This is a genomic window from Chryseolinea lacunae (assembly GCF_016735595.1).
GTDB lineage: Bacteria > Bacteroidota > Bacteroidia > Cytophagales > Cyclobacteriaceae > Chryseolinea > Chryseolinea lacunae.
Genome location: NZ_JAERRB010000003.1, coordinates 516847 through 574517 on the forward strand (window position 1 = coordinate 516847; position 57671 = coordinate 574517).

At 51.0% G+C, this 57671-nt stretch carries 53 protein-coding genes, 1 tRNA gene and 1 riboswitch (2 of these 55 only partly in view); of the genes, 22 read left to right on the forward strand and 32 right to left on the reverse strand.

Translation table 11 applies throughout. The features are described from left to right. Positions 1-979, reverse strand: partial view of an A/G-specific adenine glycosylase gene (gene mutY, locus JI741_RS11420; RefSeq protein ID WP_202009380.1) — the 5' portion only. 86 nt of this gene lie to the left of the window's left edge; 979 of the gene's 1065 nt are visible here — the first part of the coding sequence; its start codon is at positions 977-979; its stop codon lies off the left edge, out of view. 99 nt (positions 980-1078) lie between these two features. Here mutY and JI741_RS11425 point away from each other — a divergent pair, with 99 nt between their 5' ends. The 3 genes from JI741_RS11425 to JI741_RS11435 all read left to right on the forward strand — a co-directional run bounded on the left by JI741_RS11425 (position 1079) and on the right by JI741_RS11435 (position 4023). Then, a complete protein-coding gene (locus JI741_RS11425; protein WP_073142978.1) occupies positions 1079-1384 on the forward strand; it encodes an HU family DNA-binding protein in 306 nt (101 codons plus the stop codon). A 60-nt stretch (positions 1385-1444) separates the two neighbouring features. Beyond that, positions 1445-2257: a tetratricopeptide repeat protein gene (locus tag JI741_RS11430; RefSeq protein WP_202009382.1), complete on the forward strand. Its 813-nt coding sequence runs from the start codon at positions 1445-1447 to the stop codon at positions 2255-2257. A gap of 209 nt (positions 2258-2466) precedes the next feature. Beyond that, complete coding sequence (locus JI741_RS11435; RefSeq protein WP_202009384.1) at positions 2467-4023, forward strand: Rne/Rng family ribonuclease; 1557 nt, start codon at positions 2467-2469, stop codon at positions 4021-4023. A 35-nt stretch (positions 4024-4058) separates the two neighbouring features. Here the strand turns inward: JI741_RS11435 and JI741_RS11440 are convergent, their stop codons facing one another. From JI741_RS11440 to JI741_RS11460, 5 genes are all read right to left on the reverse strand, one after another. Continuing rightward, on the reverse strand, positions 4059-4853 hold the full coding sequence (locus tag JI741_RS11440) for an Fpg/Nei family DNA glycosylase (RefSeq protein ID WP_202009386.1): 795 nt from the start codon (positions 4851-4853) through the stop codon (positions 4059-4061). Between the two features lie 296 nt (positions 4854-5149). Beyond that, positions 5150-6385 carry a serine hydrolase domain-containing protein gene (locus JI741_RS11445; protein ID WP_202009388.1) on the reverse strand — a complete coding sequence of 412 codons (1236 nt, stop codon included), beginning with the start codon at positions 6383-6385 and terminating at the stop codon, positions 5150-5152. Positions 6386-6475: 90 nt separating this feature from the next. Beyond that, a complete protein-coding gene (gene frr, locus JI741_RS11450; RefSeq protein WP_202009390.1) occupies positions 6476-7030 on the reverse strand; it encodes a ribosome recycling factor in 555 nt (184 codons plus the stop codon). Between the two features lie 42 nt (positions 7031-7072). After that, positions 7073-7780, reverse strand: a complete 708-nt coding sequence (gene pyrH, locus JI741_RS11455; RefSeq protein WP_202009392.1) for a UMP kinase — start codon at positions 7778-7780, stop codon at positions 7073-7075. A 123-nt stretch (positions 7781-7903) separates the two neighbouring features. Further along, the gene (locus JI741_RS11460; RefSeq protein WP_202009394.1) at positions 7904-8398 is read right to left on the reverse strand and encodes a biotin/lipoyl-containing protein; all 495 of its coding nucleotides are present in this window, start codon (positions 8396-8398) and stop codon (positions 7904-7906) included. Positions 8399-8543: 145 nt separating this feature from the next. Further along, positions 8544-8640: riboswitch (TPP riboswitch) on the forward strand. 49 nt (positions 8641-8689) lie between these two features. Here JI741_RS11460 and JI741_RS11465 point away from each other — a divergent pair. The 3 genes from JI741_RS11465 to JI741_RS11475 all read left to right on the forward strand — a co-directional run bounded on the left by JI741_RS11465 (position 8690) and on the right by JI741_RS11475 (position 13284). Continuing rightward, positions 8690-11146, forward strand: coding sequence for a TonB-dependent receptor (locus JI741_RS11465; RefSeq protein WP_202009396.1), 2457 nt, complete (start codon positions 8690-8692; stop codon positions 11144-11146). A gap of 187 nt (positions 11147-11333) precedes the next feature. Then, the gene (locus JI741_RS11470; protein ID WP_202009398.1) at positions 11334-12032 is read left to right on the forward strand and encodes a zinc metallopeptidase; all 699 of its coding nucleotides are present in this window, start codon (positions 11334-11336) and stop codon (positions 12030-12032) included. Positions 12033-12147: 115 nt separating this feature from the next. Further along, positions 12148-13284 carry an acyl-CoA dehydrogenase gene (locus JI741_RS11475; RefSeq protein ID WP_202009400.1) on the forward strand — a complete coding sequence of 379 codons (1137 nt, stop codon included), beginning with the start codon at positions 12148-12150 and terminating at the stop codon, positions 13282-13284. A 125-nt stretch (positions 13285-13409) separates the two neighbouring features. Here the strand turns inward: JI741_RS11475 and JI741_RS11480 are convergent, their stop codons facing one another. The 3 genes from JI741_RS11480 to JI741_RS11490 all read right to left on the reverse strand — a co-directional run bounded on the left by JI741_RS11480 (position 13410) and on the right by JI741_RS11490 (position 15790). Further along, positions 13410-13910, reverse strand: a complete 501-nt coding sequence (locus JI741_RS11480; RefSeq protein ID WP_202009402.1) for a hypothetical protein — start codon at positions 13908-13910, stop codon at positions 13410-13412. 112 nt (positions 13911-14022) lie between these two features. Beyond that, positions 14023-15189, reverse strand: coding sequence for an AIR synthase related protein (locus JI741_RS11485; RefSeq protein WP_202009404.1), 1167 nt, complete (start codon positions 15187-15189; stop codon positions 14023-14025). 70 nt (positions 15190-15259) lie between these two features. Further along, positions 15260-15790, reverse strand: coding sequence for an RNA methyltransferase (locus JI741_RS11490; RefSeq protein ID WP_202009406.1), 531 nt, complete (start codon positions 15788-15790; stop codon positions 15260-15262). A gap of 128 nt (positions 15791-15918) precedes the next feature. Between JI741_RS11490 and mutS the strand changes: the two genes are divergently transcribed. Beyond that, complete coding sequence (gene mutS, locus JI741_RS11495) at positions 15919-18528, forward strand: DNA mismatch repair protein MutS (RefSeq protein WP_202009408.1); 2610 nt, start codon at positions 15919-15921, stop codon at positions 18526-18528. 6 nt (positions 18529-18534) lie between these two features. On the opposite strand, the gene JI741_RS11500 is transcribed toward mutS, so the two are convergent. After that, on the reverse strand, positions 18535-19785 hold the full coding sequence (locus JI741_RS11500) for a DEAD/DEAH box helicase (RefSeq protein ID WP_202009410.1): 1251 nt from the start codon (positions 19783-19785) through the stop codon (positions 18535-18537). A 161-nt stretch (positions 19786-19946) separates the two neighbouring features. Continuing rightward, a complete protein-coding gene (locus tag JI741_RS11505; RefSeq protein WP_202009412.1) occupies positions 19947-20885 on the reverse strand; it encodes an acyl-CoA desaturase in 939 nt (312 codons plus the stop codon). A gap of 129 nt (positions 20886-21014) precedes the next feature. On the opposite strand from JI741_RS11505, the gene JI741_RS11510 reads away from it, so the two are divergent. Then, positions 21015-21716: a sigma-70 family RNA polymerase sigma factor gene (locus JI741_RS11510; protein WP_236676005.1), complete on the forward strand. Its 702-nt coding sequence runs from the start codon at positions 21015-21017 to the stop codon at positions 21714-21716. Positions 21717-21826: 110 nt separating this feature from the next. Continuing rightward, positions 21827-22597, forward strand: coding sequence for an acyl-CoA desaturase (locus JI741_RS11515; RefSeq protein WP_202009414.1), 771 nt, complete (start codon positions 21827-21829; stop codon positions 22595-22597). A gap of 489 nt (positions 22598-23086) precedes the next feature. On the opposite strand, the gene JI741_RS11520 is transcribed toward JI741_RS11515, so the two are convergent. Genes JI741_RS11520 through JI741_RS11535 form a run of 4 tightly spaced genes read right to left on the reverse strand, consistent with a single transcriptional unit; the run spans position 23087 to position 27789 of the window. Further along, positions 23087-25087: a CHU_0125 family OmpA-like outer membrane integrity protein gene (locus JI741_RS11520; protein ID WP_202009416.1), complete on the reverse strand. Its 2001-nt coding sequence runs from the start codon at positions 25085-25087 to the stop codon at positions 23087-23089. A gap of 43 nt (positions 25088-25130) precedes the next feature. Beyond that, entirely contained in the window at positions 25131-25634 is a 504-nt protein-coding gene (locus JI741_RS11525) for a hypothetical protein (RefSeq protein WP_202009418.1), read from the reverse strand. Positions 25635-25647: 13 nt separating this feature from the next. Further along, positions 25648-26448 (reverse strand): (Fe-S)-binding protein, encoded by an 801-nt coding sequence (locus tag JI741_RS11530; RefSeq protein ID WP_202009420.1) that lies wholly within the window; start codon positions 26446-26448, stop codon positions 25648-25650. 21 nt (positions 26449-26469) lie between these two features. Further along, positions 26470-27789: a 4Fe-4S dicluster domain-containing protein gene (locus JI741_RS11535; RefSeq protein WP_202009422.1), complete on the reverse strand. Its 1320-nt coding sequence runs from the start codon at positions 27787-27789 to the stop codon at positions 26470-26472. Positions 27790-27893: 104 nt separating this feature from the next. Here JI741_RS11535 and JI741_RS11540 point away from each other — a divergent pair. Both JI741_RS11540 and JI741_RS11545 read left to right on the forward strand, forming a co-directional pair. Next, a tRNA-Phe gene (locus JI741_RS11540) sits at positions 27894-27966 on the forward strand. A 123-nt stretch (positions 27967-28089) separates the two neighbouring features. Continuing rightward, positions 28090-29469: a sensor histidine kinase gene (locus JI741_RS11545; RefSeq protein WP_202009424.1), complete on the forward strand. Its 1380-nt coding sequence runs from the start codon at positions 28090-28092 to the stop codon at positions 29467-29469. A 7-nt stretch (positions 29470-29476) separates the two neighbouring features. Here JI741_RS11545 and JI741_RS32505 read toward each other — a convergent pair whose 3' ends face one another. The 3 genes from JI741_RS32505 to JI741_RS11560 form a co-directional block, all read right to left on the reverse strand. After that, on the reverse strand, positions 29477-31234 hold the full coding sequence (locus JI741_RS32505; protein ID WP_236676006.1) for a pseudouridine synthase: 1758 nt from the start codon (positions 31232-31234) through the stop codon (positions 29477-29479). Beyond that, a complete protein-coding gene (scpB, locus tag JI741_RS11555; RefSeq protein ID WP_202009427.1) occupies positions 31221-31958 on the reverse strand; it encodes an SMC-Scp complex subunit ScpB in 738 nt (245 codons plus the stop codon). Before scpB ends, JI741_RS32505 begins: the two co-directional genes overlap by 14 nt. A 93-nt stretch (positions 31959-32051) precedes the next feature. Beyond that, entirely contained in the window at positions 32052-32483 is a 432-nt protein-coding gene (locus JI741_RS11560) for a TraR/DksA family transcriptional regulator (protein ID WP_369411758.1), read from the reverse strand. A gap of 7 nt (positions 32484-32490) precedes the next feature. Between JI741_RS11560 and JI741_RS11565 the strand changes: the two genes are divergently transcribed. The 3 genes from JI741_RS11565 to JI741_RS11575 are packed head-to-tail and all read left to right on the forward strand — an operon-like array spanning position 32491 to position 33712. Beyond that, the gene (locus JI741_RS11565; protein ID WP_202009429.1) at positions 32491-32997 is read left to right on the forward strand and encodes a hypothetical protein; all 507 of its coding nucleotides are present in this window, start codon (positions 32491-32493) and stop codon (positions 32995-32997) included. A gap of 15 nt (positions 32998-33012) precedes the next feature. Next, a complete protein-coding gene (locus JI741_RS11570) occupies positions 33013-33315 on the forward strand; it encodes a hypothetical protein (protein WP_202009431.1) in 303 nt (100 codons plus the stop codon). Continuing rightward, entirely contained in the window at positions 33302-33712 is a 411-nt protein-coding gene (locus JI741_RS11575) for a 3-hydroxyacyl-ACP dehydratase FabZ family protein (protein ID WP_202009433.1), read from the forward strand. The genes JI741_RS11570 and JI741_RS11575 overlap by 14 nt, the downstream gene beginning before the upstream one ends. Positions 33713-33752: 40 nt before the next feature. Here JI741_RS11575 and JI741_RS11580 read toward each other — a convergent pair whose 3' ends face one another. Then, complete coding sequence (locus JI741_RS11580) at positions 33753-36284, reverse strand: lamin tail domain-containing protein (protein WP_202009435.1); 2532 nt, start codon at positions 36282-36284, stop codon at positions 33753-33755. Positions 36285-36431: 147 nt separating this feature from the next. Here JI741_RS11580 and JI741_RS11585 point away from each other — a divergent pair, with 147 nt between their 5' ends. Then, the gene (locus JI741_RS11585) at positions 36432-37424 is read left to right on the forward strand and encodes an aspartate-semialdehyde dehydrogenase (protein ID WP_202009444.1); all 993 of its coding nucleotides are present in this window, start codon (positions 36432-36434) and stop codon (positions 37422-37424) included. A 91-nt stretch (positions 37425-37515) separates the two neighbouring features. Here the strand turns inward: JI741_RS11585 and JI741_RS11590 are convergent, their stop codons facing one another. The 5 genes from JI741_RS11590 to JI741_RS11610 all read right to left on the reverse strand — a co-directional run bounded on the left by JI741_RS11590 (position 37516) and on the right by JI741_RS11610 (position 44058). Beyond that, a complete protein-coding gene (locus JI741_RS11590; RefSeq protein WP_369411759.1) occupies positions 37516-41319 on the reverse strand; it encodes a hydantoinase B/oxoprolinase family protein in 3804 nt (1267 codons plus the stop codon). Positions 41320-41327: 8 nt separating this feature from the next. Next, positions 41328-41945 carry a LysE family transporter gene (locus JI741_RS11595; protein WP_202009451.1) on the reverse strand — a complete coding sequence of 206 codons (618 nt, stop codon included), beginning with the start codon at positions 41943-41945 and terminating at the stop codon, positions 41328-41330. Next, positions 41942-42988 (reverse strand): ATP-grasp domain-containing protein, encoded by a 1047-nt coding sequence (locus JI741_RS11600; RefSeq protein WP_202009453.1) that lies wholly within the window; start codon positions 42986-42988, stop codon positions 41942-41944. The genes JI741_RS11595 and JI741_RS11600 overlap by 4 nt, the downstream gene beginning before the upstream one ends. Positions 42989-43002: 14 nt before the next feature. Next, positions 43003-43518, reverse strand: a complete 516-nt coding sequence (locus tag JI741_RS11605) for a hypothetical protein (RefSeq protein WP_202009455.1) — start codon at positions 43516-43518, stop codon at positions 43003-43005. A gap of 81 nt (positions 43519-43599) precedes the next feature. Continuing rightward, the gene (locus tag JI741_RS11610; protein WP_202009457.1) at positions 43600-44058 is read right to left on the reverse strand and encodes a YHS domain-containing (seleno)protein; all 459 of its coding nucleotides are present in this window, start codon (positions 44056-44058) and stop codon (positions 43600-43602) included. 217 nt (positions 44059-44275) lie between these two features. On the opposite strand from JI741_RS11610, the gene JI741_RS11615 reads away from it, so the two are divergent. Together JI741_RS11615 and JI741_RS11620 are read left to right on the forward strand one after the other, a co-directional pair. Then, the gene (locus tag JI741_RS11615; protein ID WP_202009459.1) at positions 44276-45286 is read left to right on the forward strand and encodes a DUF3500 domain-containing protein; all 1011 of its coding nucleotides are present in this window, start codon (positions 44276-44278) and stop codon (positions 45284-45286) included. A 145-nt stretch (positions 45287-45431) separates the two neighbouring features. Then, positions 45432-46874: an amidohydrolase gene (locus JI741_RS11620; protein ID WP_202009461.1), complete on the forward strand. Its 1443-nt coding sequence runs from the start codon at positions 45432-45434 to the stop codon at positions 46872-46874. Positions 46875-46928: 54 nt separating this feature from the next. Here JI741_RS11620 and JI741_RS11625 read toward each other — a convergent pair whose 3' ends face one another. From JI741_RS11625 to JI741_RS11630, 3 genes are all read right to left on the reverse strand, one after another. Continuing rightward, complete coding sequence (locus tag JI741_RS11625; RefSeq protein ID WP_202009463.1) at positions 46929-48116, reverse strand: class I SAM-dependent rRNA methyltransferase; 1188 nt, start codon at positions 48114-48116, stop codon at positions 46929-46931. Between the two features lie 58 nt (positions 48117-48174). Next, on the reverse strand, positions 48175-48327 hold the full coding sequence (locus JI741_RS32510) for a YxlC family protein (RefSeq protein WP_236676007.1): 153 nt from the start codon (positions 48325-48327) through the stop codon (positions 48175-48177). Between the two features lie 102 nt (positions 48328-48429). After that, on the reverse strand, positions 48430-48873 hold the full coding sequence (locus tag JI741_RS11630; protein ID WP_202009465.1) for a DUF6265 family protein: 444 nt from the start codon (positions 48871-48873) through the stop codon (positions 48430-48432). 221 nt (positions 48874-49094) lie between these two features. On the opposite strand from JI741_RS11630, the gene JI741_RS11635 reads away from it, so the two are divergent. From JI741_RS11635 to JI741_RS11645, 3 genes are all read left to right on the forward strand, one after another. Further along, the gene (locus tag JI741_RS11635) at positions 49095-50582 is read left to right on the forward strand and encodes a Do family serine endopeptidase (RefSeq protein WP_202009467.1); all 1488 of its coding nucleotides are present in this window, start codon (positions 49095-49097) and stop codon (positions 50580-50582) included. A 16-nt stretch (positions 50583-50598) separates the two neighbouring features. Further along, complete coding sequence (locus JI741_RS11640; RefSeq protein WP_160143602.1) at positions 50599-50772, forward strand: hypothetical protein; 174 nt, start codon at positions 50599-50601, stop codon at positions 50770-50772. Positions 50773-50891: 119 nt separating this feature from the next. Continuing rightward, on the forward strand, positions 50892-52121 hold the full coding sequence (locus JI741_RS11645; protein WP_202009949.1) for a 4-hydroxy-3-methylbut-2-enyl diphosphate reductase: 1230 nt from the start codon (positions 50892-50894) through the stop codon (positions 52119-52121). Here JI741_RS11645 and JI741_RS11650 read toward each other — a convergent pair. From JI741_RS11650 to JI741_RS11670, 5 genes are all read right to left on the reverse strand, one after another. After that, positions 52111-52332, reverse strand: a complete 222-nt coding sequence (locus JI741_RS11650; protein ID WP_236676009.1) for a hypothetical protein — start codon at positions 52330-52332, stop codon at positions 52111-52113. The two genes, JI741_RS11645 and JI741_RS11650, sit on opposite strands and share 11 nt — an antisense overlap. A 240-nt stretch (positions 52333-52572) precedes the next feature. Beyond that, positions 52573-52866, reverse strand: a complete 294-nt coding sequence (hpf, locus tag JI741_RS11655) for a ribosome hibernation-promoting factor, HPF/YfiA family (RefSeq protein WP_202009471.1) — start codon at positions 52864-52866, stop codon at positions 52573-52575. A 132-nt stretch (positions 52867-52998) separates the two neighbouring features. Continuing rightward, positions 52999-53880 (reverse strand): tyrosine-type recombinase/integrase, encoded by an 882-nt coding sequence (locus JI741_RS11660; protein WP_202009473.1) that lies wholly within the window; start codon positions 53878-53880, stop codon positions 52999-53001. A 151-nt stretch (positions 53881-54031) separates the two neighbouring features. After that, positions 54032-54229 (reverse strand): 30S ribosomal protein S21, encoded by a 198-nt coding sequence (rpsU, locus tag JI741_RS11665; protein WP_202009475.1) that lies wholly within the window; start codon positions 54227-54229, stop codon positions 54032-54034. 51 nt (positions 54230-54280) lie between these two features. Next, the gene (locus JI741_RS11670; protein ID WP_236676010.1) at positions 54281-55450 is read right to left on the reverse strand and encodes an acyl-CoA dehydrogenase family protein; all 1170 of its coding nucleotides are present in this window, start codon (positions 55448-55450) and stop codon (positions 54281-54283) included. 188 nt (positions 55451-55638) lie between these two features. Here JI741_RS11670 and JI741_RS11675 point away from each other — a divergent pair, with 188 nt between their 5' ends. Next, on the forward strand, positions 55639-56952 hold the full coding sequence (locus tag JI741_RS11675) for a UDP-glucose dehydrogenase family protein (RefSeq protein WP_202009477.1): 1314 nt from the start codon (positions 55639-55641) through the stop codon (positions 56950-56952). Continuing rightward, positions 56945-57671, forward strand: the 5' portion of a protein-coding gene (locus JI741_RS11680) for a UDP-glucuronic acid decarboxylase family protein (RefSeq protein WP_202009479.1). It continues 263 nt past the right edge of the window; the window shows 727 of its 990 coding nt (coding positions 1-727); its start codon is at positions 56945-56947; its stop codon lies beyond the right edge, outside the window. The genes JI741_RS11675 and JI741_RS11680 overlap by 8 nt, the downstream gene beginning before the upstream one ends.

Sequence of the window (57671 nt, forward strand, 5' to 3'; positions counted from 1 at the left end):
ACCCCGGCTCGCCCGCCACGGCTTGCGAGGCTGATGCGGCAACAACAATGAATCGCGCGAATATGATTTGGTGACTCAGCACGTGTTTATAGACCGTGGAGGTGTCGGCTTCGCTTGCGTCGAGCGTTGCCACACCAGACGCGCTCAGCTCGGCCAGCAGCTTTTCTGTTTTCACCGCCTTGGTTTTTTCAATGAGGTAGAAGTCAAACAGGCCGTGCCAGATGTCTTTGGCCTCACGTTTTTTCATGAGGAGCGACTTCCCCTTCTGCATCACCACATAATAAAAGTAGCGTTTGCGGGCTGCTTTGGCCTTCGCCTTCACCGGAAGCTGAGCCTGCAGGCCATGTTGTGCGGCAAAACACGAGGTGCGAAAAATGCACGCAGGGCAATCGGGATTTTTGGGTGTGCAAAACAGCGCCCCAAACTCCATGATGGCCTGATTGAACACATCGGGGTGTTTTTTCGAGATGAGTTCGTTGGCGAGCTGGGTGAATATTTTTTTTCCCTCGGGGCTGTTAATTTCTTTTTCGATGCCAAACACCCGCGCCAGCACCCTGAACACATTGCCATCGACCACGGCCACGGGTTCGCGAAACGAAAACGAGGCGATGGCGGCGGCGGTATAGTCGCCGATGCCTCTCAGTTTTTTGAGATCTTCAAAATTGTCGGGAAAATGGCCGCCAAAGGTGTTCACCACCTCTTGTGCGCACTTGTGGAGGTTTCGTGCCCGCGTGTAATAGCCCAACCCTTGCCAAAGCCGGAGCACATCCTGCTCGGCGGCGGCAGCCAAAGCGTGGACGGTTGGAAATTTTTCTGTGAACCGTAGATAGTAGGGCAAACCCTGTATCACACGCGTTTGTTGCAGGATAATCTCCGACAGCCATACTTTATAAGGGTCTTTTGTTTGGCGCCAGGGCAGGTCCCGTTTGTTTTCCTCATACCATTTAACGACTTTATCAGAGAAATATCGCTTGTCCATCTTGCTGATTATCAGATTTTTTCAATATTCATTTTTAATTTTGGGGGCAGCCTTTAAATTTGCCCTCCCGAAAATTTTTCGACTTAAAAATATAACACTGTGACCAAAGCAGACATCATTAATGAAATCGCTGAAAAGACCGGAGTAGACAAAGCCGATGTTACCGCATCGGTGGAAGCGTTCTTCAGCGTTGTGAAAACGTCCATGTCGAATGGCAACAACATCTACATCCGTGGTTTTGGCAGCTTTATTAACAAAAAGCGCAAGAAAAAGATAGCCCGCAACATCTCCCGCAACACCGCTTTGGTCATCGACGAGCATTTTGTGCCCAGCTTCAAACCGGCAAAGATCTTCGTGAACAAGATCAAGAACAGTGACAAGGTTAAGCAACTGGAAGAAAAGTAACGCATGATTCCGGAGGGCGCCATTCAGCGTCCATCCTGAACCAGCTGTCCACCCGCCCACATGTTCAAAACCAGGATCATTCTATTTGTCGCCAGCGCCATCATCATTTGGCTCATCTTTCTATTGCCCAAAGTGGTGGTGGATAACGACAGTGCACTCACCGACAACCCGCAGGATTCTGCGAAGAAGGACGCGCCGGCCATGCACAGCCAGGCGCCGAAGGAAGTGATGGCCAGCATCCGAAATTTACGGGTTCAACTCAGAGAGGGTGCTGCAAAAGAAAAAAATGCTATCTTTGCCGACTCTTTAGCAAAATTGTACCAGATCGCTGGAAAATTTGACAGCGCAGCATGGTTTGCCGAAGAAGCATCGACGTTCTTAAATACTACTGAAAGTTGGATCCAGGCCGGTGATCTCTATTACCAGGCTTATTCGTTCGCGGTCGACAAGGGCAAACAAAATGTTCTTGCCGAAAAAACCCGGGAGCTTTATGGAAAGGCTTTGGAAGCAAACCCAAAGAACCTGGACATAAAAACGAAGATGGCCATGACCTACGTTACCTCGGCAAGCCCCATGGCGGGCATCACGATGTTGCGCGAAGTGTTGGCCGAAGATCCGAAAAACGAATTGGCGCTCTATAATATGGGCATGCTGTCGTTTCAATCCGGTCAATACGACAAAGCGGTTGAGCGACTCGAGGCGTTGGTGAAAATCAACCCGAAGCATACACAGGCGCAAATGTTGTTGGGCATTGCCTGGATAAACCTGGGCGACAAAGCGAAAGCAAAGGCCCAACTCGAAAAAGTGAAACAGATGGATGATGATCCGGCCGTGCAAGCCACGGTGGATTCGTATCTGAAGGATTTGAAATAATTGTTAAACCGTTCGCCACCTGGTGGACAAATTAAAAACATTACTATGCCAAGCGGTAAGAAAAGAAAGAAGCACAAAATGGCAACGCACAAGCGTAAGAAGCGTCTCAGAAAAAATAGGCACAAGAAGAAATAATCGGGTCACCGGTTACTAATGCGGGCCATCATTTGGCCCGCCTATACACATCATTTATTTTAATCAACAAAGTTTTGAGTAATGAACTAATTATTAGTGCCACTCAGGACGGATGTCGTATAGCCCTTCTCAAAGACAAGACACTGGTTGAATTCCACAATGAAGAAGAAGGAACCAAGTTTACAGTAGGTGATATATACCTGGGCACCGTGAAAAAGGTAGTTCAGGGGCTCAATGCAGCTTTCATCGATGTAGGCTATGATAAAGACGCCTTTCTTCATTACCTCGATCTTGGTCCTCAGTTCAGCTCGTTGCAAAAATTTACGAAGCTGGTACGGGCCAAAAAGATCAATGGTGGAAAACTAGACAAATTCACCCCGGAAGCAGACATCGACAAGCATGGGAAAATCACCCAACAGCTGTCGAAGAACCAATTGATACCGGTCCAGATTGTCAAAGAGCCTATCTCAACTAAAGGGCCCCGATTATCCTGCGAGTTATCCCTGGCTGGGCGATACCTGGTGTTGGTTCCATTTTCCAATGCCGTAAGCGTTTCGAAAAAAATCACCAGCAGCGAAGAGCGCAAGCGCCTTCTTCGTCTCATCCAATCCATTAAGCCACCCAACTTCGGGGTGATCATCCGCACCGTAGCCGAAAACAAGGAAGTAGCCGAACTCGACCGCGACCTGCGCTCGATGGTGACCACCTGGGAAGAAGGCATGACCCGTCTGGTCAACGCCCAACCCCGCGAGAAGATCATCGGCGAGCTGGACAAAACATCGTCGCTGTTGCGCGACATGCTCAACGAGTCGTTCGACAACATTCAGGTAGACGACAAGAAGATCTATGATGATGTGAAGACCTACATTCACACCATTGCCCCCGACAAAGAGAAGATTGTGAAGCTCTATAACGGCAAGGCAAAGATCTTTGAACACTTTGGCATTGAGCGGCAAATCAAATCGGCTTTCGGACAAACCGTGAGTCTGCGCGCCGGCGGATACCTGATTATTGAGCACACGGAAGCCCTTCACGTTATTGACGTGAACAGCGGCAACAAATCCAACCGCGAAGAGAACCAGGAAACCACGGCCCTCTCTGTGAACATGGAGGCCGCCAAAGAAATTGCCCGCCAGCTTAGGCTGCGCGATATGGGCGGGATCATTGTGGTGGACTTCATCGACATGAAGAACCCCGAGAACAAAAAGCTCATCTTCAAAATCATGAAAGATGAGATGCAGGACGACAAAGCAAAATCGACGGTGCTGCCGTTGTCTAAGTTCGGGCTCATGCAAATCACCCGCGAGCGTGTGCGCCCGCAGATGAACATTGCCACCAAAGAGGTTTGCCCCACGTGCAACGGCACCGGCAAAATCACGGCATCCATTCTGGTTTCCGACCTCATCGAGAAAAATATTGAACACCTGCTCGTGAAGCAAAACGAGAAAGACCTGGTGCTGGCGTTGCATCCCTATTTGTTCGCCTACTTCACCAACGGCTTCATCTCCGAGCGCATGCGCTGGTATTTAAAATACAAACGTTGGGTGAAAATGGTGAAAGACACCTCTATGGGTATCACCGAATACAAATTCCTCAACAAGGAAGGCGAAGAAATTCAACTCACTTCCTGATGCCTTACGCTTAGCGTTTCCACTTATCGGAAACGCTAAGCATAACGCTTCTGACACGACGGACAGAAGTAGGCCGACCGGCCACCGATCGTTTTAAACTCCGTAAATCCTCTGCAACCCTCCGGACACTTCAGGTCTGCACGTCGGTTTTCCAAAAAGAAATACTGACGCAATTTGTCGCGGTCGGCATTTTGTTTCACCGCTTCCTTGAGAATGGTTTTCATATGACCATAAATCGTTTTGAGCTGCGCCGCGGTGAGCACATTGGCGGTGCTCTCCGGATGAATGCGCGCCTGAAACAGAATCTCATCCGAAAACTCATTGCCCACTCCCGCCACCACGCGCTGATTCATGAGCACGGTCTTGATCGCCGTTTTTCTTTTATGCACAACGGCCACAAAATCTTTCTCCGAAATCTTCAATGCATCCGCACCATACCCCTGCCGTTGAATAAATTCATCCACATCCCTTACCCACCCAATCATACCCAGCCGACGCGAGTCCTGAAAGGCCAGACAATTCCCATTCTCAAATTCAACAAGCAACGCGAACGACCTGTGCGATTTTTTATCGGGCGTGTAGTATAAAAACTTTCCCGTCATGCCGAAATGAAGGAGCAGCGCACCATTCTTCTTCAGAAGCGCAAAGAAAAATTTTCCATGCCGACGAGTCTCCACAAAGATGTTCCCTTCAAGATTGTCGAGCACATCTTTTTCTTGAGTGTAAAACAACATATCAGGCGCACTAAGCCTGACTTTTTTTATTTTTTGATGAAGCGATGTCTTATCAAAATAACGCTTGAAGCTCTCTACCTCTGGCAATTCAGGCATACTAATTTTTTAAGATTAACGCCCCGGAGATTGCCATTGTTCAAGAGGCGCAAATGCCAGACGCTTGTATACCCTTGGCCTCCACACACTCACACCCACACTAATTCCAGCATGTTCCCATCAGGGCCTGATTCTATCTTTGGCCTGGCATTGGCATGTGCGGATCGAATCAAGCCCTGATGGGAACATGCGGGGCCACCGCGGCCCAGGAGCGGGGCTATGAAATGCCAGATAATAGATCCCCCGAAAACCCGACTATCTCACAAAATCCAGCAGCACAATCATAGTGTTAACAATCATTTTTCAATCGCCTCCAACACCCGTTGCACAAACCCATCCAAAGAAGAATTATCAATCCATCGCGCCACAACAACAAGATCATTTTCATAATCCACATAAATCATGTTTGTGCCATTACCAATATGAGCAAACGCAGTAGCCGGCGCACTCGGCAAATATTTTTTGTCAGTATTCACAAACCAATTCATAAAACCATAAGTCGGTTGCGCCGGAGTAGGCGTAAGCGACCACTTCACCCATTGCTCCGAAAGCAACTGCGTATTGTTCCACTTGCCACGTCGCAAAGTGAGATACCCAAAGCGCGCCATGTCGCGTGCAGTAATAAACATGCCTCCTCCCCAATGGCCACCACCACCCACAGCCTGAATCAATTGTCCATCCAACACCACCCATGAATTGTCATAGCCCATCCAACGCCACGATGCTGAAGCGCCAATGGGGTCCATAATATTTTCTTTCAACACCTGTGGCAACGGCTTTCGCCAGATGTTGAGGGCGGCGAGGGCCAGCACGTTCACGCGAACGTCGTTGTATTCATAAACCTCACCTGGCTTCACGCGTGGCCGTGTGGTCCACTCGGCAGCATTGGGCCCGGGCCGGTCGGCCCATTCGGGTTTGCCCCATAATGTTCCTTCCCAGTCGCTGGTTTGGCGCAGCAGGTCGTTCCAGGTGATGGTGCGGTTGTGCGGTGTGTCGAAAAGATTGATGAGCGTGGGCTCGCCAAAATGGTCGGCTTTATTGTTTCCGGTAGGCATGGCGTTGTATACATTCACCGGCGCCATCGCCTTATAAACCGAATCATAAATGTTCGGAATCAATCCCTTGTCATAGGCAACGCCTACCACCGACGACAGAAAACTCTTTGTAACGCTAAAGGTCATGTCCACACGCAGGGGCTCTCCCCACTCGGCCACGATGTAGCCGTTGCGGATCACCACGCCCGTGGGTTCGCCACGTTCTTTGAATGGACCGATGGCATCGCCAAAGGGCTCCTTGCCAAATGTTTGATAGTGGGTGACCTCAAGGTTGCGCGCACTTTTTGTTTCCTTCTCTTTTGCAAAGGCAATGGCCAGGGCAAGTTTGCCGGCGTCCATGCCAACCTGTGCGGGAGTTTTGGTTTGCCATTGTGTGGCCGACGGAAAGTAGGGGGCGGGTGCATTTTTCTTTTGCGCCGACAGAGACGCACAGGTGCCAACAAAGGCAACGACAAGCAACAATCGCATAGCATTCATAGGGCCACAGGTTTAGGGGTTGTGTAGTGCTAAATAGAAAAAGCCCGACATTTTTGGCCGGGCTTTTATAAGATTCCGTTGAAATGATTTTTAAACGGTCATGATTTCGACTTCTTTCTTCTTCATCACGCCGTCGATCTTGATGATATAGTCATCGGTCAGTTTCTGCACGGTCTCTTCGGCGTTCTTCACGTCGTCTTCCGACACGCCTTTTATTTTCTTGAGCTGTTCGTTAGTTTCTTTGCGAATGTTCCGAATGCTCACCTTGCCGTGTTCGCATTCCTGGCCTACTTGTTTCACCAGTTGCTTGCGTCGTTCTTCGGTGAGCATGGGCACATTGATGATCACTTGCTGTCCGTCGTTTTGCGGATTCAGGCCGAGGTTGGAGTTGATGATGGCGCGCTCGATGTCGGGAATGGTGCCGCGTTCCCAGGGTTTGATAAAAATGGTGCGCGGATCGGGAGTGGTGAGCGAGGCCACCTGATGGAGGGGAGTCATGGCGCCGTAGTATGACACCATCACGCCGTCGAGCATGGTGGGGTTGGCTTTGCCGGCTCTGATTTTGGTGAGTTCTTGGCCCACGTGTGCAAAGGCTTTTCCCATGAGCTCCTTTGCCTCTTCCAGAAACATCTCAATTTCGTCCATACGTAATTATCCAGTTAAGCTAAAAGTATTCTTGTGATGCGATCAGCTGATGAGTGTGCCGGCTTCTTCGCCTTTCACTACTTTCAGCAGGTTTCCTTTTTTGTTCATGTCAAAAACAATGATCGGCAAATTGTTCTCCATGCAAAGCGTGAAGGCCGTCATGTCCATGATGTTGAGATTTTTTTCGTAGGCTTCCTGAAACGACAGCTTGGTGTAGCGTGTGGCGTCGGGAAATTTCTCGGGGTCTTTGGTGTACACACCGTCTACGCGGGTGCCTTTCAACACCACGTCGGCTTGCACTTCCACTGCGCGAAGGCTGGCGGTTGAGTCGGTAGTGAAATAGGGGTTGCCAATGCCGGCACCAAAAATCACGATCCTGCCTTTTTCGAGATGGCGAATAGCGCGGCGGCGAATGAACGGCTCGCATACCTGCTCCATCTTGATGCCCGACATGAGCCGCGTGTAGACGCCGTGACGTTCCAGTGCGCTTTGCAGGGCCATGGCGTTGATGACGGTGGCCAGCATGCCCATGTAGTCGCCTTGCACGCGGTCGATGCCCAGGGACTCGGCCTGGCCGCCACGGAAAATGTTTCCGCCGCCAATAACAATGGCGATTTCCACTTTTTCGTCGCGCAGCGTCTTGATTTCGGCGCAATATTGTTCCAGCACCTCCTGGTTAATGTTGGTGTTTTTGGAAGTCCCTTGCAGGGCTTCGCCACTGAGTTTGAGGAGGATGCGTTTGTATTTCATTCAGGATGAGTTAATGAGACCGTAAAAAGTGTCGCAATATATTCAGAAGCGACAAGGTTTGAAAAAACAGTGCCCTTCAAATTGTTTAAAATCATGTCGAGAAGGCTGTTTTTGCCGCTGCCGTCAGAACTCGATGAGCACCTGGTTTTTCTCTACGCTTTCGCCTTTTTTCACCTTCACGGTTTTCACCACGCTGTCGCCCGAGGCTTTGATGATGTTTTCCATTTTCATGGCTTCCAGTATCAACAACGGATCGCCGGCCTTCACCGTGTCGCCCTCTTTCACGCGCAGGTCTATGATGAGACCCGGCATGGGTGCCTTCACGTGATTCACCTTGGCGCCGGCACTGCTGTTCATGCCCATTTGTTCGAGCAGCAAATCGAACTTGTCTTTCAGCGCCACCGTGTAAATTCTTCCGTTGATTTTGAAGCTGAACGACTTTGTTTCTTTTTCAACAGCCACCACTTCGGCGTTATATCCTTTGCGGTCGACCTGAATGTGAAACCTGCCTTCCGAAATTTTTGCAAGATCCCACGCCAGTGGTTTTCCATCGACTTGAAACAAACCATCGTCGGGCACGATGTCGAAAGTCTTTTGATTGACTGTGGCTTTATACATGAAGTGAGCAGGTTTAAAGACTGGCTTAAAGTTGCAATTTTTCTACGGGGAAATACAGAGCCCCGGGCATAAGATTGCGGGGTCCCGGAAAGTATTTTGCCTCAAGGTTTGATAATCTGAAAATTGTGAGCATACCTTTGTGCGTCCAAAAGACAAGGGGTGCCATAAAACAACGGGCTGAGATCATACCCAAAGAACCTGATGCCGGTAATGCGGCCGAAGGGAAGGCAAGGTTAAACGTAAGCAGGTGCATTCCCCTGTGCGCTGCAGGTTTAAACCATTTTTAACAACATGTTCAAAGTAGTAATGGTCGCCACGGCGCTGCTGTGGTCGACGGGCGCGTATGCGCAACAGTTTGTCATCGACGGAACCGTCGAAGATGCAAAAACACATCATGCCTTGCCGGGAGCAACCCTGGAAGTGCAGGAACTCAAACGGGTGGCCGTGGCCGATGAGTTCGGAAGATTCACGCTGCCAAAGGTTTCTGCTGGCGACTACACACTGGCCGTGAGGTTTCTCGGCTACACCGTGCGCCTCGAAAAAATTACGGTGCCCACCAGCGGTGCCGTTGTCATTGCCCTCGAAGAATCGCCACAACTCACCGACGAAGTGGTGGTGTTTGCCACGCGGGCAAACGACAAATCGCCCACCACGTTTTCTACGGTGAACAAGCAGGCCATCCAGAAACAAAACTTCGGACAGGACTTGCCGATGCTGCTCAACTGGACACCCTCGGTGGTCACCACGTCTGACGCAGGCACGGGCATTGGCTACACCGGCATTCGCATCCGCGGAAGCGACGCCACGCGCATCAACGTGACGGTGAACGGCATTCCCTACAACGACAGCGAATCGCAGGGCACCTATTGGGTAGACATTCCCGACATCGCGTCGTCGTCGCAAAGCATCCAGGTGCAACGCGGCGTGGGCACGTCCACCAATGGTGCAGGCGCATTTGGTGCCAGCATCAATCTGCAAACCAACACACGCAACGATGCGCCCTATGCGTCCATCACAACGTCGGGAGGCTCGTTTGGAACCTTGCGCAACACGTTGTCGCTCGGTTCCGGTTTGCTCAACAATCATTGGGTGGTAGATGCACGCGTTTCCAAAATCAAGTCCGATGGTTTTATCGATCGCGGATCGAGCGACCTGCAGTCGTATTATTTTTCGGGTGGCTACTACAACAAGGGCACCATGCTGAAGGCCGTTGTGTTTGGCGGCAAAGAACGAACCTATCAGGCGTGGTATGGCGTGCCGCAATCACGCCTCAACAACGACGAAGAAGCGATGCTCACCACGGCATCGAACGAAGGCTGGAACGAAACGCAGACCCAGAACCTGCTCAACTCCGGCAGCCGCACGTTCAATCCGTATACCTATAAAAACCAGGTCGACGACTATCGTCAGGATCACTACCAGCTTCACTTTTCGCAACGCATCGGTAGCGCCTTCACCGCCAACGCTGCGTTGCACTACACGAAAGGAAAAGGCTACTATGAAGAATATAAATACAACGAAAAGTTTTCGTCGTATGGCTTACCGGCCGTGCAGATCGGCGACTCCACCATTGCTACATCAGACATCATTCGCCGTCGTTGGCTCGACAATGATTTTTATGGCGTCACCTATTCGTTGAACTATGATAAGGACAACCTGAACATGATTCTCGGTGGTGCATGGAATCGCTACACGGGCGATCACTTTGGCGAAATTATCTGGGCACAGGTATCGGCCGTGCCCACGGAGTATCGCTACTATTTCAACAATGCCGACAAGCGCGATGCGAATGTGTATTTGAAAACGAGCTATCAGTTCAGCAACAGGCTGTCGGGCTATGTAGACCTGCAGGTGCGCAAGATTCTTTATACAACATCGGGCATCGAGAACAAACAAAATGCTTTGGCGGTGGATGTTGATTTCCTGTTCTTCAATCCCAAAGCAGGTGTCACCTATTCGCTTTCGCAGAGTCAGCAACTTTATGCATCGTTTGGCATCGCGAACCGCGAGCCCGTGCGCGACGATTTTGTGGACGCACCCAACGGCACGGTGCCCAAACGTGAAACGCTAAACAACCTGGAAGTAGGCTATCGCAAAGCAGGTAAGAACTATGCATTGAATGTGAACTACTACCTGATGGACTACAGCAACCAGCTTGTGCTCACCGGCAAAGTGAACGACGTGGGAGCATCGCTTCGGGCAAACGTAGACAAAAGCTATCGCACCGGCATCGAAGTTGACGGCACGATCAGACTGTCCGACAAATTTTCGTGGACGGCAAACGTGACCCTCAGCAAGAACAAGATCAAAAACTTCGACGAAGTGCTCTACGACTATGGCGCCGACTTTGATCAGTACAACGAAGTGAAACGGACCTATGCCAGCACCGACATCGCGTTTTCTCCCAATGTGATTGTGGGCTCCGGTTTTTCTTATCGCCCCATCAAAAACCTGGAAGCGACATGGCTGGCCAAGTATGTGGGTTCACAGTATCTCGACAACACATCCAATAAAAACCGTAGCATAAACGACTATATGGTGAACGACCTGAGGATCACCTACACGATTCACCCGTCGTTCATGCGTGAGATTGGGGTGAGCGGGTTGCTCAACAATTTTCTCAATGAGAAATACGAGTCCAACGGCTATACCTGGGGCTACCTTGGGGGTGGCAGTGAATACCGGGAAAACTATTATTTCCCGCAAGCCGGCACCAATTTTCTGCTGATGCTGACCTTGAAGTTCTAAGTAGGTCGGGAATGTGGGGCGGAAGCGGGATGGTGAAAGTTCACTTTAGCCTTGCTTCCGCCCTTTTTCTTTCTTTGGGCTCACGAACCGGTCAAAAATGCCGTTTTGTCATAGAACCAAGTTTGGCGCAAACCTTGTTATAACAGTGTAGTAAAGATTTTTGAACAAACCTTAAATACAACTATACATGGGAGCCTTAATTATTGGTCTTGTTTTTATGGCCATTGGCTGGATGGTAAGTGCCAGGCTGAAAAGCAAATTTCAACAGTATTCTCAAATACAGCTTGCCCGCGACCTCACGGGCGCTGACGTGGCCCGGCTGATGCTGGCCGACAACGGCATCACAGATGTTCAGGTAACAAGTGTTCAGGGGGAACTGACCGACCATTACAACCCGGGCACAAAAACCGTGAACCTCAGCCAGAATGTTTATTACGGTCGCAACGCGGCTGCCACTGCTGTGGCGGCGCACGAGTGTGGTCACGCGGTGCAACACGCCAATGCCTATAGCATGCTGAAATTGCGCTCAGCATTGGTGCCCATTGAAGCCATCAGTGCGAAGATCATCAACATCCTGTTTATGATTTCGATTTTTGGCTCGTTTGCAGCATCACAAATATTTCCATTCCAAACGGCCATTCTGGTCATCATTGGATGTTACGGTGTGTTTGCCCTGGTAGCCCTGGTGACATTGCCCGTTGAATTCGATGCCAGCCGACGTGCACTGGCGTGGGTACAAGCCCGCGGCATTGTGAACAACTCGGAATATGGCATGGCCAAAGACGCTTTGAAATGGGCGGCTATGACCTACGTGGTGGCTGCTATTGGTGCCCTCACAACCTTGTTCTACTATGTCATGCTTTTCATGGGATCGCGCGACGAGTAACAAATCGTTGTTAGGTTTTAAATAAAATTCAGACACGCGCATTGCGTAATTTATTCTTGAAGGCCTGGGGATTTCCTCAGGCCTTTTTTGTTTCTTTCGGTCAACCTCAATGCCTATGAATTTCCAACTTACCGAAGAGCATTTTGCCGTTCAGCAGGCCGCCCGCGACTTTGCGCAAACCGAATTGCTGCCCGGCGTGATTGAACGCGATGCGCATCAAAAATTCCCCACCGAGCAAGTCAGAAAGATGGGCGAATTGGGTTTCCTCGGAATGATGGTAGACCCGAAATATAACGGTGGCGGAATGGACTCCATCTCCTACGTGCTGGCCATGGAAGAGATTTCGAAAGTAGATGCATCGGCCTCGGTGTGCATGTCGGTGAACAACTCGCTGGTGTGCTGGGGTCTTGAAAAATATGGCTCCGAAGAACAAAAAGAAAAATACCTGAAGAAACTCGCGGTGGAGGGAATCGGAGCGTTCTGCCTTTCCGAACCCGAAGCGGGCTCCGACGCTACCAGCCAACGCACCACCGCCGAAGACAAAGGCGACTACTATTTGCTAAACGGAACAAAAAACTGGATCACCAACGGCAGCACAGCCAGCGTATACATCGTGATCGCGCAAACCGACGCTTCCAAAAAACACAAAGGCATCAACGCCCTCATTGTCGAGAAAGGCATGCCTGGCTTTGTGGTCGGGAAGAAAGAAGATAAGATGGGCATCCGCGGATCGGACACGCACTCCCTCATGTTCACCGATGTGAAGGTGCCCAAAGCAAACCGCATAGGCGACGATGGCTTTGGCTTCAGCTTCGCCATGACCACCCTCAACGGTGGACGCATTGGCATCGCCTCGCAAGCATTGGGTATTGCAGCCGGTGCCTACGAACTCGCCGTGAAATATTCAAAAGAAAGAAAAGCATTCGGAAAGATGTTGGCCGAACACCAGGCCATTCAATTTAAGCTGGCCGACATGGCTACCAAGATCGACGCAGCACGTTTGCTTGTGCACCAGGCCGCGTGGCTAAAGGATCAGAAGAAAGACTTCGTGAAAGCCGCCGCGATGGCGAAACTTTTTGCATCTCAAATTGCGCAGGATGTAACAACCGAAGCTGTACAAATTCACGGCGGCTATGGCTACGTGAAAGAATATCACGTGGAACGCCTTATGCGTGACGCCAAGATCACACAGATCTATGAGGGCACAACCGAAATCCAGAAGATGGTGATTTCAAGAGAACTCCTACGATAATCCAATTCATGCAATGAATTTATTGCCGGCCTCTGGCCGGCAGACAAAAAAACAGAGGCTGTCTTTTCAAGGACAGCCTCTTTCACTTAACCCTAGCTTAACCTAAACCCGAACTTTCTATTTTTTTAGTACGACCAGTCGCTATCGAGATATTGCGGAAAGTCGTCGTCATAATAATCTACGTCCATATACACAGCTTGCGCACGATTCACGCGATGCATCACCACGGGCACGCTGGTGGTCACTACCCAATGACGGCCCGACAACGAAATGTAGGCATTGCGTCGACAATCGTAATACACGTTATAGTCTTGATAATAAACATAGCGGGGTGATACGTTTCTATACACGACCCGTGGAGCAGGAAGACGACGGTAGTGTGGTGCGGGTGCATAGTGTTCGCGATAGCGCACCTCGCTGCGGCGGTTGTTGTTGCGATAGTGATCTTGTTGACGGGAAGGACCTTGTTGTGAATGATGAGAAGGACCTTGCTGTTGTGATGAAGGCTGATCGTTGCGATCGTGACCTCTGCCGCGTCCGCGGCCTTGTGCGCTGGCTTGTAAACTCACTCCCGTAAAAACCATGGCCACCGCAAGGATGGTAAGTTTTGTCGTCGTCGTTTTCATACTGCACTTGGTTTATTTTCTCAGGATTGCTCCGTTGCAGTATGAAAGACAAAGAGGATGCCAGAAAATTATTTCCGGCGCGTTGCGATGAAGGAAGGAATGTTAATTAATGTTAAGAATAAACAAACTCGCCATAAGGCCCGCGCACCGTCACTTGTTTTTGCTGTGCGGCTTCCACGCGGCCAATAACTTTAGCCTCCACGTTGAAGCCACGCGCTACGTCAATGACATGCTGCGCGTGTTGTTCGGGCAGGTAAAGCTCCATGCGATGGCCCATGTTGAAGACCTTGTACATTTCTTTCCAGGCGGTGCCGCTTTCTTCGTGGATGATTCTGAACAGCGGAGGCAAATCGAAGAGATTGTCTTTGATGATGTGCACACCGTCTACAAAATGTAAAACTTTTGTTTGTGCACCGCCACTGCAATGCACCATGCCGTGAATGTGTGCGCGAATGTTTTTGAGCACTTCAATGATGATGGGCGCGTAGGTGCGCGTAGGCGACAACACCAGCTTGCCTACGTTCACGGGCGCATCGGCCACGGTGTCGGTAACTTTATATTTGCCGGTATACACCAGGTCGGCAGGAACAGTTTTGTCGAAGGATTCGGGGTAGGCTCCGGCATAGTCTTTATGGAACACATCGTGTCGCGCCGACGTGAGACCGTTGCTGCCCATGCCGCCGTTGTATTCACTTTCGTAGGCGGCCTTGCCGTAGGAAGCCAGGCCCACGATTACATCGCCCGCGGCAATGCGGCTGTTGTCTATAACAGACTCGCGACGCATGCGGCTCACCACCGTGCTGTCTACCACAATGGTGCGCACGAGGTCGCCAAGATCGGCTGTTTCGCCACCGGTGCTGGTAATGTCCAGCCCATGTTTGCGCAGCATGTCTAGCACTTCTTCCGTTCCGTTGATGATGGCGGAAATGACTTCGCCGGGAATGAAATTTTTATTGCGACCAATGGTAGACGAAAGCAGAATATTTTCTGTGGCGCCCACGCAAAGCAGGTCGTCGATGTTCATGATGATGGCGTCCTGGGCAATGCCTTTCCACACCGACAGGTCGCCAGTTTCTTTCCAGTACAAATAGGCCAGCGACGATTTTGTTCCGGCGCCGTCGGCGTGCATCACCGTGCAATAGGCCGGGTCGTTGCCCAGATAGTCGGGCACGATCTTGCAGAAAGCTTTTGGAAACAGTCCCTTGTCAAGCTTGCTGATGGCCTGGTGAACATCTTCTTTGGAGGCGGACACACCGCGTTGCGAATAGCGATCGGACACGTTGATTTGTAGAGCTAAGTGAGAGGCAAAGGTGCGAAATAATTTGAAAAGCCGACGGCAGCAAAAGGGATCAGAGCGTCAGTTTTTTAAACAGTTCCCACACCACAATGCCCAGGCAAACCGACACATTGAGCGAATGCTTGGTGCCCTCTTGCGGAATTTCCAGCGCAAGGTCGGCCAGTGCCACGGCCTCATCGCTCACGCCATTCACCTCGTTTCCAAAAACCAGGGCATATTTCGCGGTTTTGTCGGGTTGAAACGTGTGCAGGGGAACGCTGGCCGATGTTTGCTCCACCACCACAATGGTGTAGCCCTGTTGCTTTAAAGCCTGCACCGCATCGGCCGTGTGCTCAACATGCTCCCAGGCCACCGATTCGGTTGCGCCCAACGCTGTTTTCTGAATTTCGCGGTGTGGCGGTGTGCCGGTGATGCCCGTGAGGTAAATTTTTTCGATACGGAAGGCGTCGGCCGTGCGAAACGACGAGCCCACGTTGTGCAGACTCCGGAGGTTGTCGAGCACCAGGCAAACGCCTATTTTTTGTGAGGCCTTAAATTCATCTACCGAGATGCGGCCAAGCTCGTCCAGCGACAATTTTTTCATGGCGCGAAATTACAATTGTGCCACCACATTGCCGTCAAAAAATCACGCATGCGGCACCCTTAAATTAAACCAGAAAGTCGGCCCTCAAAAATTCCGAAGTATCGATTCCGACTTCTAAATTGCGGTTTATGGCCACAACCACGAGCACAGTAGAAACCCCGTTGATGAAACAATACAACGCCATAAAGGCGAAGCACCCCGGAGCACTCCTGCTCTTCAGGGTGGGCGACTTTTATGAAACCTTCGGCCAGGATGCCGTGGCAGCCAGCAAGGTGCTCGACATCGTGCTCACCAAACGCGGCGCCGGCTCGGCTTCGGAAACGGAACTGGCGGGCTTTCCCCACCACTCCCTCGACACGTATCTGCCCAAGCTTGTGCGCGCCGGTCATCGCGTGGCCATCTGCGACCAGCTGGAAGATCCGCGTTCGGTGAAGGGCATTGTGAAACGTGGCGTCACAGAATTGGTCACGCCCGGCCTTTCGTTCAACGACAACGTGCTGGAGCGCAAGCAAAATAATTTTCTCGCGTCGGTGTTTGGCAACAAAGACAGCTGTGGCATTGCCTTCCTCGATGTGTCGACCGGCGAGTTCTATGCCGCCCAGGGAAATGAGAATTATGTTTTGAAACTCATTCAGGGATTTGCACCGTCGGAAATAATTTTCAGCAAAGGAACACGTGTGCACTATGAAAGTCTGTTCCGCGATCAATACAGCATCTATGCGCTCGACGATTGGGTTTTTGCATTTGATTATGGCTACGAAAAACTGATCAATCAATTCAAGACCGCTTCGGTGAAAGGCTATGGCATCGACGGCATGGGCGAAGCCGTGATTGCCGCAGGCGCCATTCTGCACTATCTGGAGGAAACCGAACACAAAGACACGTCGCACATCGCCACCATATCGCGCATCGACGAAGACAAGTTTGTGTGGCTCGACAAGTTCACTATCCGCAACCTCGAGATCGTGCACTCGCAACACGAAGGCGGCGTGCCCCTCATCAACATACTCGATCGCACGTTCACACCCATGGGCTCGCGCCAGCTGCGCAAGTGGATGATACTTCCCCTCAAAGAAAAAGCTGCCATCGACGAACGTCTGGCGGTGGTGGATATTTTTTATAAAGATCAAAGCCTTGCCGACAGCATCATCGAACCGTTGAAGCAGATCTACGACCTGGAGCGCCTCATCTCTAAAGTCGCTGTGAACCGCATCAATCCGCGCGAGATGTTGCAACTGAAACGATCGCTCAAATGCATTGTGCCCATCAAACAAATTCTGGAAGCGCAAACATCGCCCGCACTAAAAAAACTGGGCGAGCAACTCAATTTTTGCGAAGCCCTGCTCGCAAAAATTGAACTCGAATTGCGCGAAGATGCACCGCTCAACATTCACCAGGGCGGCCTCATCAAAGAAGGCATCGACGCCGAACTTGACGAGTTGCAGAAAATTGCTTTCTCGGGCAAAGACTACCTCTTGCAGATTCAGAAACGCGAGGTGGAACGCACGGGCATCAACTCGCTGAAAATATCCTACAACAAAGTGTTTGGCTACTACCTCGAAGTGAGCAACGCCAACAAGGACAAAGTGCCCAACGATTGGATTCGCAAGCAAACGCTGGTGAATGCCGAACGCTACATCACCGAAGAACTTAAAGTATACGAAGAAAAAATTCTTCACGCCGAAGAGAAACTCGGTGTGATCGAGCAACGCATTTTCCTTGCGCTCATTCAGGAAGCCATGAAATTTGTTCCGCACATTCAGCAGGATGCGCGCGTGCTGGCCCAGCTGGACTGCCTTGTTTCGTTTGCCCTCACGGCCCGTGCCAACCGCTATGTGAAACCGGAGATCAACGAATCGCTCACGCTCACCATCACGGCGGGTAGACACCCCGTGATTGAAAAGCAATTGCCCGTGGGCGAATCGTATGTGCCCAACGACATTTTGCTCGACAGCGAAAAAGAACAGCTGCTCATCATCACCGGTCCCAACATGGCCGGTAAGTCGGCATTGCTTCGCCAAACGGCGCTCATCGTGCTGATGGCGCAAATGGGCAGCTTTGTGCCGGCCGATGCCGCCGTGATCGGCATTGTAGACAAAGTGTTCACACGCGTGGGCGCATCCGACAACCTGTCGCGAGGCGAATCGACTTTCATGGTGGAGATGACGGAAACGGCGAGTATCCTCAACAACCTCAGCGAGCGCAGCCTCATTCTCATGGACGAAATTGGTCGCGGCACCAGCACCTACGACGGTGTGTCTATTGCCTGGGCCATTGTGGAATACCTGCACAATCACAAAGACTGCAGACCGAAAACTTTGTTTGCCACACACTATCACGAACTGAATCAGCTGGCCGAAGACCTGGTGCGTGTTCGGAATTTTAATGTGTCGGTGAAGGAAGTGGGCGACCGCATCATTTTTATGCGCAAGCTAAAAGAAGGGGGCAGCGAACACAGCTTTGGTATTCACGTGGCGCAGCTGGCAGGCATGCCCAACAAGGTGGTGTTGCGGGCAAACGAAATTCTTCATTTCCTGGAGAAGGATAAGCACAAAAACGAAGGCCGTGCAAAAATTCAGGATGCACCAAAGCCCACGCCGCAAATGAGTCTGTTTGTGACCGACCCACGCTTTGGCGAAATACAGGAACTGTTGGCCAAGGTAGACATCAACACCGTGAGCCCCGTAGAAGCTTTGCTGAAGCTCAACGAGGTGCTGACGGCCTTGAATAAAAAATAATGATTGCTATTTAGCGCGGGGAGGACCCTTGCGGAAGTTACGGCGCTTCTTGTTGAACGATCCGTTTCCTCCTCCTCCGCCATTTCCACCACCACCACTGCGCTTGGCCCGTGGCTCGTAGGCCGGTCCTGCGCCGATGGCTTCGGGCAAAGGAAGCTTGGGAATAGTGTCGCCAATCAGGTTTTCGATGCTGTAGAATTTTCCCTGATCTTTTTCATTGATGAAGGTGATGGCCGTTCCCGTGGTTTCGGCGCGGGCCGTGCGACCCACACGGTGAACATAATCTTCCGGATCGGGCGGCACATCATAGTTGATCACCATGCTGATGCCTTCCACGTCTATGCCGCGCGACAACACGTCGGTGCCGATGAGCATGTTCACTTTCTTGTTTTTGAAGGCGCGCAGAATTTCTTCGCGCTCGGTTTGATCAAGGTCGGAGTGAAACGCTTTGGCGCCTAGCCCGGCCCGTTGAAAGGCAATGTCCAGTTTCTTCACCGTTTCTTTGGTGGAGGCAAAAAGAATCACGCTGTTCCACGTGTTGGTGTTGAGTACGTGTTTGATGAGGGCTGCCTTCTGGGCGTCGTAAACCACGTAGGCCTGTTGCAAAATGCCCGCGGCCGGTTTGGCGATGGAGATGTTTATTTCTTTGGGCTGATTCAGAATTTTGGTAGCCAGTGTGCGGATCTTCGGCGGCATGGTGGCCGAGAACAAAACCGTTTGGCGGTCTTTGGGAAGATAGTTGATGATCTTCACGATGTCGTCATAAAAACCCATGTCGAGCATGCGGTCGGCTTCGTCCAGAACCAAATGTTCCAAATGGTCGAGCACAATTTTGCCGGTGGCCAGCAGGGCAATGAGGCGCCCCGGTGTGGCGATGATGATGTCTGCACCTTCTTCCATGGCGCGACGTTGTTGGTCCCACGTGGCACCGTCGCCACCACCATATACCGATATGGAGCTAACGCCCACGAAGTAGCCAAACCCTTCGACCTGTTGATCGATTTGCTGGGCCAGTTCGCGCGTAGGTGCAATCACCAGCGTGTTCAGATGTCGCTTTTCGGCGTGGATGATTTTGTTGAGTATAGGCAACAGGTAGGCGGCCGTTTTTCCGGTGCCGGTTTGCGCGCAGGCAATCAAATCATGTCCTTCGAGAATGATGGGAATGGCTTGCTCCTGAATGGGTGTAGCGTTGTTGAAACCCATGGACGAAAGCCCATCTAAAAGTTTCTCGTCAAATTTAAATTCCTGAAAAGTCAAAGGGAGATAGTGTTTTGCTGTTTGAATAATTTCATTTTAAAAAACCGGCGGCTGGCCAAATCGATTTGTTTCTACCGGAGCATGCAACGTGATTCTGATGCTTTGTTTTTTTAATCGTGCTTTATAAAAAAAGTAGCGGCCTGAAAAACAGGCCGCGCCTTCTATACCATATTTACTTTTTCGGCTTCGTATTCTTTTCGAAGCTCGGCAGCCTCCTGCTTGTTCTTCGAGTGTTTGATGTGCTTCGGCACTTCCTTCAAATCCCAGATAAGGCCTACGGCTGCGAAGCTTCTCAGAATGTAGTAGGTGATGTCGATCTCCCACCAGAAAAATCCCTGGCGCGCCGCCACTTCATAGTAGTGGTGGTTGTTGTGCCAGCCTTCGCCCATGGTGAGCAATGCCAGCCATACGCTGTTGCGCGACTCATCGTGCGACTCGTAGCGTTGTGTGCCGAACTTGTGCATGATGGAGTTGATCGAGAACGTGGCGTGATAGAGAATCACGGTGCTCAAAAAGAATCCAATAAAAAGAGACGAGAAGCCCGCCGAGGTAAACATCGCGAGAATGCTTCCGCCGTTCACGATGCCACCGAGGGCCATGACCACCAGCGCAAGGATGGTGGGTGGAACCAGGTAGTGTTTGTTCAGCCAAACCAGTTCGGGATATTTGGCATAGTCGCCAATCACTTTATAGTCGGTTTCTTTGAAGTCGGGACCAACGATCCAGCCGATGTGCGAATACCAGAAACCATAGATCTTCATGGAGTGAGGATCGGCCGGTGTGTCGCTGTGGCGATGGTGATGGCGGTGATGAGCAGCCCACCAAAGGGCGCCTTTCTGTGCTGTGGTTTGCGACATGAATGCAATCACGAACTGAAACCAGCGCGAGGTCTTATAGGACTTGTGAGCAAAATAGCGGTGATATCCTCCGGTCACCCAAAACATGCGGGAGAAGTAGAGGAAAGCGCAAACGATCCAATCGAACATCGTTGCGCCGGTGAAGAGCGCTCCCAGAGGAAGCAGGTGGACACCCGCAAAGGCAATCTCCTGTGCGAGAATCGGTTTTCTCCGTGCTTCCGGTGATAATGTTGAATTTGTCATACCGACTAAACCAAAAAAGAGGGAAACAAGTGCGTTAAAAAATCAATAGTTCAAGTGCCAGGCTGCAAAGGTAATGCATTCGGCGAGATGGTTCCGGAAAGATTTTTAGAAACCCCGGCAAACAACTGTATGGTAGCGAATTATCTCGCCGAAAACACGGATAATCGTGGTGTGTTATCGGCGATAACGTCGTATCTTTACTACCATTTTATGAGCCGCGACCAAGCCATCACTCTCTATCAACCGATGCTCCACGCTATCGCCTACAACATTGTGCGATGCAAGGAGGATGCGGAAGACATTGTGCAGGAAACTTTCCTGAAATGGCTGAGCCTCGGTCCCAAGAAAGTTGAGGACACGCGGGCCTATCTCATCAAGGCTGTGCGCAACAACTGCCTCAACCACATCAGCACCCTGCGTCACAAAAAAGAAGAGCTGCTTAACCAGCACACCATTGCCGAAATCATTGGCCGATTCAAAGAAACCAGCTTTGCCCACCTCGACCTCGATGTGGAGCTCGACAAGGCCATGAAAGTGCTACACACCAAACTTGAACCGCTGGAACGGGCTGTGTACTTATTGAAGGAGGTATTCGACTTCGACTACGAAGCCCTTCAGGAAACACTCGACAAGAAGAAAGACCACTGCCGCCAACTGCTGTGCCGCGCCAAAAAGAAGCTTAGCGACGAGACAGCCAAACTCAATTTCGAACTGCCCGACACCTCCAAGCTGATGGACAGCTTCCGGAAAGCCTGCGATTTCGGAAACGCCGCCGACCTCATTCAAGAGCTCAAAAACGACGTTTCTGCAGCCCCTCAAAAGAAATCGTAATATTTTTATCAAAATCTGTCACAAAACGAGTTTCATCTTGTCTTGCAGTAAAACCCCCAGTGGTTTTGTAGATCTTTGTTGAACTTTTTAAAAAACCTAAAACATTTTTCATGACCGTCATTCTGATCTTCTTCATAGCACATTGGTATTTGTCCCTTTTCTTCCAGACATTTTTCCTCCACCGCTATGCCGCGCACAAGGCCTTTACGATGAGCCCTTTTGCGGAAAAGGTAACGTTCATCCTCACGTGGATTTTTCAGGGAGCAAACTACCTTAGCGCCTACGGCTATGGCGTGATGCACCGCATGCACCATGCGTATGCCGACACCGAAGACGATCCCCACTCGCCTAAATACGACGAGACCATCTGGAACATGATGTGGAAAACGAAAACCATCTATTCCGACATTGCAAACCGCAAGCTCGTTCCTGAAAAGCGTTTCACCGAAGGCGTGCCCACCTGGGAAGCTTTCGACAAATTTGCCCGCTCGTGGCCGTCCAGAATTTTCTGGGCTGCTATCTATATCAGTGTATACGCTGTTTATGCCAACCATTGGTGGCTGTGGCTGTTGTTGCCCATCCAATTTTTGATGAGCCCCGTTCATGGTGCTGTTATCAACTGGTTCGCACACAAATACGGCTACAGAAACTTTGAAGTAGGCGACACGTCCAGAAACTTCCTGCCATTCGATTTTCTGATGATGGGCGAAAGCTATCACAACAACCACCACAAAAACGGTTCGCGTGCAAACTTCGGCGGCATCCGCTGGCACGAAATTGACCCGACCTACATTGTGATAAAAGTATTGCACAAGCTTGGCGCCGTTCAAATTGTGCGCTACAAAGAAATCAAAATGGAAAATGTGAAGAAGGCGGCATAAGCCTTTCATGTGAATGATATTGAAAGAGGTTGTCTGTGAAGACAACCTCTTTTGTTTTTAGATATTTCTATGCTAACAACGATCTCAAGAACCGAGGTGACAGACAGATCATTGTCAATCAAGCGCCACTGTTGAAAATCAGTGAGAGTACTCTGTACCCTTCAAAAGGTTATCTACTCGTGTTGGTCTGCGTTGAAGGAAGGCAAGCATGCTGCATGACGGACGCGATGGATAATCGTGTTATAATGTTGCATGAGCAGGTGTACTTCCAAGATGGTACTTTTTTTGATTGTGGCTAGGATCGTTTTTATGGGGACCTCGCCATGAAGACACTCGTACATCCTTGTGATTGCGACTTCTGAAATTATCGCATTAGTGGACTCATTCGAAACGAACTCCATCAACGGGCACAAATGAAGAAGGCCACTCAAACAAGTGGCCTTCTGTAATATCGAATCAAGATGATTTAAACCGGGAATCTCTGCTCCCCTAATTCCCATCTGTTTTGAAGTATTTGTCTTCGTCAAAGCCGTCTTCGGTCTCAAGCGTTTTGGGAATCGCGCTTATGCCCAGGATTTTGAATTCTGTTCTCCGGTTCTTTTGCCTACCCACCGGGTTGTCGGTTCCGTCGGGATTGGTGTTGCGAGCAATGGGCTTTGATTCGCCATAACCTTTGGCCACAATGCGGTCGGGAGAAATGCCGTGCTGGATGATATACTGCACGGCAGCGTTGGCGCGTCGTTGCGACAGGTCAAGGTTATACGATTCCGTATCCACACTGTCGGTGTGCGATCCAAGCTCGATCTTGATTTCCGGATTGTCTATAAGCAACTGCACAAGGTTGTTAAGTTCCTTCGCGGCGTCTTCACGAATCTCCCAGCGGGCAAAATTGTAATAGATATTTTCCAGCGGGAAGATTTTGTTGATCTCGATCTTGTCGAGCACCACAATAGTGTCGAGCGTGATCGTGGTCAGCAATTCTTTCAGAGTGGTCACATCAACCGATTTGCCTTTAGTGGTGTAGCCTTCGCGTTTCATCAGGTAGCCGTCGGTTTGCCCCATAAGCGTGTAGTCTTCATTCTCATACACTCTGAACAGAAACTTTCCGTCATTACCCGTCACAAAGTCTTGCATGATCTCGCCTTTGCCGTCGAGCAGCGAAACTTTGGTGTTGGGCAGGAGCACCAGTTGGTCTTCCTTGTCTTTGGTGTAGGTGATGCCTTGCAGATAGTAGTTTACCACCTTCAGGTTGGGATCTTCATTAATAAACGTATAGATGTCATCATCACCCTTGCCACCCTCACGGTTGGAAGTGTAGAAGCCGCGGTCGGGGCGGAACAGGAAAAGTCCGAAGTCGTCGCCGGTGGAGTTCATGGGCTGGCCCAGGTTCTCGATGGTGTTTTTTCCATTCAAACGTTTCACCACAAAAAGGTCGAGACCGCCATAGCCGGGATGTCCGTCGGACGAAAAATACAATTTCATGTCTTCGGCTACATAGGGGAAAAGCTCGTTGCCGGGGGTGTTGATTTCCGGGCCGAGGTTGCGGGGCTTCGAGAACCTGCCGCGTGAGTCCATCTGCGCGGAGTAGATATCATCGCCTCCATAGCCACCCTTGCGGTTTGACGAGAAATACAGTGTGCGGCCGTCGGGGCTAAATGCCGGCGATGAATCCCACGCGTTGGGCTGGTTGATGTTGATCATGACCGGCTCGCTCCACACGTTGTTTCTGAACCGGGAGATGTAGAGGTCCACATCTTCTGTGCCTTTGCGTTTGCCGCTGTTTCCTTTGGCAAACACCATGGTCTTGCCGTCGGGCGAAAACGTGATGCAGCCGTCGTTGATGCTTTCGGAGTTTATGCCGGCCGGCATGGGCGCAACGGTGGCGATATCCACATTGGCGCCACGGCTGGTCACTTTATAGATGTCTGTGAATGGCGTGCCGGTGGCTTCATAGATCCGGTCTTTGCCGCGCGAGGAGGTGAAATACAATTCGTTGTTCAGAAACACGGGCGAATATTCGCTTGAGGGCGTGTTGATCAACTCCAGATTTTTGATTTTGTAGAAGTTCGTTTTTGCCTCCAGCTTTTCGATGTAGCTGATGCCGTCAACCTGGGCCTTGGCGCGATCTTTCAAGCCGGGAATGGTCGTTTCGTTGGCCAGGGTGCTCATCACCTGTTTGGCTTCGGCATATTTTCCGTTGGCCTTCAGGGCTTCGGCATAATAGAATTGAACGCTGTCTTTGTCAATGCCCTTGCCACCGGCCTTGGCATAGTAGGCTTCGGCGTCTTTGATGCGATTGGACTGGCGGAACGATTCGGCCACGAAATAGTTGGCCTTTCCGTTGTTAGGGTTCTTGGCAAGAATCTTTTTATAGAGGTCGATAGAAGTCTGAAACTTTTCGTAGAGAAAAGCCTTCTTCGCTTTCTTTTCAATGCTGCAGGCCGTCAGCAGCAAAACAGCAACCGTCCATAGTAAAAATCTTAACCTCATAACTGTTTTTAAAAATCTGGAATAAAGCTACGAAATATCCCGTTTAGCCCGATATGGTTTCCTTTGGTAAATAGCGTTTCAGCCACGATGACCCTGCCGGGGTGAGCCACTGCGACGACAGGTTTCCTTTTTTGTCAACCAGCGTGTTGAAGAAAAGCGTCTCGGCTGTCCACAATCCTTCTTCAAATTTGCGTTTCAAATCTCCGAGGGGGATCGTCACCACCTCGTCGTGGATGCGGAAGGCCACCTGCGCGCGGTCAAAGAAATCGGCATTCAATTGTTCACCCAGTGCTTTCAGCGTGCGCACCGATCCGTCGATCGAGCAACCGCTCGCGGCGTTGTAGCCCTCGTCGGCAGCCAGCAAAACAAACCGGTTGTCAACAATGTCGAACGAGGCTTTCATGGGCTCACCATGCACCAGCCATTGCTCAGTAAACGCACGGAGGGCTTCGGAAAGTATTTCAATTTCGGTGCTGCTGAATTTTTTATTGGAAGTATAAATCCAGAGCCGTGAATGGTCGGGGAGAGTTTGGAAAGGTACGAACATGGCACTATCGTTTTCAGCTTAAACCTTGCGCTTCGGCAATAAGTTCGGCGAGATCTTTCACCTGAACGTCGGCCTCGCGCTCTTTATTTTTCACGCCGTCGCTCATCATGGTCATGCAAAACGGGCAGGCCACGGCAATGGTGGTGGCCCCGGTGGCCAGCGCCTCTTCGGTGCGCTCTACGTTGATGTCTTTGGTTCCTTTCTCAGGTTCCTTAAACATCTGTCCGCCCCCTGCGCCACAGCACAGACCCGTGGTGCGGCAGCGTTTCATTTCCACCAGGTCGGCGTCGAGGGCTTCGAGCACGGCACGGGGTGCTTCATACACGTTGTTGGCGCGACCCAGATAACACGAGTCGTGATAGGTGATTTTTTTTCCTTTGAACGAACCGCCTTCCTTCAGCGTGATGCGACCTTCGCCGATCAGGGTTTGCAGGAACGTGGAATGGTGGATCACCTCATAGGTGCCGCCCAGTTCGGGATATTCATTTTTGATGGTGTTGAAACAATGCGGGCAGGCCGTCACCACTTTTTTCACGCCATAGCCATTCAACACCTGGATGTTGCTCATGGCCTGCATCTGAAAAAGAAATTCGTTGCCGGCCCGGCGCGCCGGATCGCCCGTGCAGGTTTCTTCGGTGCCCAGCACGGCAAACTTCACGTTCACCGTGTTCAGTATTTTAACAAAGGCTTTTGTCACGCGCTTGTAGCGTTCGTCGAAAGAGCCGGCGCAACCCACCCAAAAAAGAACTTCCGGAGTTTCTCCTTTGGAGGCCAGTTCGGCCAGCGTGGGAACGGAATAGGAAACGTCTGACATGCCCGTATAAAGTTTTCGTACTTATTTCTTCAATTCGTTGGCCCAGTTGAAGCGATCGCTGGGAGAGAATTTCCAGGGTGCAAAGCTGGTTTCGATGTTCTGAAACATGGCGTTCCACGACGGTGGCGATCCCGATTCTTCCATGGCTACATAGCGCTTCAGTTCCAGAATTATTTCAAGCGGGTTAATCATTACCGGGCAGGCCTCCACGCAGGCGTTGCAGCTGGTGCAGGCGTTGATTTCTTCTTTGGTGATGTAGTTGCCCAGCAATGTTTTGCCATCGCCCAACCCAGGGCCACCGGCCTGCAGGCTCTTGCCCACTTCTTCCATGCGGTCGCGGGTGTCCATCATGATTTTGCGGGGCGAAAGTTTTTTGCCGGTCAGGTTGGCCGGGCATTCCGACGTGCAGCGGCCACACTCGGTGCAGCTGTAAGCGGCCAGCAGATTGTTCCAGGCCAGGTCGTTCACATCTTTGGCGCCAAACCGCCCGGGTTCAGCGGGTGGCGTGGTGGCAGCAGGTGCTTCGGCAAGGCCCAGCATCATCTTCACTTCGTTGGTCACCACGGGCATGTTTTGGATATGGCCCTTGGCCTCCACGTTGGCAAAGTAGGTGTTGGGAAAAGCCAGGAAAATGTGGAGGTGTTTGGAGTAGGTCACATACACGGCAAAGCCAAGAATGCCGATGATGTGGAACCACCAGGCTACACGCTCCAGCACAATGAGCACTGTGGTGTCGGTGTTGACCAGCAGGGGCACAAGGTATGAGCTGAAGAACAGCGTGCCGGTGTTGTGATAGTGTTCGGGCAGTTGGCCTTGCAACACGCGGTCGGCGGCGTTCATGGTGAAGATGGCCATCATCAGCACAATTTCTGTGGTGAGAATGAGGTTGGCGTCCAGCCTGGGCCAGGCGGTCATCTCGGCCGACCAGAAGCGTTTTATTTTTAATACGTTGCGGCGGATCAGCATGATGGCGCAGGCGAGCAGCACGGCCATGGCCAGAAACTCGAACAGGTTCATCAGCACGGGATAGAGATTTCCCAGGATCGGCGCAAATATCCGGTGGGTGCCGGCCACGCCATCGATCACAAATTCGAGCACTTCCAGATTGATGATCAGAAAACCGATATAAATAAAGAAGTGGAGAAATGCAGGGATAAATCTTTTAAACATTTTCTTTTGGCCAAACGCCACCAGCAACATGTTGCGCAGGCGAACGTTGGCATGATCCTTAATTTCTTTGGCTTTGCCCAGGTTGATATTGGCCCGGATGGCCAAAAAGCGTTTCCGGATGAAGTACCCGGCAATGCCCAATGTGATTACAAAAAGGATTTGCTGAATCATAATCCGATTTAAACTGTAAAAACTTATCCTGCAATCGGTAGTTAATAAATCGTGTTCCTTTTTGGATGCAAACTAAAAATACATACTTTTGTGCCTCATTTTTAGGTGATGTAGCTCAGTTGGTAGAGCAAAGGACTGAAAATCCTTGTGTCGGGGGTTCAATTCCCTCCATCACCACAGATAAAAGCCTCCTGTCCGGAGGCTTTTTCTTTTTTCTCGGTGCGCTCGTGCCATTTTTAGTTATTTTTAGTGATGAAAGTACCACCCTCGGGCGTGAGGGTATTTTAACTTCCTATTGGAATGGGTCCGCTTAACCTCTTTGAAGACCACACCCGTTTGCTCTACATCTATCTGGCCGAAGTAATCCTTGGTCTGATCTTCTATTTTATTTTCAGACATTTTGGCAAGCTGGCACGTCGCCGCTTTCTTTTCACCTGGGCACTCAGCTGGATGGCCTTCACCATCTATATCGGAAGCTCGGGCGTGATCGCCGTGTTTATGGACGTGAATGGATCGCTCATTCGAAAGGCGGTGAGCGTGGTGGCCCAGCTTTCGTGCTTCCTGCAGATCATCTTGATTTTGCGCGGCACCTATGAACTGGTGTATGAACGCGCGTTTCCCCGCCGCCGCTTCAACATGATCCTTATTGCGTCGGCGGTGCTGGCGTTTTTTTCGGTGGTGGCGTTTAGCCAATCGGGCCCGTTCTCTTATTATCTGCTGAGCTTTGGGAGCCGCGCCATCATTACCGGCATCGGGTTTTTGCTGGCAGGCATGGTGGTGTGGACGAACAAGAAATTTTCGAAGGGGTTTGGTCAGCAATTGTTGAGTAGCTCGCTCATCATCTTCAGCGCCTACCAGCTTTATTATTTCACCATCAAGCTTTTTAATGTGCTCGGCATCAAAGTGAATGCGCTCGATCTTTTTGGAGCCGTCGATCTGCTGCTCATTTCGCTGATGGGCATGAGCATGGTGATGTGGTTTCTGGAAGACGAACGCGAAAACCTGAACCGCGAGAACAAGGAGCTCGACAGTTTTTTGTCGAGCACATCGCACGATTTGCGCACGCCCATCGCATCTATTCTGGGACTTACCTATCTGGGCAAAATAGAATTGCAGGAAGAAAAGGCGCGTTCGTTCATGGACATGATTGAAGAGCGCATCAAGAAGCTTGACCTGGTGATGGGCGACATCCTCAGCTTGTCGCGCAGCAAGAAAATAGATTTGAAAGTGGAAGAGCTTGATCTGACAAGGCTGCTCGACGACACCATTGCCGACATCCGTTTCAACAAGGGAGCATCGGCCATTTCGCTGGACTATAACTACGAGGGCAACCACGTGTTCAAGTCTGACTATAATCAGATGAAAATTATTCTGAACAACCTCATGGCCAACGCCGTGAAATATCACAACCTCGAACAGCCCAATCCATTCATACGCGTCACCTTTAAACGCGCAAAACAAGTGGTGGAGATTTCCGTGGAAGACAACGGCAAGGGTATTGCCAAGGAAAACGTGCCGAAAATATTCGACATGTTCTATCGCGCTTCCAAAGACACCGAAGGCACCGGCCTGGGCCTTTACATTGTGCAGGAAGCCCTGCGCAAAATTAAAGGCATCGTGCTGGTAGACTCCGAGCTTGGAAAGGGAAGTGTGTTTAAGATAATTCTGGAGAACGCCTGAGCGAAGCCTATTTAAAGTGCTTCAGCAGGATGAGTTCCTCTTTGGTGAGGAAACGCCAGTCGCCGCGACTCAGGTCTTTCTTGTTGAGCCCTGCATACACCGAGCGGTCCAGTTTCACCACCTGATACTCCAGCGATTCGAAAATTCTTCTCACCACGCGGTTCCAGCCGATGTGAATTTCAAGACCGATGGTTTTGCGGTCTTCCGAAACAATGGCCAGATCGTCTACCATGGCGCGGCCTTCTTCCAGCTTCACGCCGTCGAGTATGGCCTGCGCATCGTTTTTGGTGAGCGGTTTGTCGAGCTCCACTTTGTAAATCTTCTTCACATTGTAGGAGGGGTGCATCAGTTTGTCGGCCAGGTCGCCGTCGTTGGTGAGCAGCAGCAGACCCGTTGTGTTTCGGTCGAGACGGCCCACGGGATAGATGCGTTCTTTCACCTTGGCGCCAATGATGTGCATCACGGTGTTGCGTTCCTGCGGATCTGCGGTGGTGGTGAGAAAACCCTTCGGTTTGTTCATCAGGATGTAGACGGGTTTTTCGGCGCGCAGAACTTTGCTTTCGTGGCGCACTTCGTCGGTGGGGTTCACTTTGTAGCCCAGTTCCGTAATGGTTTTTCCATTCACGGAGATGAGGCCCATGGTGATCAGTTCGTCGGCTTCGCGTCGTGAGCAAACACCGCTGTTGGCGATGAATTTGTTGAGACGGATTTTGCCGGTTTGTGCCGGGGCAGCCACATCGTTTGTGTTGACTTTCTCGGCAGCTGCTGCTTTGGAAGCGGCGCCGCGGCGCACGATGTTTGCCTTGTCGAATTTTTCGAATGGACGATCGGCGCGTTCCGGGCGTGCTTCTTTGTCGGCACCGGCATCTTCACCTTTTCGGGTATACGTTCTTTTGAAGGGACGGCTCATGTTGCCGTCGTCAAATTTTTTGCGGAATGTTTTTTCTTCACCACCGTCGGCCGACGTTTTTTTGTCGAACGATTTCCGGGGACGTTCTTCGCGGTCGCCAAACGATTTTCTTACGGGTCTATCACCTTTGGCATCGCTGTCAAACTTCTTGTAAGGTCTGTCGCTCTTGCCTTCGCCATACGACTTCCGCACGGGTCTGTCGCCTTTGGCGTCGCCATCAAACTTCTTGTAGGGTCTGTCGCTTTTGCCTTCGCCATACGTTTTCCGTACAGGTCTGTCGCCTTTAGCGTCGCTATCAAATTTCTTATAGGGTCTGTCGCTTTTGCCTTCGCCATACGTTTTCCGTACGGGTCTGTCGCCTTTGGCATCGCCATCAAATTTCTTGTAGGGTCTGTCGCTCTTGCCTTCGCCATACGTTTTCCGCACAGGTCTGTCGCCTCTGGCATCGCTATCAAACTTCTTGTAAGGTCTGTCGCTTTTGCCTTCGCCAAACGATTTTTTAAAAGGGCGTTCTGTTTTTCCTTCGGCGTTAAATTTCTTGAACGGGCGCTCGCTGCGGCCTTCACCAGCATCTTTGCCAAACGACGATTTTCTCGGGCCTGAAGACGCCGAAAAGCTTTTCTTCTTGTAGGCAGGTTTGTCGTCGCGGTCTTTGCCAAAAGGCTTCGACGTGCGTTTTGAAGAAAATGAGGAGCTTGAATCGGAATCTTTGCGGAAAGATTTTCCGGCAGGCTTTCCTGCTTTCTTATAGGGCTTGTCGTCAGATTTGCGCGCAGAAGACTTGCCTCCTGGAGTGGTTCTGGATGATGAAGTCTTGCGACCTCTTGATGAACTGGAGGAATCAGATCTGGGCATCGTTGTCGGTTTCGGGTTGGTCGGAGCCGGGCTCGGGTTGTGATTCGGAGCTGCTCTCGGGTTGTTCTAATGTTTCGGTTTCGGTGTGTGTCTCGGATTCGAACGATGCTTGCGTTTCGGATTCGGCACGTCCCTCCAATTCAAACGCCGACGGTGCGTCGCTGATCTCGGGGTTTTCGCCAATGGTGTTCACCTCGTTGGCGAAGTCTTTTGGCACGGGCAGTTCATTGATGTCGTTGATGCCAAAATACTCCATGAACTTGGGCGTGGTGCCATAGAGCATGGGGCGGCCGATGGTGTCGGCCTTGCCGGTGATTTCGATGAGGCTTTTATCCAGCAGTTTTTGAACGGCATAGTCGCAGTTCACACCGCGAATGTTTTCGATCTCTGTTTTTGAGATGGGCTGTTTGTAGGCAATGATGGAAAGTGTTTCCATCGCCGAAGTAGACAACCGTTTTTTGGATTGCTGCTTCAGCATGATGCCGATGCTGGCCTGGTAGGCCGGCTTGGTCAGGAATTGATAGCCGCCGCCGGCGCGGAAAAGCTGGAACGAAAACTCTTCGCCCAGAAATTTTTCCTCCAAACGTTGAATCGCGCCCATGATGTCTTCTTCCGGAACATCGGCATTAAACATCTCGGAAAGACACGCTTTGATGTCGACCACTTTGATGGGCGACGGCGTGCAGAAAATGAGGGCTTCTATATGGTTTTGAAGAAAATCCACGGGTAGTCGGCGGTTAATAAAGATACGCTAAAATTCCGGAAGTAAAGTTCCCTCGCCGGTGGGTCCACACCGGCGAGGGCAAAGGGAAAGACGTTAGTCTTGTTGCATCATTTTCGCTTCGATCGACTGTGTTGTGTGGGGCACAGCGATGAGGCGTTCTTTGGGGATGAGTTTGCCCGTGACAGAGCAAATTCCATAGGTTCCGTTCTTGATTCTCACCAGCGCGTTTTCGAGGTTGGTGATGTATTTCTGCTGGCGTGCGGCCAGTTGGCTCAGGTTTTCTTTTTCTGCTGTTTCGGCGCCGTCTTCCAGCACTTTCGTGTTTCCACCCGAGGTGGCGTCGGTGCCCTCGTCGTTGTTACGATTCAGGGTTTCTTTCAGGATGCGATATTCGTCGCGGGCTTTGTCGAGCTTCTTGTTGATGAGCGCTTCAAATTCCTTCAACTCGTCTTCGGAATAACGTGTCCGGTCGTCGCCGGTCGTTGATTTCGGTTGCTTATGCGCAATAGGTCTCTGATTTGGCACAGGAAAAATGTTTAATTGTGGCGGTGCCGGCTTCGTTACAACCGGAGCGGGTTTTGGTGTTGCCGGCCTTTCTACTTTTTCAACTACTACTTTCTCTTTCTTCGGAGCGACCACTTTCGCTGCAGGTTTCTCAACCACCTTGGCTACGGCTTTTTCAACCTTTGGCGTAGGCTTTTCCACTTTCTTTTCGGCTACAACTTTCTTCGGCGCTGCTTTCTTGGCCGCCACCGCTTTTTTGGCGGGAGCTTTGGGAGCAGGTTTCTTGGCTACAACCTTTTTGGCTGGAGCTTTTTTAGCTTTTGCCGCCACAGTCTTTTTCACTTTCGCTGCTGGCTTAGCTTTAGCGGGAGCTTTCTTCACCGCCTTCGAGGTTGTCTTCTTCGTTTTAGCCATAAATGGGGTTTCTCCTTTAGTAAAAGATGCGCAAAATTATGCGTCCATCCACGAAAACAAAAATATTGGTCTAATTAATTGCCGATCCGTCGTTCTGATTAAATTTCCACGCCTTTCTTAACCTCATTTTTGGTGTATGGCGAAATTCCCCCTCCCGTTTCTCCTTTCCCTGGCAATCGGCGACGTGCCGCGCATGGGTAAGAATACGTCACATAACGACACGAATCCACGGCTTAGTACATCGGCCTTTCACGGCGCTGCCACCCTCTCTCGCACCGAAACCAGTCAGCGCAGGAAACGAAGGGCTACCCGCACCTCACGGCCGCGCTGGAGCGTGGAAACGAAGCAGCCCGGCAACGTCATGGTGACAATAAAATTCATGAAAAACACTTCGATGTTCAATACCGGCAAGGAGGCCGAGCTGCATGAGAGAAATTGAATCGCTCATCCCCCATCGCAACCCGTTTCTCTATGTGGACGAAATCCTCTCCTTTTCGAGGGAAGAAATTGTGGGTGTAAAGATTTTCAGCAGCGCCGATGCATTTCTGGCGGCGAGCTTTCCGGAATTCAACTACGTTCCCGGTGTGGTGCTCGTCGAATCGATGGCACAATGTGGAGGTGCCGGCGTGAAGAAGCTGGGTTTCTCCGAAGGTCTTTTTGCCTTGGCGGGAATTGATTCGGCCCAGTTTCTGAAAGGCCTGGTCTATGAAAAAACGTTCACCATGGTGATTAAGAACATTCGCTTGAGCAACAAACTCATCAAACAATCGGGCGTGGGCTATTGCGACAACGCGATCGTGGTGGAGGCAAGCTGGACCTGCGTTCGGATTCAGTGAACACTGCGCCTGCAGACAACGGTTAAAAAAAATCAGGCTGCTAAAATTGTGCAGCAACCACCACGGTTTTGCGAAATACCTTCAGGTGTCCTTCCGCATCAAACACTTCAAACCAAATCATGTAAGCGCCCATTCGCGCTTTGTCTCCTTCGTCGCGATCGCCGTCCCATCGAAAAGATCCTTCCGTTCCCAATGTGGTGTTGTGAGCAATGACCTTCACCTGCCGGCCCTGTGCGTCGATCACTTTCACGTTGGCCACATAGCCACCGCGGTCGAAAGCATAATGGATTTGCGTGAAGTCGGGCTGGCCTTGCAAGGGCACAAACACCTGTGGCAACACGTCTATAGCTTCGCCAGTTGCCTGTCGGGCAGGCGGGGCGTTGGAGTTTAGATAACCCGGTGTGGCAAACCCGACGGTGGCGCTGGCCGACTTCCAGTTTTCGATGGCGTTGGTAGGTTGCTGCATCGAAATGCGCTCAAGCGAAACACCTTCGTCGTCCTTGACAAACACCGAATGCATTTCTTTGGTGTAGGAAAATTGATCGACGATTTGCCCTTCGGCATTCATCAAAACAACAGACCCGGCATCGTCGGCCCACGATGGCAGAGCGGTCACTTCCAGGAAATTTTCTTCCCGCGAAAGCGGATATTCTCCCTTCAACAAATCGCCATCTACGGTGAGCACCACATAGGCCCCCGGCGCCACAAGAAAATCATCGGGCGCGATCACTTTTGCCTTTTGGGCATTGTCGTCTTCCTCAGTGGCAAGCGACCAGTTCTTCAGGTTCAGATAGTGTGTTGATGTGTTCACTATCTCCAGGAAATCCACTCCAGTGGGACGGGGGTTGAAAAGCAATTCATTGATGACCACGTCAAGGCTATCGGCGGTCTGGGGCAGTCCGAACGACACCGTGGCGACGTTCATCCGATTGCCGGAGCAGTCCTCAATATCGGACAGGGTCAGCGCATAGCGCGTGGACGGTTGCAGCGGCGTCTGCAAAGAAAGCCTTAGGGAAGTGAGCGAGACATCGCCAAACGATAGTTGCCTGAAGGTTTGCGCCGGGTCGATCGAGAATGATGAAAGGTCGGGCAGGACTTTGTTGAGCGTTTCGTCAAAGGTCAGCACAATTTCGGTGGCCGAGGTGGGGATGGCCGCGCGCAATACCGGCGCCGTTAGGTCGGGTTTGCTGGCGAAGACCGAGTTTTGGCGGCCGGGTGTTCCGCCGCTTGGGTCGTCGCTGGCCGTCCAGTTTTTGGCACCACCGCACAGATTTTCGGGGTCGATTATTTCCAGCGCCCAGCCCCCCTGTTGCTTGTCGGCATCGCCAAACCAATCGGCCAGATAGCGAACCGAATCGATCGTGACACCCCGCTCGTCCTTCAACACCACGAAATCGCTACCGTTGTTCAATGTGGGGAAATTGGCAATGAATAAGGCATTATGTACTTCGGTAAATCCTGTGGAGGCACTTGTCAGCACCGCAAAATCTCCCGGAAGCAGTATAAACTCGGGCAACGTGGCGGCTGTACTACCGTCTGTTAGCCGCCAGTTCTTTAGCGAAAACGGCGTGCCGCTCCGGTTATAAACCTCCACATATTCGGCCTCGGGCAGCCTGATTTTTGGCGAAGGATCGGCAAAAATTTCAGAGATCAGGAGGTCTTTAAACGTTGCGGTTGCCGGGGCCAGGTAAGTAAAGTCCCGCACCGCAACAGCCATGGCGTTGCCGGCCAGATCACGGACCCCCTGCACGCCCAAGGTCGTAGCGACGCCGTTGACGAACGCATTGGCAAACAAGAGCTCGACGGTTTTCTGGTCGGCAAGCAAGGTCGCCGAAACCGGTGCCATGGAGTTTGACCCCACAGCATAGTTGGCAGTGTTTTCTGCCGAAGCCTGCTCCAGGCTCTCAGAAAAAAGCACGGCAAGCCGTGTTGATGAAAGCACCATGATGCTGCTCAACGCCGGCGGTGTTTTGTCCGTTACAGCATGACCGGTGACGCGGAAATTGTCGAAGGCAAATTTGTCGGACCGTGTCGCGGTGAAGGTGCACGACAACCCCGTGTAGTTAGAGGTAAGGGTGGTAACGTCGGTTTTTGTTCCTTCCAGCGTGAGACCTCCGTTGTTAACGTCGGAGAACAGTTGCCAAACACCAGAATCATCGCGCGTGACTTTTATTTTCACGTGCACGCTGGCAAGATTCAGGCGACCGTCGGCACCGTCGATGAGTTTCTCTAGTGTGAGACCTTCCTGTCGAAAAAGACTCACGTCGTCGGTAGCGCCTCCGATCTGCACAAAGTAGCCGGTGAGGGCGGCCGAGAGCGTGGGCTGGTTTGACGCGAGGTAGAACCGCGCATAGTTGGTGGCCGAAGCGTTGAAGTCAAGCCACACATCTGCTTCCCACGTGGCATCTTCCAATGCGGCGCTTTGCGTGGAGAGATAGGCCATATCGCTGACGGCTGGCGCAGAAAGTTTGAGCTGTCCGGCGGTGACCGTAAACAACGTATTGGTGCCGGTCCATACCGGATTGTGGGTGAAGTCGCCATCGTCGAACGCGTCCGACGCTTGAGCGAACATTTGTTGGGTGGGGAGGGCAGCAAAAAGGATTAGAAAAATTGCTGCTGTAAACGTTTGCAAGTTTGAAAACCTGCATATTTGCGTCCTGTTTTTCATAAGCACAACGGGAAAGTTTAATTTTGCAACCATTCTAAATATAAACAAAAAATGAAACTCGCAGTAGTCGGCGCCACCGGATTAGTGGGCCAGGAAATCCTCAAAGTATTAGAGGAAAGAGGTTTTGAATTTGATGAACTCCATTTGATTGCCTCCGCCAAATCGGTGGGCCAGGTAATGAAGTTTAAGGGTAAGGAATATACCATTAAGAGCATCGAAGAAGGCGCCAAGCTGGGAGCAGACATTGCTATTTTCTCGGCCGGTGGAGGAACGTCGCTGGAGTGGGCCCCGAAATATGCGGCCGCCGGCACGACCGTGATCGACAACTCGTCGGCATGGAGAATGGACCCTACAAAAAAACTGATCGTGCCCGAAATCAACGGCCATGAACTGACGATAGACGACCGCATCATTGCCAACCCCAACTGCTCTACCATTCAAATGGTGATGGCCCTTGCGCCGCTCCACGTGAAATACAGAATGAAGCGCATTGTGGTGTCTACCTACCAATCCGTTACCGGAACGGGTAAGGACGCCGTGCAACAAATGATGAACGAACGCAAAGGCATCGATGGTGCGAAAGTGTATCCGCACCCCATCGACATGAACGTGCTTCCGCACATCGACTCGTTCATTGACAATGGCTACACCAAAGAGGAAATGAAGATGGTGAACGAAACGCGCAAGATTTTGGGCGACAACACCATTGGCGTTACGGCAACCACCGTGCGCATCCCGGCCGTGGGTGGTCACTCCGAAGCCGTGAACGTGGAGTTCTACGAAGACTTCAAGCTCAGCGAAGTGCGCTCGATCTTGTCGACCACGCCCGGTGTTATTGTTCAGGACGATCCAAAGAACAATATCTACCCGATGCCCATCAATTCGCACAATCGCGACGAAGTGTTTGTAGGAAGAATTCGCCGCGACGAGTCGCAGCCCAATACCTTGAACATGTGGATCGTGGCCGATAACCTCCGCAAAGGAGCCGCCACCAACGCCGTGCAAATTGCAGAGTACATGACTGAGAACAGCCTGGTGTATTAATCACCGAGCATCATAAAAAAGAGAAGAGGTCACGGTAACGTGACCTCTTTTTTTGAGTTGATTTTTTATCTGTACTATTCCGTCCAAACCGTCAACGCCCCCATCCACCTCCACCGGGTGTTTTAATAACGAGGCGATCGCCCGGAGACACGCGCGTTCCATCAACGCCCCGCAGCTTCTCAATTTTCCCCGAATGTTTGATGATGAATTGTTCGCCCGTTTTTCCGGGTCCGCCACCCTTCATGCCATAGGGCGCCGACACACGATGTTGCGAGAGCATATTGATGTCGAGTGCTTCGTTGAAATAGAACTCACGCACAATGCCGTCGCCACCTTTCCATTTTCCGGCACCACCCGAACTACGGCGTATTTCAAACCTCAACAACCTTACGGGATAACGAAACTCCAGAATCTCGGGGTCAGTGATGCGCGTGTTGGTCATATGCTGGTGCACGGCATCGGCGCCGTGGAACCCCTGCCCTGCGCCCACGCCACCACAAATGGTTTCGTAATAGCCAAAGCGTTCGTTGCCAAAAAGAAAGTTGTTCATGGTCCCCTGGCTGCAGGCCGAAAGACGCAACGCTTTCAGCAACGTGTCGGTTAGGCGCTGGCTCACTTCGGTGTTGCCGCCCACCACGGCCGGCGATTTTTTGTTGTCGTCGAAAAACTTTGGGTTCAGCAGGCTGCGCGGCAGGATGAGTTTCACATTTCGAAGCAGGCCTTCGTTTAGCGGCACGGCTTCATTCACCCAAAGGCGAAGCACATACAGCACCACGCTGTTCATAATGGCCACGGTGGCATTGAGATTTCCCGGCCGCACATCGGCCGTGCCGGTGAAATCGACGTGCAGGGTGTTCTTCTTTTTATAGAGGGAAACGCTGAGTCTTGCGCCATCGTCTAAAAATTCTTCTGCCTTAAACGGCGTGACGGGCAATGATTTTATTTTTTGCTGCATGAGCAATGCCGCGTGTTGTTTGAGCAAGGTCATGTAGGTGCGAACGTCATCGAGCCCAAACTGTGTGCAATAATTTTGCAGCGACTCAGCGCCCAACAGCAACGCGGCCAGCGCGCCATTGAGGTCGGCAAGATTCTCCTGGAGCGCGCGTGTGGGATAGGGCGCGGACGTGAGCAGTTTTTCAATGTGTTCCCATTGGGGCACGCCGCGCTTCACTAGATACGTTGGAGCAATCACTACGCCCTCTTCTTCCAGGCATCGCGCATCGGCCGGCATGGACCCGGGTTTCTTGCCACCAATTTCGGCGTGGTGCGCACGATTGGTCACAAAGCCCAGTCGTTGTTTTCGATAGAACACGGGCTTGATGAGCGTGATGTCGGGCAGATGCGAGCCGCCAAAGGCGGGATGGTTGGTGATGATCACATCGCCATCGCGCATGTCTACAACGTTCATGACCGACCGCACACAAACACCCATGCTGCCAAGGTGCACCGGAATGTGGGGCGCGTTCACCACGAGGCTACCCGACGCATCGAGCACCGCGCACGAAAAGTCGAGACGCTCTTTCACATTCACCGAAAAAGAGGTACGCTGCAACAAGGTGCCCATCTCCTGCGCCACCGACGTGAAGCGGTTGGTGAATAGCTCCAGCAACGCCTCGGCCGAAGCCACCGTTTTTGTTTTGGCAACGCGCACATGGCGAACATGCGCATTTTGTTTTTCGTCAAGATCAAACCGCCAGCCTTCCTCCAGCACCAACGTGGAGTTAAGACTGCTGACGAGCGCGGGACCTTCTATGCGTGCTCCCGGAGAAAGTGTCTCCCATTGAAACACAGCACAATTTTTCCATTGGCCCGCAACAAACATCGACTTGCGCCTAGTGACCACCGGTGCATAGGTTTTTGGTTTGATAGGGTCGGGCACTTGTTCGATTTCGCCGGCGGTCACAACCACCCGCAAGGATTCTACTTCGATGTCGCGGTCGCCCAACCAATGGCCGTATACTTTTTTGTATTGGACGATAAAGTTTTTTGTTAAAGTCTGAACATCGGTGAAGGTCACTTCCAATGAAGTTTCCTGTCCTTTCAGGCGAAGAAAGATCAGCCGATGTTGGTCGATGTGCGGCACACCATTTTTAAAGTTCCGCGACAAGGCTTCTTTTGCTTCGTCGAACAACACATCAAACCATGTGGTGAGTTGTTGAGCCACGTCGGCAAGTTTGGTAAGCACCAGTTTTTCTTTCACACTTTCGAGACGCGCATGGCCGATGCCATAGGCACTCAGCAAGCCGGCGTCATAGGGAACAACCACGTGCTGAATGTTAAGCATAGACGCCAGTGCGCAGGCGTGCTGCCCACCGGCACCACCAAAGCTCAGCAAGGCATAGTCGCGCGGGTCGTGTCCGTTGCGCAGGGACACTTTGCGAATGGCGTCGGCCATTTTTTCGTTGGCAATGTCGATAAAGGATTGGAGCACATCGTCTCTTTTAGGCACGGTGCCTTTCTTTGGTTTCATCCGCCCGATCACCTTCGTTAAGGCATCACGGGCGGCATCAAGCCGAAGTGGAATCGAAAAGCTCTCATCGTCCAGTCTTCCCAACAGGGCATTCACGTCGGTGATGGTTAACGGTCCACCGGCACCGTAGCATGCTGGCCCGGGACTTGCACCTGCGCTGTGTGGACCAACAGTGAAACGGAAACCGTCATAGTCACACACCGATCCGCCACCGGCTGCAATGGTTTCGATGGCCAGCGATGGCGAGAGAATTTTCAGATCGCCCACGGTCGCCTCAAAGCGATAGTCGGGCCGACCATCGCAGCGCGACACGTCGGTGCTTGTGCCGCCCATATCGAATGTTAATATTTTTTCGATGCCCGACTGCTGGGCTTTTGTGAGCGCGCCCATCACACCACCGGCAGGCCCACTGAGCAAGCTGTCTTTTGGTTTGAAATCAGAAGCCTCCAAAAGCCCACCGGCACTCGACATCACTTTCAGATCGGCAGACACCAGCACCGATTGGATGTTGCCGATGTAGCGGCGAATGATGGGATCGAGATAGGCGTTGACCGTGGCGGTTTCGGCCCGCGGAAGTATTTTGATTTGAGACGAAAGCTGCGACGAAAGCGAAACGTAGGCAAAGCCACCATCGCGCAACGCCTTCCCTACCTGCAGTTCGTGTTCCGGATTTTTGTAGCTATTCAAAAACGCCACAGCCACCGATTCAATTTTCTTTTTCCGCAAACGCAACACGATCTCTTCCATACCCGAAAGGTGCGGCGCCAGAAGTATGGTCCCCTCGGCTGCGATGCGTTCGTCCACTTCCAGCACGTCGGCATAGAGCGGCAAGTCTTTCACTACGTTGAGGGCAAACAGATCTTTGCGTTGTTGATTGCCAATGCGCAACAGATCCTTGAAACCTTTGGTGACCAGCAGTGCCATCTTTGCTCCCTTTCGTTCCAACAACGCATTGGTGCCGCGTGTGGAACCGAGTTTCATTTCCAAAGGAGGAAAGGATTGGGATAGCGAGGTTTGCGTGATCCACCGCGCAGCAAACACAGGCACTTCCTCGCCTGTGAAAATGTCTATGGTGTCGCTGTCAAAACTTTTCGGAAGGGATTTATCAAACGCAATTTGCTGCAACGTTTCATCGTAGCGGAGGATGGTGGCACTTTCAACAGAAGACTTTCCCCTCTGCGTTTTTGACTTCGAGGCCCATCGCACCTGAAAACCTTTCAAAAAATCGGGCGACGCTGCGATAGGCAGACGCACTGTCAACAAGGCGTCGCCGGCACGTTGAGCACGAACCCGCAGCAATCCACTGCTCAAAACTTTCAGGCGTATCCAATCACCCTGCGGCGACAGCGAAATACAATCGGTGAACGTGCCTCCCGTGTCGACCCAGATTTTCCAGGCCGGCGTGTTGTGCGACAAATCTTCCACACGGTCAATTAAAACAAATATCGGATGAAAGCATATAGCCCCAGCACAAGAAGTGCAATGCCGGGCACCTTTTTGAGACGTGAGCTGTGCTGAAATTCAGACACCACTTTCTTGGCGAGGTAGGCCATGATGACCAGAATGACCAGCACGCCAATGGAAGTGCCGAAGATGTAGCTGTGCAGGCGAAGCGGTGTTGAAAGGTTGATCCATTGCTGGCCGTTCAGATAGGCCGTGGTGCCAATCCAGAACGGAATGGCCAGTGGGTTGAGAATGCTCAGCACGATGCCGCGACGAAACCCGCTGTTGTTGAACTTCTCCGAAAAGGCCGAAGGTTTGCTGTCGCCGGTGGGCCAAAGGTTGAGGATGCCCAGGGCTGTCATCACAATGGCGGTGATCAGCTGCATGTTGGCCACAATAACGGGTGTGGAGGTGATCATCTGCTCGAACACCACGGCAATCCACGCATACGGATATTCGATGATGGCCACGGCCAGGATGAAGCGCCACGCGATGGCTATTTTTTTCTCCATGCCCAGTTGAAGCACGCACAGGTTCAGCGTGCCCGGTGGAATGGACCCGATGAAACTGAAAAAAAAACCCATGGCAAAGTTCAGAACAACAATCATGTGGATTGGGTGGCGGCCTTAAACTTCCTGTAGTAGATCAATCCTTCCCTCCAGGTCGTGTAGCGGGCGCCGCGCTTTGAATTTTCACGGGCAATAATAAAGATATTACGCCAGTGTGTAAAGAGCACCCCAAGGGCTTTGCGCAGCGAGTAGCCCGGCTGGTAGATGTGTGCCGGCTCGGCCCCGCACCCGTTCAGTTCCATTATTTTGACACGCCCGGCATAGAGGTCGTCGGGCGAAGCACAACGCAGGTCGAAGCGGCCAAAGTAGAAACCGTCAATTTGCTTGCTGATGCGGTCGAACGATGCTGACAGTTGCGGGGTGATGAGCGAGTTGCCGTCGAGAAATTTTGTGCCGAGGCAATGGTTGCCGATCGACACCAATTCCAACACCTGCCCTGCGCCCAGCACTTCTGTTAGCCGGTTGCGATACACTTCTTGCAACGTTTCCCATTGCAGCTTCGCGCGGTCTTTGGCGAGAATGAGTTGTTGCAGCGTGCGCTTTCCGTCGCCGGTCACGGTCAGCATTTCTTTTTTCACCACCGAGGTGACGCGCCCCGTTTCTTCGTTGGGGAAGCGGGTGTAGAAAACACCGAACTCCAATGGAAGGTCCACAAGCTCCTGAATCATGAAATCGAATTTCATTCGGGCCAGATAGTGATCCACGTCATTTTCGGTATGAATGCGTTTCACCATGAACCCGCGCTCCCCCAAATCGGGTTTGAAAATGACGGGAAACTGAAAACCATTTTCACGAAGGTGTTTCAGAACGTCGTCTTTGGAAGCCCCCGCTTTTACAAAAGCGGTGTTGGGCACATAGGCCCGCGGCACCTTGCTGAGAATTTCATATTTCGATTCCCCAAACATTCCGCCCATGGGGATGCCGGGGTTGGAGGCCGAGAAAAAAAGTATGGAGCGTGCCCGAAGCGATAACCACGCGAAATAGAGCATCAGCGGAAACTGCACAATGCCGAAGGGCCAGTATTCCCAGTGTTTGAGCTTGATCGAAAAATTGCTGCGGCTTAGCTTCTCCAGAACAGACATCCGTGGTTTCTCCCTTAGTGCGTGGGCGTGAAGGTAGCTTCTTTGTAGCGTATAGTGGACGCGGCAATTCCGAAATCGGGCGCGAGGATCACATAAGGCGCAATTTCGCGAACGCCGATTTTCATGATGGCCATGTGGTGCACGGCATGTTCGATGTTGTAGACCAGCTCTCGGGTGGCGGTGGTTTCGATGGTGAGGAAATCTTCTTTTTCAAGGTCGTAGCCAACCTCGAGGCGCAGCGCTTTTTCCTCCAGGGTGTCGACAAAAAATTTGATGCGGCCAATGGTGTTCAAAGCAATAAACTTGTCGCTCTCAATCAGCTTGTCGTGCGCGCGCTTGTCGTAGTTGATGATGCCCTGGTGAAACCCGTTTTCGAAGCAGATAAAAAATTCAAGCGTGTGGCGCAGGTGTTGACCCACCGTGGAGTGACTCAGCGTTTCGGCCGGCTTCACAAAATCATGTTCATGAAGTTGACTTACCAGGTCGGTAAGCTGTGCAAGAATATTAGAACATGCCTGGTTCAGGTTCATAGGGGGGAGTTAAAGTTCGAAGTTAATTGAAAACGATTTATAAATGTAAACGAGATTGTGCTGTCGGTAAAAAAATTCAGACTACTGAACATATTTGTGCCAATTGCGGTCGCCTGACGCTTTCAATTTTTTTTCATTCTCTTTCCAATCTTTCAAAGTGTTGTTGCCCCAGAAATTATAAAAGAGATACACCTTGCCGTCGAGGATAGTAAAAGTTTCCGGATCAACCTTCACCTTCTCACCCGTCTCACCCATGGCGTAGGCGCACCATCCGCCGTAGGCAGGTTCGTATTTGTCGGGATTAGCCTCGAAGGTGTTGAGATTAGCCTGCGTGGCAAACGTATAAGTCAATCCTTTGTGCACACTTTTGAACCGCGATTCGCCTTCCAGCGGTTTGCCACTGAAATAACTCACGGCGTCGTAGCCTTCCAGCGCAAGGTTGTTCTTCACATTGAACTGTTTCTTGCGAACCTCGTCAGACTGACCCTGTGCCTGACCGATAATAAATACAAAGAGGATGGCCCTGTAAATTGTTTTCATCGCTACTGCATTTTTTAGTAACATGGTGTGATGTTTATGGTTGAAAGGCCTTCCAGCTTCAGGATCATTCATTGCCCCGGGTAGATGACCTAGATACGAAAAGAACCCAAAGATGGATTTATCAGACTATCCGAAATGTCGTCGCCGTTACAAATGGCACGCTTGATGCACGGACAATTATCAGCGCCTTTTATTAAACAAATCAACCAACCGCCAAATGAAATACAGTATCGCCCTGATCGTACTTCTCAGCAGCGCAGCATATGCCCAGCAGCCCGATCTGGCTGGAAAGGCCAACGCATTTCTGGCAACGCTATCCCCCGAATTGCAGGAGAAAGCACGCTATACATTGGAAGACGACGAACGACTGAACTGGCATTTTGTGCCCACAAAAAGAAATGGCGCCTGTTTCCGCGACTTCAATGCCGCACAGCGCGCTGCCGGGCTCGACTTGCTGAAAACGTCGTTGAGCACACAGGGCTATCAGAAAGCAACAGCCATTGTGGCCCTTGAAACTATTTTGAAGGACGTGGAGAAGCGCGGACCCGACGACAACTATCGCGACCCGTTGAACTATTACATCACCATTTTCGGAACGCCTTCGGCCGATGCACCCTGGGGCTGGCGTTTTGAAGGACACCATGTGGCGCTCAATTTTTGTTCGATAAACAACAACATCGAATCGTCCACGCCATCGTTTTTAGGATCCAACCCGGGCATCGTTCGCCAAGGCTCCGAACGTGGTAAGCAAGTGTTGAAAGACGAAACAAGCCTGGGCTTCACGCTCGTCAATTCACTTTCGGACCCGCAGCGCAAAGATGCCATCATCGCTGCCGAAGCCCTTCCGGAAATTGTGTCGTCCGACAAGCGCAAGGCCGCTGCGCTTGACCCGCGGGGTCTGTCGTATGGGTCCATGACCGAGCAACAAAAAAACATACTCCTGAAATTGCTCGACCTCTATGTGAAAAATTATGAATTGGGCTTCGCGTCGAAGCTGATGGCAAAAATAAAAAAGGCGGGCATCGAAAACCTGAGCTTTGCCTGGGCGGGAAGTTTGCAACCCGGTGTGGGCCATTACTATCGCATTCAAGGCCCCATGCTGCTCATTGAATACGATAACACCCAAAACAATGCCAACCACGTGCACACCGTGGTGCGCGATCTCACCAACGACTTTGGCGAAGACATTTTGCGCGAGCACTATGCCCGCGAACATTCACAACACTAACGGCAAACGTTCTCGATCCTGTCCACACGCCGCCTGTAAACATCCAGGAGGGTCCAGTTTGAAAAGTGATGCAAAAAGCATTTTCATAGCAATCATTTTTTAACTTGGCTTTCGAACCACCTATTTCCAGCCTTTGGAAAAACCTATGATGAAGAGACTACTATGCCTGTGGCTTATGACAATCGTCATGAGCAGCGCCATCGCGCAAACAAAAAAAATCAATCCCAACAAAGACGCCGTCATCAAATCGATTGACAAACATCAGCAGGAACTGATCAAGGTCAGCGACGAGGTGTGGGCCTATGCCGAAACCGCCCTCAAAGAAGACAAATCCGCAAAAGCACTCGCCGACTATGCCGAGGCGCAAGGCTTTCGTGTGACACGCGGTGTTGCCGAAATGCCGACGGCTTTTGTGGCCGAATACGGATCGGGAAAACCCGTCATTGGCATTATGGGCGAATTTGATGCGTTGCCTGGCATCTCCCAAAAGGCACAACCCGAAAAAGAACCCCTGGTGAAAGGCGCCGCCGGTCATGGCTGTGGTCACAACCTCTTTGGCGCAGGTAGCCTCGGTGCCGCAGTTGCCATTAAAGAGCTGATGCAGCAAGGCAAAGTGAAAGGAACCATACGCTTTTATGGCACACCCGCCGAAGAAAGCGTGGGCGGAAAAATCTATATGGCACGCGAAGGATTGTTCAAAGATGTTGACGTATGTCTCGACTGGCACCCCGATGTTGAAATCTCGGCCAACATGCAAAGCTCACAAGCCATGGTCGACTTTCAGGTGGAGTTCAAAGGCAAAGCCGCCCACGCGGCAGCCGATCCCTGGAACGGACGCAGCGCGGTTGATGGCCTCGAACTTTTTCTCGATGGCGTGAACATGCTGCGCGAACATGTGAAACCCAGTGTGCGCATGCACTATGTTATTCAATCGGGTGGCGATGTACCCAACGTGGTGCCCGAGTATGGTAAGGTGTGGATGTGGGTGCGCGACTCGAAACGCGAAGGCGTGGAAGAAGTGTTTGCCCGTGTGAAAGACATTGCGAAAGGCGCAGGACTGATGGCCGGTGTGGAAGCGACCGTGACCGTGAAAACCGGCGACTATGAATTGCTGGTGAACCGGAAAGGCGCAGAAGCCCTGCAGAAGAATCTTGAAATCCTTGGCCCCATCACCTACACCGAAGCCGAAAACGCCTTCGCGAAAAAAATCCAGGAAGTGAGCACCGGAAAACAAACGGGCCTCGATGGAAAGATCAGACCCCTGAAAGAAACCCGTGAGAATCCTGACGGCGGCTCAACCGACGTAGGCGACATCAGCTGGATTGTTCCCGAAATCACTGTGCTGGTCACCACTGCGCCCGGCAATGCGCCATGGCATTCGTGGGCCGTTGTGGCGTGTGGAGGCATGTCGATTGGTCACAAAGGATTGTTGTTCGCCGCAAAGTCGATGGCCATGACCATGGTTGATCTTTATGAAAACGAAACACTGCGGAAAGACATCCGCGCGGAATTTGAGAAACGCCGCGACGGTCATGTATACAAGGCCTACATTCCTGAAGGACCTCCGCCCGTGCCTGCAAAGGAATAGAAATAGAAAGAGTAGGAAGAAAAATTAATAGTGCTGGTTCTTTATGCTGCCCAATCAGGCAACGTAAAGAACCAGTCCTTTTAGGTACTCACCTTCCGGATGAAAGATAGATACCGGATGGTCGGCAGGTTGTGCAAGATGATGCAACACTTTGATTTGACGTCCCGCCTGAATGGCCGACGAAACAATGGTGTCGTAAAAAAGCTGACGGTCCACCACCTGCGAGCACGAGAAGGTGAACAGGATGCCCCCGCTCTTGATGGCCTTCATGGCTTCCATGTTCAGGCGCTGGTAGCCCTTCACCGCCTGGTGACGCGCGTCGCGGTGTTTGGCAAACGCCGGCGGGTCGAGGATGATGACGTCGTAGTGATCTTGTTTGTCTTTCAGAAAGTCGAACGTGTCTTCGGCATAACATTCGTGAACGTTGGGATTGAAACCGTTGAGGTCGATATTCTTCCGTGTCAACGCAATGGCTTTTTCCGAAGCGTCGACCGAGTGCACCAGTTCGGCACCCGCTTGCAGTGCGTAGACTGAAAATCCGCCGGTGTAGCAAAAGGTGTTCAGCACTTTTTTGCCTTTGGAAAAGTCGCCAAGCAGTTTCCGGTTTTCGCGCTGGTCCAGAAAAAATCCTGTCTTCTGTCCTTCTTCCCAATCAATCAGAAATTTATTGCCATGCTCCGCGATCACGTGTGGCACCGCGCTCATACCAAAAAGATATTCGTCTTTTTCGGGTGTGCGCACTTTTCCGGGAAGCGTAGACTGACTTTTGTAATAAACCGTTTTTAAGCCGTCGCCCAAAACCTGCTGCAAGGCGCTGCAGATGGCCTGGCGGTCAACGTGCATGCCAACGGAGTGCGCCTGCACAATGGCCACGCCGTCATAGTAGTCAACAATGAGGCCGGGAAGGCCGTCGCCTTCGCCGTGAATGAGACGGAACGCGTTGGTTGTAGTGGAAGGTAGGTTGGAAGCTTTTCGCAGGGCAAGGGCTGCTTGCAGCTTGGTGACCCAGAAATCGGCCGCCGGCATTTCGCTGTTTTGCGACAGCATCCGCACCGCGATGCTCCCGTTCTGATAGTGGCCGTAGCCCAGAATTTTTCCTTTGAAATTCACCACCTGCACGCCGCCGCCATCTACTACTTCGCCTTCCATGGCTTGGATGGCGCCTGAGAATATCCACGGGTGAAATCGTTCGATGGAATGTTCCTTGCCTTTTTTAAGCGTAATTTTTCCCTGGATGTTCATGCTGAAGTGCCCTCAAAGTGAGGGGCAAAAGTATCCAAAAAAAACTTACCGGAAGATTCTAAACCGGAGGGGAGAAATAAAACCAGAGTGCAACCACCACAAAGGAAACGACCCAGAAGATCAGCATCGCCCGCAGGCGCTTCAGCTTTCGGTGCTGCGATTCTTTATCCTCTCCATGCTCCGGATGGGTGGTTGGGTATAGGTCGTCCATAACACCGATTACGGTACTATGCCCGAACAAGTTTAGCGTTGCCACAACGATTTTCGGAAAAGGTTCCCCCAGGCACCACAAATACCGAAATACGGGTGACATTTATTTCACCCTAACGAATGTATAGTTGATTACTTTTCCATCACCTTCAATAGATGCCTTCAACGTTTCGGGTGTTCCTGTTTCGCGCCGATAGCGAATGATCTTGGGGAAATCATGCGTCGCGTTTTCGGCAACAAATCCGTTGACATCGTGCTGTGTGATTTTAAATTTCACAACGCCTTGCGGCCCCGCAACGTCTGGGGTATAGTACAAATCGTTTCCTTCCTTCATGAGTTTAATTTCCTCCGTCACCACGGTGTCGGCTTGCTTAACGCGAAACGAAATACCTTCCAGTGTGGCATGGTCGGCACTTTCCTTCCACACTTCAAACACCGGCTTGCCCGTGAGTTGCCACGTGCCCACAAGCCATGAAAATTCCTGACGCTGCGCAAAGACGCAGAATGGAAAAATAAAAACAACCGGAAGCAAAAGACGTTTTAGCATCACCTAAAGATAGCACCTCTTGCCGGTCATGTAAAAATGTCGCATACGTTTGAACCTAAATCCGAAAGTTTTCGTATTTAGCCTACATCCCCGTCAAATAGCTTGCAAAGGCGCTGTAAAGAAGACAGTTAGCAAGGTGAAGAAACTGACAAAAATTCCTCTTTTCACGTCTTGCCCAGTTTTTGTTGAGGGAAAAAACAGGATTTAAAATTCGACTGAGTATGAAAAAATTTGGTTCTCTCTTTTTAGCTGCCGTGCTGGGAAGCGCCTGCACGATAGCCTCGTTTCAATGGTTGGATAAAAAAGATCCAGCGACTACTGGAAATCTGGAATACCTCTCTGGCGTGCCGGCCTCTAAGGTTGCCTATCGCACCAACGAAAACGGCGAAACTGTTCCACTCGATTTCACTGCTGCGGCAGAAAAGGTGATGCCCGCTGTGGTGTTCATCAAATCAACACAAGACGGACCGCGTCGTCAGGAACAATCACAAAGCATGGATCCCTTCCGCGAATTTTTTGGACCACGCACACCGCAAGGCCCCTCACAAAGTTCCGGGTCGGGTGTCATCGTAAATGCTGACGGCTACATCGTCACCAACAATCACGTGGTGCAGGATGCCGACGTGGTGGAAGTGACACTCTACGACAATCGTTCCTACAAAGCCGAAGTGATCGGCATCGACCCCGACACCGACCTCGCACTCATCAAGATCAATCAAACGGGCCTGCCCTATCTTCCCTTTGTAGATTCAGACAAAGCAAAAGTGGGCGAGTGGGTTTTGGCTGTGGGCAATCCCTACAACCTCACGTCAACCGTCACCGCCGGCATCATCAGTGCCAAGGGCAGAAACATCAACATCCTCAACCGTAACGAAGGCGGCAACGGAAGCACGGCCATCGAGTCGTTCATTCAAACCGACGCGGCCATCAACCCCGGCAACAGTGGCGGAGCGTTGGTAGAGCTCAACGGTGGCCTGCTGGGCATCAACACCGCCATCGCCAGCCCCACGGGTTCGTATTCAGGCTATGGCTTTGCAGTGCCTTCAAACATCGCCAGCAAGATTGTGGAAGACCTCATCAAGTTTGGCACCGTGCAGCGCGGCTGGCTTGGTGCGTTCGTTGCCAGTGTGAACAGTGACCTCGCCAAGGAACATGGCCTCAAGGTGAACGAAGGCGCTTATATCTCTGGCTTTGCCGACAACAGCTCTGCCAAAATCGCGGGGCTTAAAGAAGGTGATGTGGTGATCCGCATCGACGAAGCCCCCATCAAATCAAGCACAGCCCTCATCGAGTACATTGGCCGTCATCGTCCCGGCGACAAGGTGAACATGGTGGTGAACCGGAAAGGCACCGAAGTGACCGTGCCGGTAACGTTAAAGAACCGTGAAGGAAAAACGGGACCCGTGGCCGTCGTTGAAAAAGACGGCGCCGCGGCCCTGGGAATTCAATTGGAAGATATTGATGGAAATGTCCTAAAAAAGCTCGATCTTGATCACGGTGTCCGCATAAAAGAGCTGGGCAATGGCAAGATTGCAAAGTACACCGACATGCGGGAAGGGTTTATTGTCTCCAAAGTCAACGATCAACCCGTTAAGTCCGTAAAAGAGTTTAATGAAGTTATCAGAAAAAAGAAACCTGGCGATATGCTGATTTTCTCCGGAACCTATGAAGACTTTCCGCGGGAGTTCAACTACGCTTTAAGAATGTAAAAACAGAAAAGCAATTATGAGGAGACTGTTTAGAAAAGGCGAACGTGTTCGCAGCAAGATTGATGGAAAAGTGGTGGAGGTTCTCAAGTACATCAAAAACAATTTTGTTGAAGTGAAATGGTTCGACCTGGAGGCAAAAGAGGTAAGGACGAACAAGATTAAGGAAGATAAGCTCTCGAAAGCAGCATAATCATGTAACCTGAAAACCCATTATTATTCGCGGGTACAAACCTGAAAATAATAATGGGTATTCATTTCGCATTCCTTCCGATACTCTAACTTTGCAGTTAGTTGTAATAAAGTATTGTTATCAAAAAATTTGATATCCCTCCGCACTATAAGTCTGCCATCACTGGAAAAATAAAAGAGTGGCGACGTTTGAAAGACCTGCGCAAGCAGGATTTCTCTCCGACTATACTCAACTTCGGACCCGTTCAATTCTACATCGCCCGTCATTTTGGATTTTGTTATGGTGTGGAAAACGCCATCGAGATCAGCTATAAGGCGCTCGAAGAAAATCCAGACAAGCGCGTCTATTTACTGAGCCAGATGATCCACAACCAGGAAGTGAACAACGACCTGCAGAACCGTGGCATCGAGTTCATCCTCGACACCGAGGGCCATCAGTTCATTCCGTGGGACGCTATCAAACCCGAAGATGTGGTGATTGTGCCCGCCTTTGGAACAACACTGGAGATCGAAAACCTGCTGCAGTCGCGCGGCATTGAAGTGCAGCAATACAACACCACGTGTCCCTTTGTGGAAAAGGTCTGGAACCGCGCCGAGAAGCTGGGGGGAGAACAATACACCGTCATCATTCACGGCAAGCCCAAGCACGAAGAAACACGCGCCACGTTTTCGCATAGCGCGCACGGTGCAGCGTCTGTCATTGTGCGCGACATGGACGATGCGCATGCCCTGGGAGAATACATCACCGGCAGCAAATCGAAGGAAGAATTTTACAACACGTTTGAAGGGAAATTTTCGGAAGGCTTTGATCCCGAACGCGACTTGAAGAAAGTGGGTGTGGTGAACCAAACCACCATGCTGGCCACCGAAACACAGGCCATTGCCGACTATTTCCGGCAGCTGATGATTCAGCACTATGGCGCCGAAAATGTGAAGACCCATTTCGCCGATACCCGCGACACGCTGTGCTATGCCACAAACGACAATCAGGAAGCTACTTACAAGTTGTTGGAAACGGATGCCGATCTGGCGATTGTGATTGGTGGCTATAACAGCTCGAACACATCACATATTGTGGAACTCTGCGAGCGTAAATTTCCAACCTTCTTCATCAATTCGGAGAAGGAGATTGTGTCTCGCGAGCAAATACATCATTTCAATTATCACAGGAAAGAGAAAGCACAGACGCAACACTATTTACCCGGCAAAAGTCCCGTGAAGATCATTCTTACGAGCGGAGCCTCTTGCCCTGACACGCTGGTGGATCGTGTGCTGTTGCGCCTGCTGGAGTTCTTTACGACTGCGAATAGCGTTGAAGAAGTGCTGAAACCGTTTGAGGTTACGCGCTAACTTTTTTCGCTCTGCTTTCTTCTACTTTCTTACCGTTTTTATGTTCGCCCAGGATGATAACATCCTTGGTGTTTTCATACTGTCTGGCCGCCTGCATCATGGCCTCTTTTGTGTCGCGAATAACGATAATGCCCGATTTTGCACCCTTGTTGCGCAGTTCAAGATAAAACCCGTCTTTTTTCTTCTTCGGTAATACTGGAGGTCTTCCCATGGTTGTAATTTTTAAATGAACAGGTGACGCTAAATGCCTCACACTTACAGAGTAAACCGGAAAATCCGGTCATTAGTTCGAGGCTGCAAAGATGGCGAAATTAATCGGCTTATCCTTGACATTTCGGAAGACCGGCCTGGGGCGGGGTTAAAACGATTACGGCTAATTTGAAATTGAAAAGGCCCCGATTTTGTCGGAGCCTTCTCAAAAAATTTACATGTGATTCAGGATGTTACCGTATCAGATGCGGCCTTTTGTTTTCGATTTTGTGAGCTGCATGCGAAGGGCATCGGCCGCCAGGTGTGTGGCCGCTTCAAACGAGCGGGCCTTCTCCACGGCGAAGAGCTGACTTCCAGGAACGCGAAGTTTGATTTCAACTGTTTTATTTTCAATTCCCTCGTTGTTGAGACGCAGAAACACTTCACCATCCACCAACCGGTCGTAGAACGTCTCCAGTTTATTCAGTTTTCTCTGAATGAAATCGATCAACTTAACGTCGGCATCGAAGTGAATGGAATGAACTTGTAACTTCATAATGGTAATATTTAAGTGAAACAAATAAACAGTTCCGGCTTTTGTTACGACCAGCCAGCAGTCGGTGAGTAATCATCTCATCATGCGTGTCTGGTTTTTGTTTATGGTTTGAAATATCGTTGGCATACTTGCTTAGGCTTTGGGGTGTGCTTGGTCAAAAACTTTTTTCAGCTTGTCGAGCGAGTTGTGTGTGTATACCTGCGTGGCCGCAAGGCTGCTGTGACCCAACAGGTCTTTCACCGCGTTGATCTCGGCGCCTTTGTTCAGAAGATGTGTGGCGTAGGTATGCCGCAGCACGTGCGGACTCTTTTTCTCGGACGTAGTGTGTTCGCCGAGGTATTTTTTCACCGTGTGGTAAATCATCTCCGGGTAGCAGGGGTCGCCATGATTGGTGACCAAAAAATATCCATGCGTTTTCAACTCTACTTCTTTATTGCGTATAGCCCTGTAGGCTTCTATAGTATTAACGATTGAGGAGGCGAATGGGATCACCCTTTCCTTGTTTCTTTTACCGAGAACTTTGATGGTTTGCCCCCGCAAATCGATGTGTGTTTCCTTGAGGCCAATCAGCTCCGAGCGACGGATGCCCGTGGCATAGAGCAATTCCAGAATGAGCCTGTCGCGATGACCATTCAAAGTATTTTCAAACACAATGTTGTCGAGGAGATGCACCATGTCGGCTTCTTTCACAAAGGAGGGCAGTTGCTTCTTTGTCTTCAAGGGCATGATCTTGAGCATCGGATCTTTGCCGATCAGCTCCTGGCGCTGCAGGAATTTATAGAACGAACGAAGGCAGGCTGTTTTCCGATTGACCGACCGGGGCTCGATGCCGCTTTCCACCAATTGAATGATCCACGAACGGACTTCGCCATGGGTAGCAGTTTCGGGGAATGTGCCAGGAAATGTGTCTGTTAAAAAGAGAGAGAATTGGCCAAGATCGGTTTTATACGCCAGCACGGTGTGGGCGCTTACCCGTTTTTCGAATTGGAGGTATTTCAGGAAGGATTCTATCATGCTTGCTTCACCAAACCCAGCAGTACAAGCAATGTAAAAAAATAATACCCTTTAAGAAAGACTTAAAGGGTATTGTGTATAGAATGAGCATAAATTGTTGATAACTTTCACGTCATCAACAAAGTAAGAAGATCAAAAGCCGGATAGAAAACTAGCCTTTCGCTTCGGCGAGTCTCATTTGCTCGCGATACGCAGCACGGATGATCTGAGTGCGACGGGTCACAGAAGGTTTCTCAAAAGAGGTTCTCGAACGGAGTTCTTTCAAAACACCAGTCTTTTCGAACTTCTTCTTGAAGCGTTTCAGGGCCTTGTCGATCGATTCGTTTTCTTTTACGTTAACAATTAGCATAATTCTTGATTTGGGCTGCAAATATAATTGAAAGTCAACGGTTTTTCCAAACTACTTTAAAATAGATCTTGAAATAACCAGTTTCTGGATCTCCGACGTGCCCTCGCCAATAGTGCAAAGCTTGGCGTCGCGGTAGTATTTTTCGGCCGGAAAGTCCTTTGTATAGCCATAGCCCCCGAAGATCTGAACGCCCTCGTTGGCCACCTCCACGGCAATTTCCGACGCATAGAGCTTAGCCATTGCCGATTCGCGGTTCACATCCTGACCTTTGTTTTTCAAATCGCCGGCGCGGAACGTGAGCAAACGGGCGGCTTCAATTTTTGTGGCCATGTCGGCCAGTTTGAAAGCAATGCCCTGAAATTGAGATATGGGTTGATTGAATTGGTGACGCTCCTTGGAATAATTCCGGGCAGCATCGTAGGCGCCCATGGCAATGCCCAGGCTGAGCGCTGCGATAGAAATGCGGCCGCCGTCGAGCACTTTCATGGCCTGGATGAAGCCTTCGCCCTCTTTTCCCAGCATCTGGTCTTTGTGAACACGGCAGTCTGTGAAAATCAACTCTGCGGTTTCGGAGGCCCGCATGCCCAGTTTGTTTTCTTTTTTACCGGCCGAAAAGCCCGGCGTGCCTTTTTCGATGGCAAAGGCGGTCATGCCGTGCGAGTCGCCCACGTTGCCCGTGCGCACAATAACTACGGCCACGTTGCCCGACTTGCCGTGGGTGATGAAATTTTTTGCGCCATTAATAACATAGTAGTCACCGTCTTTCACAGCCACGGTGCGCATGTTGCCGGCATCTGATCCGGTGTTGGGTTCGGTGAGGCCCCAGGCGCCAATCCACTCGCCGGTGGCCAGCTTGGGGAGATATTTTTGCTTTTGGGCTGCTGTTCCAAACAGCAGCAGGTGGTTTGTGCAAAGCGAGTTGTGTGCTGCCAGCGAAAGGCCGATAGAACCGTCGATGCGCGAAACCTCGGCGATGGCGGTGATGTACTCCAGATAGCCAAAGCCTGCGCCGCCATATTCTTCGGGCACCAGAATGCCCATGAGGCCCAGCGCGCCCATTTTTTTGAACACGTGCACAGGAAACTCCTGGCTCTCGTCCCAGTCCATCATGTGGGGCTTGATTTCTTTTGCTCCGAAATCACGCACCATGTCGCGGATGAGCCTTTGGTTTTCGGTTTCGTCAAAATTAACGGTCATCGGATTTTCCATAAGTGCTTCCATGCGTTCGAGGATTTTTGAGGCAACAAAACTACGATGATTTTTGAAACTAACAAACGAGTGTTAGGCAAACTATGCGAGGAAATTGTGTTTACCGTAATTCTGATGGCTAAGTTGACATGCGTCTGGCTTCTAATATGACTAAAATTCATAATTTCGCAGTTCAAAAAATTCTTTAATCCCCTCTAATCATGAAAATTGCTGTAGTTGGCACTGGTTACGTTGGTCTAGTAACCGGAACATGTTTTGCTGAAACCGGAAACACCGTCACATGCGTCGATATCGACAAAGAGAAGGTGGAAAAGCTCCGCAGTGGGCGCATCACGATTTATGAACCCGGTCTTGAACAATTGTTTGAAAGAAACATCAAACAAGACCGTCTCTTCTTCACCACCGATCTGGCCGAAGGCATCAAGGACGCGAAGATCATTTTCCTGGCATTGCCCACACCTCCCGGTGCGGACGGCTCGGCCGATTTGAAATTCGTATTGAAGGTTGCCGAAGATCTTGGTCCGTTGTTGAAGGACTATGCTGTGGTGGTTGATAAAAGCACGGTGCCTGTGGGCACGGCCGAAAAAGTTCACCAGAAAATTGCTGCCGGAGCGAAAGTGGAATTCGATGTGGTGTCGAACCCCGAGTTCTTGCGTGAAGGTGTTGCTGTGGACGATTTTATGAAACCCGATCGCGTGGTGGTGGGCACAAATTCTCCCAAAGCACGCAAAGTGATGGAAGCACTCTATGCTCCTTTTGTGCGCCAGGGCAATCCGATCATTTTTATGGACGAGCGTTCGGCAGAACTTACTAAATATGCCGCCAATTCGTTTCTCGCCACCAAAATCACGTTCATGAACGAGATCGCCAATTTGTGCGAGCTGTTGGGCGCCGATGTGGATGCCGTGCGCAAGGGCGTGGGAACGGATAGCCGTATCGGTAAACGCTTTTTGTTTCCCGGCATTGGCTATGGTGGAAGCTGCTTCCCCAAAGATGTGCAGGCGTTGGCCAAGTCGTCGGAAGATGCAAACTATGAATTCAAGATTTTGTCGGCGGTGATGGAAGTGAACGAGAGCCAGAAGACACGTCTCATTCCCCACATCAAAAAATATTTCAACGGAAACCTGAAGGGCAAAACTATTGCCATCTGGGGACTTTCGTTCAAACCGCACACAGACGACATCCGCGAAGCACCGTCGCTCTATAACATTGACGAGCTTTTGAAGGAAGGCGCCATTTTGAAAGTGCACGATCCGGAAAGTATGGAGAACGTGAGAAGAATTGTGGGCGACAAAGTGCAATACAGCAACACACCCTACGAAGCGGCCCAAGGCGCCGATGCGATCTTCATCGCTACGGAGTGGCCCGAATTCCGCACACCGGACTTCGAGAAGCTGTCGTCTATATTGAATAGCAAAGTGATTTTTGACGGCAGAAATTTATACGATTTGAATTTTATGAAAGAACAAGGTTACGTGTACTACAGCATTGGAAGGGAGGTAATTCATGGCTAAGCAACGAGTGTTGATTACCGGCGGAGCCGGATTTTTGGGTTCCCACTTGTGCGATCGCTTTTTGAAGGAAGGGTTCCACGTGATCGCGATGGACAACCTTATTACTGGCGACCTTCGAAACATCGAGCATTTGTTTAAGAGTGCCGACTTTGAATTTTACCACCACGACGTTTCCACGTTTGTTCACATTCCGGGCGAGCTGCACTACATTCTGCATTTCGCGTCGCCTGCCAGTCCTATCGACTACCTGAAGATTCCCATTCAGACGCTGAAGGTGAGTTCGTTGGGCACACACAACCTTTTAGGCCTTGCGCGTTCCAAGAAAGCGAGAATACTGGTAGCGTCTACTTCGGAAGTATATGGCGATCCGCTGGTGCATCCGCAAACAGAAGAATACTATGGCAACGTGAATCCTATTGGCCCGCGTGGCGTATACGACGAAGCCAAGCGTTTCCAGGAAGCCATCACCATGGCGTATCACACCTACCATAACGTTGAAACCCGCATCATCCGGATCTTCAATACCTATGGTCCCCGCATGCGCCTGAACGACGGCAGAGTGCTTCCTGCATTCATTGGCCAGGCGTTGCGCGGCGAAGACCTGACGGTGTTTGGCGACGGCTCGCAAACCCGTTCGTTCTGCTATGTAGACGACGAGGTGGATGGCATCTATCGCCTGCTCATGTCAGACTATCATTTGCCAGTGAACATCGGTAACC

Excerpts from the sequence above, each read along its gene's own strand:
- JI741_RS11630 (WP_202009465.1), bottom strand. The coding sequence starts at position 48,873 with ATGCTAAAACGTCTTTTGCTTCCGGTTGTTTTTATTTTTCCATTCTGC.
- JI741_RS32505 (WP_236676006.1), bottom strand. The coding sequence starts at position 31,234 with ATGCCCAGATCTGATTCCTCCAGTTCATCAAGAGGTCGCAAGACTTCA.
- pyrH (WP_202009392.1), bottom strand. The coding sequence starts at position 7,780 with ATGAAATACAAACGCATCCTCCTCAAACTCAGTGGCGAAGCCCTGCAA.
- JI741_RS11675 (WP_202009477.1), top strand. The coding sequence starts at position 55,639 with ATGAAAATTGCTGTAGTTGGCACTGGTTACGTTGGTCTAGTAACCGGA.
- JI741_RS11545 (WP_202009424.1), top strand. The coding sequence starts at position 28,090 with ATGGGTCCGCTTAACCTCTTTGAAGACCACACCCGTTTGCTCTACATC.
- JI741_RS11620 (WP_202009461.1), top strand. The coding sequence starts at position 45,432 with ATGATGAAGAGACTACTATGCCTGTGGCTTATGACAATCGTCATGAGC.
- JI741_RS11635 (WP_202009467.1), top strand. The coding sequence starts at position 49,095 with ATGAAAAAATTTGGTTCTCTCTTTTTAGCTGCCGTGCTGGGAAGCGCC.
- JI741_RS11530 (WP_202009420.1), bottom strand. The coding sequence starts at position 26,448 with ATGTCAGACGTTTCCTATTCCGTTCCCACGCTGGCCGAACTGGCCTCC.
- JI741_RS11670 (WP_236676010.1), bottom strand. The coding sequence starts at position 55,450 with ATGGAAGCACTTATGGAAAATCCGATGACCGTTAATTTTGACGAAACC.
- JI741_RS11520 (WP_202009416.1), bottom strand. The coding sequence starts at position 25,087 with ATGAGGTTAAGATTTTTACTATGGACGGTTGCTGTTTTGCTGCTGACG.
- JI741_RS11570 (WP_202009431.1), top strand. The coding sequence starts at position 33,013 with ATGGCGAAATTCCCCCTCCCGTTTCTCCTTTCCCTGGCAATCGGCGAC.
- JI741_RS11475 (WP_202009400.1), top strand. The coding sequence starts at position 12,148 with ATGAATTTCCAACTTACCGAAGAGCATTTTGCCGTTCAGCAGGCCGCC.
- JI741_RS11480 (WP_202009402.1), bottom strand. The coding sequence starts at position 13,910 with ATGAAAACGACGACGACAAAACTTACCATCCTTGCGGTGGCCATGGTT.
- JI741_RS11470 (WP_202009398.1), top strand. The coding sequence starts at position 11,334 with ATGGGAGCCTTAATTATTGGTCTTGTTTTTATGGCCATTGGCTGGATG.
- JI741_RS11515 (WP_202009414.1), top strand. The coding sequence starts at position 21,827 with ATGACCGTCATTCTGATCTTCTTCATAGCACATTGGTATTTGTCCCTT.
- JI741_RS11430 (WP_202009382.1), top strand. The coding sequence starts at position 1,445 with ATGTTCAAAACCAGGATCATTCTATTTGTCGCCAGCGCCATCATCATT.
- mutS (WP_202009408.1), top strand. The coding sequence starts at position 15,919 with ATGGCCACAACCACGAGCACAGTAGAAACCCCGTTGATGAAACAATAC.
- JI741_RS11510 (WP_236676005.1), top strand. The coding sequence starts at position 21,015 with ATGGTAGCGAATTATCTCGCCGAAAACACGGATAATCGTGGTGTGTTA.
- rpsU (WP_202009475.1), bottom strand. The coding sequence starts at position 54,229 with ATGCTAATTGTTAACGTAAAAGAAAACGAATCGATCGACAAGGCCCTG.
- JI741_RS11650 (WP_236676009.1), bottom strand. The coding sequence starts at position 52,332 with ATGGGAAGACCTCCAGTATTACCGAAGAAGAAAAAAGACGGGTTTTAT.
- JI741_RS11585 (WP_202009444.1), top strand. The coding sequence starts at position 36,432 with ATGAAACTCGCAGTAGTCGGCGCCACCGGATTAGTGGGCCAGGAAATC.
- JI741_RS11575 (WP_202009433.1), top strand. The coding sequence starts at position 33,302 with ATGAGAGAAATTGAATCGCTCATCCCCCATCGCAACCCGTTTCTCTAT.
- JI741_RS11505 (WP_202009412.1), bottom strand. The coding sequence starts at position 20,885 with ATGACAAATTCAACATTATCACCGGAAGCACGGAGAAAACCGATTCTC.
- frr (WP_202009390.1), bottom strand. The coding sequence starts at position 7,030 with ATGGACGAAATTGAGATGTTTCTGGAAGAGGCAAAGGAGCTCATGGGA.
- JI741_RS32510 (WP_236676007.1), bottom strand. The coding sequence starts at position 48,327 with ATGGACGACCTATACCCAACCACCCATCCGGAGCATGGAGAGGATAAA.
- JI741_RS11625 (WP_202009463.1), bottom strand. The coding sequence starts at position 48,116 with ATGAACATCCAGGGAAAAATTACGCTTAAAAAAGGCAAGGAACATTCC.
- JI741_RS11535 (WP_202009422.1), bottom strand. The coding sequence starts at position 27,789 with ATGATTCAGCAAATCCTTTTTGTAATCACATTGGGCATTGCCGGGTAC.
- JI741_RS11610 (WP_202009457.1), bottom strand. The coding sequence starts at position 44,058 with ATGAAAACAATTTACAGGGCCATCCTCTTTGTATTTATTATCGGTCAG.
- JI741_RS11580 (WP_202009435.1), bottom strand. The coding sequence starts at position 36,284 with ATGTTCGCTCAAGCGTCGGACGCGTTCGACGATGGCGACTTCACCCAC.
- JI741_RS11605 (WP_202009455.1), bottom strand. The coding sequence starts at position 43,518 with ATGAACCTGAACCAGGCATGTTCTAATATTCTTGCACAGCTTACCGAC.
- JI741_RS11465 (WP_202009396.1), top strand. The coding sequence starts at position 8,690 with ATGTTCAAAGTAGTAATGGTCGCCACGGCGCTGCTGTGGTCGACGGGC.
- JI741_RS11440 (WP_202009386.1), bottom strand. The coding sequence starts at position 4,853 with ATGCCTGAATTGCCAGAGGTAGAGAGCTTCAAGCGTTATTTTGATAAG.
- JI741_RS11490 (WP_202009406.1), bottom strand. The coding sequence starts at position 15,790 with ATGAAAAAATTGTCGCTGGACGAGCTTGGCCGCATCTCGGTAGATGAA.
- JI741_RS11640 (WP_160143602.1), top strand. The coding sequence starts at position 50,599 with ATGAGGAGACTGTTTAGAAAAGGCGAACGTGTTCGCAGCAAGATTGAT.
- JI741_RS11460 (WP_202009394.1), bottom strand. The coding sequence starts at position 8,398 with ATGTATAAAGCCACAGTCAATCAAAAGACTTTCGACATCGTGCCCGAC.
- JI741_RS11445 (WP_202009388.1), bottom strand. The coding sequence starts at position 6,385 with ATGAATGCTATGCGATTGTTGCTTGTCGTTGCCTTTGTTGGCACCTGT.
- JI741_RS11660 (WP_202009473.1), bottom strand. The coding sequence starts at position 53,880 with ATGATAGAATCCTTCCTGAAATACCTCCAATTCGAAAAACGGGTAAGC.
- JI741_RS11600 (WP_202009453.1), bottom strand. The coding sequence starts at position 42,988 with ATGTCTGTTCTGGAGAAGCTAAGCCGCAGCAATTTTTCGATCAAGCTC.
- JI741_RS11525 (WP_202009418.1), bottom strand. The coding sequence starts at position 25,634 with ATGTTCGTACCTTTCCAAACTCTCCCCGACCATTCACGGCTCTGGATT.
- hpf (WP_202009471.1), bottom strand. The coding sequence starts at position 52,866 with ATGAAGTTACAAGTTCATTCCATTCACTTCGATGCCGACGTTAAGTTG.
- JI741_RS11565 (WP_202009429.1), top strand. The coding sequence starts at position 32,491 with ATGTTTAATTGTGGCGGTGCCGGCTTCGTTACAACCGGAGCGGGTTTT.
- JI741_RS11615 (WP_202009459.1), top strand. The coding sequence starts at position 44,276 with ATGAAATACAGTATCGCCCTGATCGTACTTCTCAGCAGCGCAGCATAT.
- JI741_RS11595 (WP_202009451.1), bottom strand. The coding sequence starts at position 41,945 with ATGATTGTTGTTCTGAACTTTGCCATGGGTTTTTTTTTCAGTTTCATC.